The organism is Immundisolibacter sp. (assembly GCF_014359565.1).
GTDB lineage: Bacteria > Pseudomonadota > Gammaproteobacteria > Immundisolibacterales > Immundisolibacteraceae > Immundisolibacter.
The window spans coordinates 677847-735517 of the sequence record NZ_JACIZD010000001.1; the positions used below are offsets into that span (position 1 = coordinate 677847).

General features: G+C 67.6%; 45 protein-coding genes, 6 tRNA genes and 2 pseudogenes (1 of these 53 only partly in view). 34 read left to right on the forward strand and 19 right to left on the reverse strand.

Going from position 1 to position 57671, the window contains the following annotated elements:
• From tolB to H5U26_RS03310, 7 genes are all read left to right on the forward strand, one after another.
• On the forward strand, positions 1 to 475 hold the end of the coding sequence (gene tolB / locus H5U26_RS03280; RefSeq protein WP_290616606.1) for a Tol-Pal system beta propeller repeat protein TolB. It extends 809 nt beyond the left edge of the window; 475 of the gene's 1284 nt are visible here — the last part of the coding sequence; its start codon lies beyond the left edge, outside the window; the stop codon is at positions 473 to 475.
• Between the two features lie 33 nt (positions 476 to 508).
• Positions 509 to 1048 carry a peptidoglycan-associated lipoprotein Pal gene (gene pal, locus H5U26_RS03285; protein WP_290616608.1) on the forward strand — a complete coding sequence of 180 codons (540 nt, stop codon included), beginning with the start codon at positions 509 to 511 and terminating at the stop codon, positions 1046 to 1048.
• Positions 1049 to 1054: 6 nt separating this feature from the next.
• Positions 1055 to 2026, forward strand: coding sequence for a tol-pal system protein YbgF (gene ybgF, locus H5U26_RS03290; RefSeq protein ID WP_290616610.1), 972 nt, complete (start codon positions 1055 to 1057; stop codon positions 2024 to 2026).
• A 22-nt stretch (positions 2027 to 2048) separates the two neighbouring features.
• A complete protein-coding gene (gene queE / locus H5U26_RS03295) occupies positions 2049 to 2729 on the forward strand; it encodes a 7-carboxy-7-deazaguanine synthase QueE (protein ID WP_290616612.1) in 681 nt (226 codons plus the stop codon).
• Complete coding sequence (gene queC / locus H5U26_RS03300) at positions 2726 to 3415, forward strand: 7-cyano-7-deazaguanine synthase QueC (RefSeq protein ID WP_290616614.1); 690 nt, start codon at positions 2726 to 2728, stop codon at positions 3413 to 3415. Before queE ends, queC begins: the two co-directional genes overlap by 4 nt.
• Before the next feature lie 37 nt (positions 3416 to 3452).
• Positions 3453 to 3528 (forward strand) — tRNA-Lys (locus H5U26_RS03305).
• A 545-nt stretch (positions 3529 to 4073) separates the two neighbouring features.
• Positions 4074 to 5546 carry a hypothetical protein gene (locus tag H5U26_RS03310; RefSeq protein ID WP_290616616.1) on the forward strand — a complete coding sequence of 491 codons (1473 nt, stop codon included), beginning with the start codon at positions 4074 to 4076 and terminating at the stop codon, positions 5544 to 5546.
• A gap of 113 nt (positions 5547 to 5659) precedes the next feature.
• On the opposite strand, the gene H5U26_RS03315 is transcribed toward H5U26_RS03310, so the two are convergent.
• The gene (locus H5U26_RS03315) at positions 5660 to 6556 is read right to left on the reverse strand and encodes a replication endonuclease (protein ID WP_290616618.1); all 897 of its coding nucleotides are present in this window, start codon (positions 6554 to 6556) and stop codon (positions 5660 to 5662) included.
• Between the two features lie 180 nt (positions 6557 to 6736).
• Between H5U26_RS03315 and H5U26_RS03320 the strand changes: the two genes are divergently transcribed.
• Positions 6737 to 7942 (forward strand): Fic family protein, encoded by a 1206-nt coding sequence (locus tag H5U26_RS03320; protein WP_290616620.1) that lies wholly within the window; start codon positions 6737 to 6739, stop codon positions 7940 to 7942.
• A 128-nt stretch (positions 7943 to 8070) separates the two neighbouring features.
• On the opposite strand, the gene H5U26_RS03325 is transcribed toward H5U26_RS03320, so the two are convergent.
• On the reverse strand, positions 8071 to 11343 hold the full coding sequence (locus H5U26_RS03325; protein WP_290616622.1) for a type ISP restriction/modification enzyme: 3273 nt from the start codon (positions 11341 to 11343) through the stop codon (positions 8071 to 8073).
• A 355-nt stretch (positions 11344 to 11698) separates the two neighbouring features.
• Here H5U26_RS03325 and H5U26_RS03330 point away from each other — a divergent pair, with 355 nt between their 5' ends.
• Positions 11699 to 11944 (forward strand): hypothetical protein, encoded by a 246-nt coding sequence (locus tag H5U26_RS03330; protein WP_290616624.1) that lies wholly within the window; start codon positions 11699 to 11701, stop codon positions 11942 to 11944.
• 182 nt (positions 11945 to 12126) lie between these two features.
• Complete coding sequence (locus H5U26_RS03335) at positions 12127 to 13047, forward strand: AEC family transporter (protein WP_290616626.1); 921 nt, start codon at positions 12127 to 12129, stop codon at positions 13045 to 13047.
• Positions 13048 to 13954: 907 nt separating this feature from the next.
• On the opposite strand, the pseudogene H5U26_RS14885 reads toward H5U26_RS03335, so the two are convergent.
• Positions 13955 to 14512 (reverse strand): annotated as a pseudogene (locus H5U26_RS14885) (NYN domain-containing protein); the annotation flags it as partial.
• Between the two features lie 28 nt (positions 14513 to 14540).
• On the opposite strand from H5U26_RS14885, the gene H5U26_RS03345 reads away from it, so the two are divergent.
• Both H5U26_RS03345 and H5U26_RS03350 read left to right on the forward strand, forming a co-directional pair.
• Positions 14541 to 14813: a SelT/SelW/SelH family protein gene (locus tag H5U26_RS03345; protein ID WP_290616630.1), complete on the forward strand. Its 273-nt coding sequence runs from the start codon at positions 14541 to 14543 to the stop codon at positions 14811 to 14813.
• Positions 14800 to 16914 carry a protein-disulfide reductase DsbD domain-containing protein gene (locus H5U26_RS03350; RefSeq protein WP_290616632.1) on the forward strand — a complete coding sequence of 705 codons (2115 nt, stop codon included), beginning with the start codon at positions 14800 to 14802 and terminating at the stop codon, positions 16912 to 16914. The genes H5U26_RS03345 and H5U26_RS03350 overlap by 14 nt, the downstream gene beginning before the upstream one ends.
• A gap of 12 nt (positions 16915 to 16926) precedes the next feature.
• Here H5U26_RS03350 and H5U26_RS03355 read toward each other — a convergent pair whose 3' ends face one another.
• The 6 genes from H5U26_RS03355 to H5U26_RS03380 all read right to left on the reverse strand — a co-directional run bounded on the left by H5U26_RS03355 (position 16927) and on the right by H5U26_RS03380 (position 24682).
• Positions 16927 to 19095: a heavy metal translocating P-type ATPase gene (locus tag H5U26_RS03355; RefSeq protein WP_290616634.1), complete on the reverse strand. Its 2169-nt coding sequence runs from the start codon at positions 19093 to 19095 to the stop codon at positions 16927 to 16929.
• Between the two features lie 77 nt (positions 19096 to 19172).
• Entirely contained in the window at positions 19173 to 19505 is a 333-nt protein-coding gene (locus H5U26_RS03360; protein WP_290616636.1) for a YnfA family protein, read from the reverse strand.
• Between the two features lie 12 nt (positions 19506 to 19517).
• Positions 19518 to 20234, reverse strand: coding sequence for a hypothetical protein (locus H5U26_RS03365; protein WP_290616638.1), 717 nt, complete (start codon positions 20232 to 20234; stop codon positions 19518 to 19520).
• A complete protein-coding gene (locus H5U26_RS03370) occupies positions 20231 to 20551 on the reverse strand; it encodes a P-II family nitrogen regulator (RefSeq protein WP_290616640.1) in 321 nt (106 codons plus the stop codon). Before H5U26_RS03370 ends, H5U26_RS03365 begins: the two co-directional genes overlap by 4 nt.
• Positions 20548 to 23694 (reverse strand): CusA/CzcA family heavy metal efflux RND transporter, encoded by a 3147-nt coding sequence (locus H5U26_RS03375; RefSeq protein ID WP_290616642.1) that lies wholly within the window; start codon positions 23692 to 23694, stop codon positions 20548 to 20550. Before H5U26_RS03375 ends, H5U26_RS03370 begins: the two co-directional genes overlap by 4 nt.
• Positions 23695 to 23707: 13 nt before the next feature.
• Positions 23708 to 24682 carry an efflux RND transporter periplasmic adaptor subunit gene (locus H5U26_RS03380; protein WP_290616644.1) on the reverse strand — a complete coding sequence of 325 codons (975 nt, stop codon included), beginning with the start codon at positions 24680 to 24682 and terminating at the stop codon, positions 23708 to 23710.
• Between the two features lie 13 nt (positions 24683 to 24695).
• On the opposite strand from H5U26_RS03380, the gene H5U26_RS03385 reads away from it, so the two are divergent.
• Positions 24696 to 25031 (forward strand): YnfA family protein, encoded by a 336-nt coding sequence (locus H5U26_RS03385; protein ID WP_290616846.1) that lies wholly within the window; start codon positions 24696 to 24698, stop codon positions 25029 to 25031.
• A gap of 30 nt (positions 25032 to 25061) precedes the next feature.
• Here the strand turns inward: H5U26_RS03385 and H5U26_RS03390 are convergent.
• The 5 genes and pseudogenes from H5U26_RS03390 to H5U26_RS03410 form a co-directional block, all read right to left on the reverse strand.
• Positions 25062 to 26309: pseudogene (locus H5U26_RS03390) on the reverse strand (TolC family protein); the annotation flags it as partial.
• 98 nt (positions 26310 to 26407) lie between these two features.
• Positions 26408 to 26800 (reverse strand): hypothetical protein, encoded by a 393-nt coding sequence (locus H5U26_RS03395; protein ID WP_290616646.1) that lies wholly within the window; start codon positions 26798 to 26800, stop codon positions 26408 to 26410.
• Between the two features lie 134 nt (positions 26801 to 26934).
• Positions 26935 to 27879, reverse strand: coding sequence for a hypothetical protein (locus H5U26_RS03400; RefSeq protein WP_290616648.1), 945 nt, complete (start codon positions 27877 to 27879; stop codon positions 26935 to 26937).
• A 160-nt stretch (positions 27880 to 28039) separates the two neighbouring features.
• Positions 28040 to 28801: a glucose 1-dehydrogenase gene (locus H5U26_RS03405; protein ID WP_290616650.1), complete on the reverse strand. Its 762-nt coding sequence runs from the start codon at positions 28799 to 28801 to the stop codon at positions 28040 to 28042.
• 200 nt (positions 28802 to 29001) lie between these two features.
• The gene (locus H5U26_RS03410) at positions 29002 to 29595 is read right to left on the reverse strand and encodes a 2-hydroxychromene-2-carboxylate isomerase (protein WP_290616652.1); all 594 of its coding nucleotides are present in this window, start codon (positions 29593 to 29595) and stop codon (positions 29002 to 29004) included.
• A gap of 118 nt (positions 29596 to 29713) precedes the next feature.
• Between H5U26_RS03410 and H5U26_RS03415 the strand changes: the two genes are divergently transcribed.
• Complete coding sequence (locus tag H5U26_RS03415) at positions 29714 to 30712, forward strand: class 1 fructose-bisphosphatase (protein ID WP_290616654.1); 999 nt, start codon at positions 29714 to 29716, stop codon at positions 30710 to 30712.
• A gap of 44 nt (positions 30713 to 30756) precedes the next feature.
• On the opposite strand, the gene H5U26_RS03420 is transcribed toward H5U26_RS03415, so the two are convergent.
• Together H5U26_RS03420 and H5U26_RS03425 are read right to left on the reverse strand one after the other, a co-directional pair.
• Entirely contained in the window at positions 30757 to 32685 is a 1929-nt protein-coding gene (locus H5U26_RS03420; RefSeq protein ID WP_290616656.1) for a MacB family efflux pump subunit, read from the reverse strand.
• Between the two features lie 91 nt (positions 32686 to 32776).
• A complete protein-coding gene (locus H5U26_RS03425; protein WP_290616658.1) occupies positions 32777 to 33922 on the reverse strand; it encodes an efflux RND transporter periplasmic adaptor subunit in 1146 nt (381 codons plus the stop codon).
• A 79-nt stretch (positions 33923 to 34001) separates the two neighbouring features.
• Between H5U26_RS03425 and H5U26_RS03430 the strand changes: the two genes are divergently transcribed.
• Positions 34002 to 35045: a hypothetical protein gene (locus H5U26_RS03430; protein ID WP_290616660.1), complete on the forward strand. Its 1044-nt coding sequence runs from the start codon at positions 34002 to 34004 to the stop codon at positions 35043 to 35045.
• On the opposite strand, the gene H5U26_RS03435 is transcribed toward H5U26_RS03430, so the two are convergent.
• Entirely contained in the window at positions 34993 to 35646 is a 654-nt protein-coding gene (locus H5U26_RS03435; protein ID WP_290616662.1) for a hypothetical protein, read from the reverse strand. The genes H5U26_RS03430 and H5U26_RS03435 overlap by 53 nt on opposite strands.
• Positions 35647 to 35798: 152 nt before the next feature.
• On the opposite strand from H5U26_RS03435, the gene H5U26_RS03440 reads away from it, so the two are divergent.
• The gene (locus H5U26_RS03440) at positions 35799 to 37370 is read left to right on the forward strand and encodes an AMP-binding protein (protein WP_290616664.1); all 1572 of its coding nucleotides are present in this window, start codon (positions 35799 to 35801) and stop codon (positions 37368 to 37370) included.
• Positions 37367 to 38590: an MFS transporter gene (locus H5U26_RS03445; protein WP_290616666.1), complete on the forward strand. Its 1224-nt coding sequence runs from the start codon at positions 37367 to 37369 to the stop codon at positions 38588 to 38590. Before H5U26_RS03440 ends, H5U26_RS03445 begins: the two co-directional genes overlap by 4 nt.
• Positions 38591 to 38615: 25 nt before the next feature.
• Here H5U26_RS03445 and H5U26_RS03450 read toward each other — a convergent pair whose 3' ends face one another.
• The gene (locus tag H5U26_RS03450) at positions 38616 to 39137 is read right to left on the reverse strand and encodes a nitroreductase family protein (protein WP_290616669.1); all 522 of its coding nucleotides are present in this window, start codon (positions 39135 to 39137) and stop codon (positions 38616 to 38618) included.
• Positions 39138 to 39169: 32 nt separating this feature from the next.
• Positions 39170 to 39973, reverse strand: a complete 804-nt coding sequence (locus H5U26_RS03455; protein WP_290616671.1) for an outer membrane protein assembly factor BamD — start codon at positions 39971 to 39973, stop codon at positions 39170 to 39172.
• Positions 39974 to 40041: 68 nt separating this feature from the next.
• Between H5U26_RS03455 and rluD the strand changes: the two genes are divergently transcribed.
• The 17 genes from rluD to rpoC all read left to right on the forward strand — a co-directional run bounded on the left by rluD (position 40042) and on the right by rpoC (position 57658).
• Positions 40042 to 40998: a 23S rRNA pseudouridine(1911/1915/1917) synthase RluD gene (gene rluD / locus H5U26_RS03460; protein WP_290616673.1), complete on the forward strand. Its 957-nt coding sequence runs from the start codon at positions 40042 to 40044 to the stop codon at positions 40996 to 40998.
• Positions 40999 to 41011: 13 nt separating this feature from the next.
• Positions 41012 to 41728 carry a peptidoglycan editing factor PgeF gene (gene pgeF, locus H5U26_RS03465; protein ID WP_366055876.1) on the forward strand — a complete coding sequence of 239 codons (717 nt, stop codon included), beginning with the start codon at positions 41012 to 41014 and terminating at the stop codon, positions 41726 to 41728.
• A 14-nt stretch (positions 41729 to 41742) separates the two neighbouring features.
• Complete coding sequence (locus H5U26_RS03470) at positions 41743 to 43872, forward strand: AsmA family protein (RefSeq protein WP_290616677.1); 2130 nt, start codon at positions 41743 to 41745, stop codon at positions 43870 to 43872.
• Positions 43873 to 43993: 121 nt separating this feature from the next.
• Positions 43994 to 44067 (forward strand) — tRNA-Gly (locus H5U26_RS03475).
• A gap of 147 nt (positions 44068 to 44214) precedes the next feature.
• Positions 44215 to 44299 (forward strand) — tRNA-Tyr (locus tag H5U26_RS03480).
• A gap of 61 nt (positions 44300 to 44360) precedes the next feature.
• Positions 44361 to 44434, forward strand: a tRNA-Gly gene (locus H5U26_RS03485).
• Between the two features lie 23 nt (positions 44435 to 44457).
• Positions 44458 to 44533, forward strand: a tRNA-Thr gene (locus tag H5U26_RS03490).
• Positions 44534 to 44593: 60 nt separating this feature from the next.
• A complete protein-coding gene (gene tuf / locus H5U26_RS03495) occupies positions 44594 to 45784 on the forward strand; it encodes an elongation factor Tu (protein WP_290616679.1) in 1191 nt (396 codons plus the stop codon).
• 40 nt (positions 45785 to 45824) lie between these two features.
• Positions 45825 to 45900, forward strand: a tRNA-Trp gene (locus H5U26_RS03500).
• A gap of 42 nt (positions 45901 to 45942) precedes the next feature.
• Positions 45943 to 46323, forward strand: a complete 381-nt coding sequence (secE, locus tag H5U26_RS03505) for a preprotein translocase subunit SecE (RefSeq protein WP_290616681.1) — start codon at positions 45943 to 45945, stop codon at positions 46321 to 46323.
• Positions 46324 to 46326: 3 nt separating this feature from the next.
• Positions 46327 to 46860, forward strand: coding sequence for a transcription termination/antitermination protein NusG (gene nusG / locus H5U26_RS03510; protein ID WP_366055864.1), 534 nt, complete (start codon positions 46327 to 46329; stop codon positions 46858 to 46860).
• A 61-nt stretch (positions 46861 to 46921) separates the two neighbouring features.
• Complete coding sequence (rplK, locus tag H5U26_RS03515) at positions 46922 to 47353, forward strand: 50S ribosomal protein L11 (RefSeq protein ID WP_290616683.1); 432 nt, start codon at positions 46922 to 46924, stop codon at positions 47351 to 47353.
• Position 47354: 1 nt separating this feature from the next.
• A complete protein-coding gene (gene rplA, locus H5U26_RS03520; RefSeq protein ID WP_290616685.1) occupies positions 47355 to 48047 on the forward strand; it encodes a 50S ribosomal protein L1 in 693 nt (230 codons plus the stop codon).
• 36 nt (positions 48048 to 48083) lie between these two features.
• Complete coding sequence (rplJ, locus tag H5U26_RS03525) at positions 48084 to 48608, forward strand: 50S ribosomal protein L10 (RefSeq protein ID WP_290616687.1); 525 nt, start codon at positions 48084 to 48086, stop codon at positions 48606 to 48608.
• A 61-nt stretch (positions 48609 to 48669) separates the two neighbouring features.
• Positions 48670 to 49050, forward strand: a complete 381-nt coding sequence (gene rplL / locus H5U26_RS03530) for a 50S ribosomal protein L7/L12 (RefSeq protein WP_290616689.1) — start codon at positions 48670 to 48672, stop codon at positions 49048 to 49050.
• Between the two features lie 259 nt (positions 49051 to 49309).
• Positions 49310 to 53386 carry a DNA-directed RNA polymerase subunit beta gene (gene rpoB / locus H5U26_RS03535; RefSeq protein ID WP_290616691.1) on the forward strand — a complete coding sequence of 1359 codons (4077 nt, stop codon included), beginning with the start codon at positions 49310 to 49312 and terminating at the stop codon, positions 53384 to 53386.
• 48 nt (positions 53387 to 53434) lie between these two features.
• Entirely contained in the window at positions 53435 to 57658 is a 4224-nt protein-coding gene (gene rpoC / locus H5U26_RS03540; protein ID WP_290616693.1) for a DNA-directed RNA polymerase subunit beta', read from the forward strand.
• The last annotated feature ends 13 nt before the right edge of the window (positions 57659 to 57671 follow it).

The window sequence follows — 57671 nt, forward strand, 5'->3', positions numbered from 1 at the left end:
CGGCCCGCCGCGGCGCATCACCCAGCATTACGCCATCGACACGGAGCCGAGCTGGTCGCCCGACGGACGCTACATCTACTTCACGTCCGATCGCAGCGGTGGCCCGCAGGTCTATCGTGTGCCCGCCAGCGGTGGCGCCGAGGAGCGGGTGACCTTCGACGGCAACTACAACACCCGCCCGGCGGTGTCGCCCGACGGGCGCAAGATCGCGATGGTGCACGGGGCAGCGGGGCGCGGCTACCGGATTGCCGTGCTCGACATCGCCAGCCGCCGACTCGACGTACTGACCGATGGTCCACTTGACGAATCGCCGGGCTTTGCGCCCAACGGACAGGTCATCATCTATACTGCGAAATCCGGTGGCGCCGAGGCGCTCGCCACTGTTTCGATCGATGGCAATGTTCGCCAGCGCCTGGGCGTCGTCCAGGCCAAAGTGCGAGAACCCGGTTGGTCGCCGTTCGGTGCCACACCCTGATTTCCCCCCAACGCTCGTGAGGAGCTTCTGCCCATGAAGAAGTTTTTGTATGTGTGCGTGATTGCCCTGACCGCCGTGGCTGCGACCGGTTGCGGCAAGAAAGCCACCACCCGCGCCGGGGGCGATGCGGCATCGACGTCCGGCACCGCCGGCACCGGCACGGGGGCGGATGGTGCCTACGGGGCCGGTTCCGGCACCGGATTTGCGGCCGGCTCGCTGGATGATCCCAGCAGCCCGCTGTCGCAGCGCAAGATCTACTTCGGCCTGGATCGCTACGACGTCACCGATGAATATCGTTCGCTGGTCGAGGCGCACGCCGGCTATCTGCGCAGCAGCCCGAGTGCGGCGGTTACGCTGGAAGGCCATACCGACGAGCGCGGCTCGCGCGAGTACAACATCGCGCTGGGCGAGCGCCGCTCGAACGCGGTGCGCGACCTGCTGGTGGCGCTGGGTGCCTCGGCAAGCCAGATCACCACGGTCAGCTACGGCGAGGAAAAGCCGGCCTCCGATTGCCATGACGAGAGCTGCTGGTCGCAGAACCGGCGCGTGGAAATCGTCTACACCGCACGGTAATTGCTGATGCTGCACCGTTCCGGCCGCCGCGGCGGCGCATTGCTCGTCTTGCTGGCGCTGGCCGGCGCGGTGTCGGCAGCGACCAGTCCCAAGGACTTCGACCAGCGTCTGACGGCGCTGGAGCAGGCGGCCAGCGCCGCCGGTGCAGGGGCTGGCCAGAGCCAGGCGCAGGTGGTGATGCAATTGCAGCAGATGCAGGCCGAGCTGCGCCAACTGCGGGGCATGGTGGAGGAATCCGCCAATCAAGTGCAGCAGCTGCAAAAGCGCCAGCGCGAGTTCTATCTGGATCTCGACGGTCGGCTGAGCGCGCTGGAAGGGAGGGGGGCGCCGTCCGGTGGGGCTGCTGCGCCGCCAGCCGAGCCGGGGCCTGACGCCGCAGCGCCGAGCCTGCCACCCGGCGGGTCGGCAGGCGTCGATGCGCCCGCATCGCCGGGGCCCGCGTCGTCTGCCGCAGATGTCGGGCCGGTCGAGAGGCCAGTTGCGTCGGTCAGCGACGCTGCACCGGCGGCGCCGGTCATTGCTCCGTCTCCTGCGCCGGTGCCCGCCGGCCAGGTGGCATCGGTTGCGCCGGCCGCGGTTGCGGCGGATGCCGGCGGGGAACAGGCTGCCTATCGGGCGGCTTCCGAGCTGCTGCGCATCGGACGCTACGAGGACGCCATCGCCGGCTTCCAGGCGCAGCTTCAGCAATATCCGGGCGGCAGTCTTGCCGACAACGCGCAGTACTGGATCGGTGAGGCGTACTACGTCACGCGCCAGTTCGACCGTGCGCTGGCCGAATTCCAGCGCGTCGTGGCGCAGTATCCACAGTCGCCCAAGGCGGCGGACGCCCTGCTCAAGGTGGGTTATATCCAGTACGAGCGTCGGCAGTTCGCGGCCGCCCGCCAGACGCTGACGGACCTCAAGACCACCTGGCCCAACAGCCCGGCCGCCCGTCTGGCGGACAACCGCCTGAGCCGGATGAAGGAAGAGGGCGTCTGAGCCGCCCGCCGGCTGGTTTGCAATGACCGTACATGCCCAGGCTGCGCCGGCGCACGTGCCGGTGGTTCGCCTCAAGATCACCGAAATCTTCCATTCGATACAGGGTGAAGGCCTGACGGCCGGCGTGCCGACGGTGTTCGTGCGCCTGACCGGCTGCCCGCTGCGTTGCAGTTACTGCGATACCGCCTATGCATTCACGGGCGGCGAGTACCTGCAGCTGCCGGCGATCCTGAGCCGCGTGGCGGCCTTCGCGACCTCGCATGTGACCGTAACCGGCGGCGAGCCCTTGGCCCAGGCCGGCTGCCTGGAGCTTCTGAGCGCCTTGTGCGACGCGGGTCATCAGGTGTCGCTCGAAACCAGCGGCGCGCTCGACGTGGCGGCGGTCGACCGGCGCGTGGTGCGCGTGCTCGACCTGAAAACGCCATCATCCGGCGAATGCGCCCGCAACCTGTATGCAAATCTGGACCTGCTGCAGGCGAGCGATCAGGTGAAATTCGTGCTGACCGATCGGGCCGACTACGACTGGGCGGTCGAAACCGCCAAGCGGTATGACATTGCCAGCCGGGCCTGCGTGCTGTTTTCTCCCGCCTTCGGCTTGCTCGACGCCGCCACGCTGGCCGACTGGATGCTGGCCGACCGGCTGCCCTTTCGCCTGCAGTTGCAACTGCACAAACTGCTGTGGGGCGAGGTGCCGGGCCGATGAATGAGTCCGCGCGTGGCCCGGCCGTCGTGCTGCTGTCCGGCGGGCTCGATTCCGCCACGGTGCTGGCCATGGCGCGCGCTGATGGCTATCTGTGTCATGCGCTGAGCATCGACTACGGACAGCGTCACGGCGCGGAACTGGCGGCGGCGGCGCGGGTGGCCGCTGCCGGCGGAGCGGCCAGCCATCGCACGGTCTCGGTCAACCTCGACGCCATCGGTGGCTCCGCCCTGACCGATGTGTCGATCGATGTTCCGTCGTCGCCCAGCGCCGGCATACCGGTGACCTACGTGCCGGCCCGCAACACGGTGTTCCTCGCCATCGCACTGGGTTACGCGGAAGTGTTGGCCGCATCAGCCATCTTCGTGGGCGTCAACGCGGTCGACTATTCCGGCTATCCGGACTGTCGGCCGGCGTTCATCGACGCATTCCAGGTCCTGGCGGACGTCGCCACCAAGGCCGGCGTGGAAGGCCAGGGGCCACGCATCGCCGCGCCGCTGCTGCGACTATCCAAGGCCGATATCGTTCGCCGTGGTCAGGAACTGGGCGTCGATTATGGGCTCACGGTGTCTTGTTATAATGCCGACCCGCAAGGCCGGGCCTGCGGCCAGTGCGACGCCTGCCGCCTGCGGGCGGAAGGCTTTCGCGCCGCCGGCGTGGCCGATCCCACCATCTATTTCCCCGCCTGACCGTATCCATTCCGGCCCATTCGGGCCTGCCCCCACGGGGCCGTTAGCTCAGTCGGTAGAGCAGCGGACTTTTAATCCGCGTGTCCTGGGTTCGATTCCCAGACGGCCCACCAATAAAAACAATCACTTAGACCATTTTACCGCTCTGTTCATTGTTGGCGAGGCGCGCCTCAGGCGCGTTTTTTTCTTCCTGCGCTTCCTGCGGGCAGTATCGAACGGCTGATGTTAGGTACCATGTAGAAAGCGCCATCGACAGCTAGGCTGAGCGCTCGTTCTGGTCGTTACGCTAGGTGTAGCGGGCCTTCCCGGTCGTCTTTCGAGACGGATTTTATGTCATTATTTACATATTTATTCAGTCAAAAGATAGATATTGATAAGCATGTCGGGGGTTATTTATGAAACGGACTCTGTGGAATACATCAGTCGCAGCGCAAGACCCCAGCCTAAAGAAGATTGTGCTTTCTATTGAGCAGAAAGCTAGGCTGACAAAAATCGTTTCTGATTCCATGGTTGATTATACGCGCCGTGACGCATCTAAGACACCGCATGTTGTTGTCAAGAAAAGTACGGAGCGGAGCTAAATATAAAGTTTCTTCGGGCTGTTAACATGCGAAATTCTCTCCTAGTCTATAATTTGGAGAGTAGCCCGCTACGGCAGATGGATTTACCTCAAGCGAATTACATTCGAGGGTATTTGGCGGGCCTTCCTTCAGTTACTGTTGTGGAGGAGCCGAGTTATTTCGATAAAGACTACCTCTCAGAATTTGCTAGCTTTTACTCGACTTCGGCTAGGTCTTATCCAAATATTTGTAGGCGTTGGCACTTCTTCTCTGGAGCGTCAATTTCACGAGATACTCTGCGCCGATTTGCAGCCGGTCAAAAGAAAACGCTTCGCAGGCTCCAAGAGTGCTATGTTGGATTTTCTGTCATTCGACCTATCCCGTCGGCTCCATTCGGAAAAACTGTTCTCAAATGGTATCCTGATCAAGACTTGGATACGCCTCGCGTAACCAATCCATCGCGGCCATATCATGTTCATCTCTTGGGTCAGGAGTTAACCGTGACCGGTCTCGCGTGGCAACAGCAGGATGTTGCGGTGGCGGCCTGTGCGACTGTAGGTCTGTGGACGATGTTTCAATCTTCAGCGTTTGATGAGAATCACGCAATTCCAACCACTGCGGAGATTACAAAAAAGGCCAACTTGGGTTTTTCGGCTGGCAGGCGGATATTCCCAAGCAGGAGTCTTACTTGGGAGCAGATTAGTGAGGCCATCAAAGCATGTGATCTCTCCCCATTGGTGATTGACGGAGATATTGAAACGAACCATAGTGGGCGTGGCTTCTCAAAAAAATTGTTTGCCACTACCTGCGCGGCTTTTATTCGATCTGGCTATCCGGTCTTAATGTTGGGGCATATTCTCGGGGGTGGTGGGCATGCAACTGTCGCAGTTGGGTTTCGTTCGCGTTTGTCAGATAAAGTAGCGCTGCCAAATGTCGTACCGCAAGATTCTAGTATTAATGTTATATATGTCAACGAGGACAACGTTGGTCCTTATGTAAGAACGGAAATCGGGTTTGTTGACGAAGTTGACCAGCGCGAAGACCAGCGTGTTTGTCTTAGGGATCGGCCTCCAGCCTATGCGCAGAATGCGGCTGCCATTGGGTATGAGTTTGTTCCTAGGCAGCTTATTTGTGGGGTTCATAATGATTTGAGAATGGGGCACGACCAGCTGCTTGGCTATGCGGAGTGGCTTGCGGGGGTCTTTTCTCAGGTGCTTGAGGTTGCAAGCAGCGCGCGTGGTGTTCAGTATGATGGGCCACTTTTCTCAGCGCGATTTGTTCGGTTGGCCGACTATTTGGGTCAAGGGCTCAAAGAGCTATTGAGTGACGTGCCTGCTGTTCTATCGAAAGTACGGTTGGGCTTGGTGGAACACGTGCGGCCCATGCCCCTTTACATTGGGTTGATCAGAATAGGTTTAAGTGATTCGCATTCGTCAGTGCTTGCAGACATTCTTTTGGATACAACCGACACGGACCATAGTCCGACTACCGCTCTCGCGTTGGTTAGTTACTTGCCGCTAGTGTCCGCCTCTTTTCGGCAGTGGGCGATTCCTATTGTTGACGCATTTTAACTTTTTTATTGCTGTGCGTGGCAAGGGGTTTTGTCGCGGTCGACCGGGTCAATGTCGGTAGACATGGGTCGATTTGATGAGGGGAAGTGCCGATGTCAGCGGGGCGCGTACAGTTATTGACAGTACTCCAAGGCCACTCGCGCTAACGCGCTTGTGGGTGAAAACTCCAGGTTTACGTTCTGAACAACGCGCCACTCGTGAAGTCGGGTTGGTACAGTGATTACGCCAGCCTCAACGCCGACTATCTGGTAACCAATCGGTTCGCCGTATAGGCCCAGCCGGTCTGACCAAGCGCGGGCCAGCGTGACGTTGAGCTCTTTGCGCTGCACATAGGGGCCACCCAGGACTTCCACGAAGTCGGCCCAGCTTCCCGTGTCTGCTGCTTGTCTTGCCGCTTCGAGCACGCCTTCCGGCGCTTGCGCGATGCGGCGCAATTCGCGCCAGATGCTCACCGGCGGCCCGCCGATTTGCTGGAATTGTCGAATGCCCCAGGTGCTCGCCCAGGCTGTCACCCTCTCGGCGGCCGTTTGTCCGTCCTGCCCGGATTCGTCCTCGTCGATATAGGTGCCGTCCACGTTCTTCGAGACGTACTTGGCGACGTACCCGGTCGCACGGCCTTTGCTGCGGTCGATCGCTATCGCTTCGAAACGGTGGGTGGCCGCGCCCGGCTCGTCGGGGTGTTCCGACAGGGCGTAGTGACGAAGAATTTCTCTTACCGTTTCGGTTTGATTGGGGCGCATGAACATCAGCACATGCCAATGGGGCGTTTCGTCGTGGTGTGGTTCGGCAATACGAAGGCCGTAGGGGCGAACGCCAGCGCGGGCCAATGCTGTCCGGGCGCGCGCCCACAACTTGCACAGGTAAGCCTGTGCTTCACCCGGTGTTGTGGCGTCATAGCGTGGATTCGGGTCTCCGCTCACCGATAAGCTGCGGTGCATGCGTCCCGGACAGGTGATCGTGTAGAACTCGCCGACATCGCCGCTACGGTCGGCCCGGAAGTGGGCCGACATCCGGCGGTTCCTGGCCGCCGCAGCCGCTGACCGGGGGCGCTCGAAGGGTCGCCCCTGGTCGTCTTCGATGTCGACGCAGCGGGCGACGGACAAGGTCGCCGAATCGGACAAAATAGCGGACATTCCGGGCAATGCGTTTCAAGCGTATGATCGGCAACCGGCTGTCATATAAGAAAATTATTGACCATACAACAGGACATTCTGGTGGACATCCAGGACCCACAAAAGCTTGCCCTACGTGTCGAGACTGACCGCTTCGGCCCGTTCACGTTTCAGGTCGGCCTGAACCTGCAGGCGCTGGAACTGCCGCTGGTGCGGATCAAGGATGCTCATCGGCGTTTCATCGGCTCGCCGCTCGCGCAAGTGGCCAACCAGCTTGAGCAGGAAGTGCTGGTGGAGTCCGTGCACGGCACCAACACCATCGAAGGCGGCGACCTTACCCCAGAGGAAACGGGCGCGGTGCTGGCGCTGCCGCCGGAGCAGATCAAGGCGGAGCGGCAGCTACGGGTGCGCAACATCAAGGCGGCCTACGATCTGGCCCATGCCACGGCGGCCGATCCGCGCTGGCGCCTCGACGTCGATTTCCTGCGCGCCGCGCACCTCACCCTGTGCCGTGACCTGCCCCATGAGAACTACCAGCCGGGCGTCATCCGCAACAATCCCCGCAACAGCATCACGCGCGTGGGTGACGCCGCGCACGGCGGCCAGTACAAACCGCCCCAATACGGTCGGGACATCGAGCGCCTGCTGCAGGGATTGGTGCACTGGCACGACACGCTGCTGGACGCTGGCGTACCCCCGACCATCCGGGCGCCGCTGGTGCACCTTTACTTCGAACGGATTCACCCGTTCTGGGACGGCAATGGCCGGGTCGGCCGCGTCATCGAAGCAACGCTGCTGCTGCAGGGGGGGTTCCGCTACGCACCGTTCGCGTTGTCGCACTTCTACCTGGAGCATATCGACGCGTATTTCAGCCTATTCAACACCTGCCGCAAGGCGGACGAAGCCGACAAGGCGCATCCGAACCAGGCGTTCGTGGCCTTCCACCTGGACGGCATGCGCCAGACGCTGGATGCGCTTCACGACCGGGTGAACCGTATCGTCGATCAGTTGCTGTTCGATGCCCGCCTGGTGGCCGCGCTTGAGGCTGGGGAACTCAACCCGCGCCAGTACGCCATCGTGCGCAGGGTGCTGGACAACGGCCGGCCGCTCGCGCTGACCGAGCTGCGTCAAAGCTCGGCCTACCAGACTCTCTACCGCAAAAAAACGGACAAGACCAAACAGCGCGACCTGCGCCGGTTGCGCGAGCAGGGCTGGCTGCGGGTGGATGCCGGCGGCATGTTGAGGCCGGGCATTACCGCCGGACCAGATGATGGCGTGCCCTGAAGGCAGCCGGCGCGAGGGGCGTCGCTGTTATCGCGGCGGGCCGGCAGGCATGGGCGGATCAGGTCTCGCCGCCCCGGCCCGGTGGTCTTGATCCCGGGATGAATCGGCCCCGCAGGCCGCCGTGGCGTTCACAGGTCCAGATGCTCCTGCTGGCGTGCGGTCGCCGGGGCGGTGCGCAGTGCCGGCGGTGGCGGGCCGAGTGCCGCGCCGGTCAGCAGCGGCCCGGCCAGGATGCGTTCGAGCAGTTCGGACTGCGCGCCGTAGCCGGCCAGGGTTTCTTCCAGCAGGTGCAGCAGGGCCAGCAGCTCGGTGGTGTACTCGGCCGGCCAGGCGGCGGGCGCGATGTCGTCCAGCGGCGAGGACTTGCGGCCCTTGCGCTGGCGCATGCGGTAACCCAGCCAGGACTGCACCACCTTGAGGCCGGACACCTCGAAGTTCCACACCGCTGGCGCCACGGGCGCGAACTCCCCCGTGCCCACCTGCAACACCTGCCGGGCCGGGTCATAGGCGTAGCGCTGCGGCAGGCCGGCGCCGTCCTCCGCCGCCACGGCGCGCAGGCAGCGGGCATGGCCGGCGGGCCAGGTCTGGCCTTGCGCAAAGCGCTCGCCGTAGCTGTGCAGGTACAGCAGCCGGCGGCCGAGCGCGCAGGCGGCCGCGAACAGCGTGCCGTCCAGCGTGACCGGCACGTGCACGGCGCGGTTCTGGAGTTCGGCGCCAAAGCGGGCGGTGTAGGCCGGCTGGGCCAGCACGGCGTACAGGTAAGCGGCGATGTCTGGCACCGTTACGGCGCGGCCGTATTCGGCGGCGAGTGTTTCCAGCAGGCGCGGGTGCAGGTTGGGTCGTGTGGCGGCGGCGTCGCGCCACAGCGGCAGGATGTCTTTGGCGCCACGGCCGGAAAAATGATCCAGGTCCGGCGGGTCCGCTGAAACGGTGAGCGCTGGCCCGTCGCCGAGAGGCTTGGTGAGCAGGCTGGAGAAGTAGATCTGCGCTGGCGAGAGCGTGAGCCACAGCGGCGCACGCGGGCGGGACAGGAGCCTTCCGTCGAATGCAATGAACTGCCGGTCGAAAGATCGGTATCCATAGGGGCGAATCGGCGGCGCCGCGGCGTCGGAGGGTAAGGTCGCGATCGCGGGGGCCGGCCGCGCATCCTCCCCACCGATGGTTTTATAGCGCTCCCCAACTACACGGTCCGTGCTTTCGGCGAATAGATGCGCCCGGTCCGCGGCTTGCAGCAATGTTCGCCAGCGCTTTTCGAGCACATCTGCCGTCGGCGCAATAGGCCAGATGCGCTTGGCTTGTACGCCGGAGTGCTGCCACGGCATCAATTCCGTCAGTGCCGGCCAGTCGAAAAACGCCGCCGTGCTGCGCGGCCGCAGTGGCGCGGCCCAGTCGCCGGGGCAGACATCGAAGTGCAGGTCGGCGAAGTCCTGCACGCCTTCCAGTCGGTCGAGCTTTTCCGCCCGCGTGCCTTCCAGCCGGCAGTAGTGCACGGCCGCCGGGGTGGCCGGGTCCGGCGCGCCGTAGCGCACGGCGATGGCAATCGCCACCGGCGTCTGGATGTCGAACACGTTCTCGTCTTGGCGGGTGCCGCGGCCCTCGCCGCCCAGGTCCACGATCCACACCTCGTCGCAGGTCCGGCGCAGGTGTTCGCGCATGCCGGCGAAGGCGTCGCCGTCCAGGTACGAGGCGGCGGTGATGAAGCTCACCACGCCCGGACCGGGCGCGTCGCCCGGCGCCGCGGTTTCGAACACCTTCCACAGCGCCCAGCGCCAGAAGTACACGTACAGGTTGTAGAGGTTCTTGAGCTGCCCGCCCTTGCCGGCGGCGCGCACCGGCTCGGCGTAGTCGCGCAGGATGGCGTCGGTGCCGTCCTTGGCCTCGCCCCAGCGCACCCAGGCGCCGGTGGCGGCGCGGTTGTCGGCGTCGGCGGCGGCGTGGCGGTCGTAGGGCGGGTTGCCGATGCACACCAGGATCGGCGTGCGCTCCTTCACGTCGCGCGCGCGGCGGTGCTGCTCGCCGATGGGCCGATACATCAGCGGCAGCTCGGGAATGCGCTCGTGCGGCGATTCGAGCGTGTTGGTCAGAAAGATGTTGACGCCCTGCGCCAGCGGCGGCGCGCCGGCTTCGCGCAGCGCGCGGGTCAGGCGCAGCGCCGCCACCGCGTAGGGGCCGACCATCAGCTCGAAACCGTAGAGCTGCCGCGCCAGGTTCTGCGCCCGGCCGGGCAGTGCGCCGGCGCCTTCCCGCTCGCGCACGCGCTCGGCGGTGTGCTCGACGATGCCCAGCAGGTAGGTGCCGGTGCCGACCGCCGGGTCCAGCGTGGCGACGCCGGCATCGGCAAAGCCAAAGCGCTTGCCCAGGCGCTGGCGCAGCAGCGCGTCCACCAGCCGCACCTGTGCCTGCACCACCTCCACCGGGGTGTAGTAGGCGCCGGCGTTCTTGCGCAGCCTGGGGTCGTAGGCGGCCAGAAAGTCTTCGTAGAAGTGCAGCCAGGGGTCGCGCCGGCCGTGCGTCATGGTGCCCGGCGGCACGGCGCGCACCACGCGCTGGATGAGCGCCACCGAGGCGCCGATGTCGGCGCGCAGTTGCGGGTCGGTGAGCACGTCCAGCGCGCGGGCGAGCAGCGAGTTGGCGTGCGTGAGGCTTTCCACCGCCGCGTCCAGCAGCAGCGTGTCGCTGCCGTCCGAGCGCGCCAGCAGCAGGGCGAACACCACCGTCTGGGCGTAGGAATCGGCCAGCTCCGCGTCGCTGGCGTCGGGGAACAGGTACGCCCGCCAGTCGTGCGCCACCGCCTGCATGGCCGGCGACTGGCGGGCCAGCGCGTCGTGCACGTCGTCGCGCAGCAAGCGGCACAGCGGGGCAATGAGGGCGGCGAGCTGACCGGCCGAGGCCGGCACCAGCGGTTCCCAGGCGTAGAAGTCGCGCAGCAGGGCATCGAGCGCGGCTACGCCCGCGTCGTCCAGCGCCCGCGCACCGAGCTGCGTCAGGTCGCCGGCAAAGCGCGCGCGGCGCAGGCACTCGCCGCTGCGGTAAAGCGCCCAGTCGTTGCCGTCGGTGTAGACCAGGTTCGGCAGGTGCGCGAAGCGCTGCCACTGCTGGCGGTTGTGGCCGGTGTAGCGGCCCACGTCCACGCCCGTGCCCGGCGCCTTCAGTTCCACGTAGCCGCACAGCAGTGCGCCGACAGTGACGGCAAAGTCGGGCCGGCCGGGCTGGTCCGGCAGCGGGCTTTCGTCCTTGGCCACCACGACTAGTCCCTGCATCGTGCCCATGGCGGTGAGCAGGCGTTCGGTCGGGCCGCGCAGCTGGTCTTCCGGCTGGCCGGCGGCGTGGGCGGCGAACTTGGCGGCTACCTCGGCTGCGAAGGTCTGTGCGGGCTGCGGATGCTGGGCGGGGGCTGTCATGGGCGCAAAAGCGTACACCGTTTGGGGTGATGTCCGGACTGCGTATGAGGTGTGCCGTGTAGAGGTTGCCCGCTGTTTTGTGCCTGCGCAGATTCACGCGCTGCGGCGGTGCTAGACTTGGTTTTCGTTTTAGGCCTCGGGGTGTTCGTCGTGTCGAGTGCGTTGTGCGAGATTCCGTCTTTTGTGTAGGGCGGGTCTTGTCAGTCTCCGGCAAGGGAATGCGGATTCATTCAGGTACTTCGGTCCGGTGCAAGTCGGAATTCGTTACAAGTGGCGACCTGGCTCCGGTAATAAACCGGGGTGTTGAATAGAATCATTCATTCATGAATTCCCTATCTTCAGTCATTATCTATACATGGCATATCTGATCGTAAAGCAGACCAAGAAAACCCTTTCCAAGGGCAAGTTCCTCGATCGCGAGAGCGGAGAAATTTACGAACGCGAACGGTTGACCACGGATAGGGAAGCCTATCTGAACAGCGTGGATCCGGTGTGCTGGGTGCCGTGGATCGACATGGCGATGACCTTCTCCACCCGCGCCAAGGCAGAGCAGATACGACGCGTTTTGCCGATCGAGAACGTGTCGATCGAAGTCGTGTAGCGGCGCATCCAGTCCGGACGGGCCACTCGGCCGGATACTCCCTAAGTCCGCTCTTGCGGTGCCCGGACGGGATTACCTGCCCTGGGCATTGCCGCCTATCGGGCAAAAGACGCCAATCACCGCCCGCCGCTGTCCGCGGATGGCGGTTTTTTTGTAGCCGCGCAGCGCGAGGACTGTTCGAAATGTACGAACGTCTATTGCCGATGATCCTGATCCTGGCGTCCGGCCTGGCCTGGCGGCTGGTGCTGCCCGGTGGTATTCCGATGCAGCAGGTGCGTCAGGTGCTCAACACCCTGGTCATCAACCTGCTGGTGCCGGCGCTGATTTTCGGCGTGTTCCTGAATGCCCACCCGGAGCCGGCGCTGTACCGCGTGCCCTTGGTGGCGCTGGTCACGATCAGCGTGTGCCTGGGCGCCGGGCTGCTGGTGTTCGGCGCCATGCTGCGGGCCGGGCACCTGACGCGCGCCGAGGCCGGGGCGGCGGTGCTGGCGGTCGGCTTTGGCAATGGCCTGGGCGCTGCGCTGGCGGTGGTGGAGGGCCTGTTTGGCGGCACCGCCACGCGCGTGCCCCTGATGTACGAGATGTTCGCCACGGTGCCGGTGCACTGGTCGCTGGGCGTGGCGCTGGCGGCGTGGTTCGGCGGCGCAGCGGTCGGCTGGAAGAGCGCGCTGGTGGTGCTGCGCATGCCGCCTTTCTGGGCCACGCTGGTTGCGCTCGCCGTCAACGCCAGCGGCGTGGTGGTGCCCGATAGCCTGGTTCACGCCTTTGGCGTGCTGGGCCAGGCTTCGGTGCCGCTGCTGCTGTTCGTGGTCGGCAGCACGTTCACGTTCAAGGGCCTGTCGCGCTTGTCCGTGCTGGTGCCGGTGGTGCTGCTGCGGCCGGTGCTGGGCGTGGCGGCGTGCCTGCTGGCGGCGCGGGCGCTGAATCTCGACGGCACGCTGCTGACTGCCACGGCGATCGTGGCGGCGGCGCCGTCGGTGGCGGTGGGGATTGCGATCTGCGAGCGCTTCAAGCTCGATTCGGCGTTGTTCACCGCCGCGCTCACCGTGACGACGGTGTTGTACGTGGTCGTTGCGCCCTATCTGCAAGGCTGGATTGGATGATGAATACGCTTGCCGATGATCCTCACCTCGCCTGCACGCGGCTGCCGCGGACGATGGCGCGCGCTGGGCGCGCGATCGCAGCGTGACGCTGCCGTTGCGTTCGATCCGGTCGCGGCCCGGGGCCGCTCTCACGGCGGTTCTGCGGTGTGGGAGGCCCGCCCTCGGGCCGAATGCTTGATCGAAGATTTCGCGGTGGGGGCGCCGCCCACAGGGATAAGGGGCCTAGCCAACCCCCAATCCGCCGCCAGCGCTTGCAGGGAACATGAAACTCCCGTGCGGGAAACAGCGCCCGTAGCGGACGCTTTCCGCGCAGGCTTCCGGTTCAGTCGGGCATGGCCGGCTGTTCGCCGTCTTCGTCCTCGCCGTCGTCCGCGTACTCGACCACGGTTGGTACGTAGGCGCCTTCGATCGGGTGCAGGATGTAGCCGCCCGATTTGGTGTCCCGTTCCAGGGTCAGCCAGCCGCGCTCGGCGGCCTCTTCCAGCATGGCGTTGAAGCTGCGAAAGCCGTAGAAGCGCTCGTTGAAGCCCGGCCGGCGTCGGCGCAGGGTCTGCTTGACCATCGAGCCCCAGATTTTCTGCTCCTCGCCGCGGTCCTCGACCAGCGCGCCGACGGTTTCCATGATCAGGCCAAGGCCCTTGGTGGAGCGGCTGGCATCGGTCGTCAGCTCACCATCGTCCTCATGATCGGCTGGGGCAGGTGCCTGGTCCGGCGCGCCGTTCGGCAGGCTGTCGAATAGGTTGCCCAGGTTGTCGTTGTCGGCGGTGACGGCGACGGTCTCGCTGCGCTTGCGCCGCCCGCCGCGCGAGCGGGACTTGCGTTTCGGTTCTTCGGGTACGGTTTCGGCCGCCACTTGTTCGGTGGTCGTCAGCGGCGCCGGTGGCTCGACGGGGGCCGCCGCCTTGGGTTTGGCGCTGCGCCGGCGGGCGGCGGGTTTCTTGGGCGTGTCGCCACGCACCAGGTCGTCGTAGTAGATGAACTCGTCGCAGTTGGCGATCAGCAGGTCCGACGTGGAACTGGCCACGCCCACGCCGATCACTTCCTTGTTGTTCTCGCGCAGCTTGGACACCAGCGGCGAGAAGTCCGAATCGCCGGAGATGATCACGAAGGTGTTGACGTGGCCCTTGGTGTAGCAAAGGTCGAGCGCGTCGACGACCAGGCGGATGTCGGCCGAATTCTTGCCGGACTGGCGCAGGTGCGGGATTTCGATCATCTCGAAGGCGGCCTCGTGCATGGCCGGCTTGAATTTCTTGTAGCGTTCCCAGTCGCAGTAGGCCTTCTTGACCACGATCGGGCCCTTCAGCAGCAGCCGCTCCAGAACCCGGCGGATGTCGAACTGGTCATACTTGGCGTCGCGCACGCCCAGCGCCACGTTCTCGAAGTCACAAAACACGGCCAGAATCGGCGTACGGTGGCTGGTCGGTGTGCTCACGGGGTTTCCTGGCGGGCGAAGGGCGGCGGCCATTATAGGCACCCTGCGAGGACGGACTCCCATGACGCACCGCGTCGCGATCACCTATTGCACGCAATGTCGCTGGTTGCTGCGCGCGGCCTGGATGGCGCAGGAACTGCTGAGCAGCTTCGAGGATGAACTGGCCGAAGTGGCGCTGCGCCCCGGTCGAGGCGGCGTGTTCGAGGTACACGTGGATGATGTGTTGATCTGGTCGCGCGGCGCCGAGGGGCGCTTTCCGGACATCAAGGAACTGAAGCAACGGGTGCGCGACTGCGTCGCCCCCGGCCGTGATCTTGGCCATGTGGACCGCTGAGCGTTGGCGGCAGGCCGCGCGCCGGCTACTGCTGGCGCTGGCGGTGTTGCCGGGCCTCGCCGCGGCCCAGGCCGCGGGACCGCATGCCCGCGTGGAGCTGCTGGCCGACGTGCGCGGCGTGCTGCCGGGCCAGCCGTTTGCGCTCGGCGTGCGGTTCAAACTTGACCGCGGCTGGCACATCTACTGGCAAAACCCCGGCGACTCCGGGCAGGCGCCGCGCATCGACTGGCAGTTGCCGCCAGGATTCAGCGCCGGCGACATCGAGTGGCCTTATCCAGAGCAGGTGTCGCCACCGCCGGTGGTGACCTACGGCTACGCGGACGAGGTTCTGCTGCCGGTGGCGGTGACGCCGCCGGGCACGCTGGCCGGCCCGGGGCAGGTCAGCCTGCGTGCCACGGTGCATTACCTGATCTGCAAGGACCTGTGCCTGCCCGAGCAGGCGCAGCTAGCGCTCGACCTGCCGCTGCTGGAACGGGCCGATCCGGACCCGGCCGGACAACGGGCGATTGCCGATGCCCGCGCGCGGCTGCCGCGCCATTTGCCGGAAATACATCTGGGCGCCGGCCGTTTCGGCGATCGGGTGTACCTGGACTGGCCGGCCGGGGTGGCGCCGGGCGCGGCGCAGTTCTTCCCGGACCGCGAGGGGCAGTTCCGGCACGCCGCGGCGCAGGTTCTGGAGCGCGTGGACGATCGGCTGCGGCTGACGCTGACGGCCGCCGGACCGCTGGAGCGCCTCACCGGTGTGCTGGTGCACGAGCGCGGCTGGGACGCTGCCGGTCAGGTGCGGGCGCTGGCGGTGGATGTGCCGATCCAATCGCTGGCTGCCGTCCCGCCAGCCGGGCAGCCGGTGTCGGTGCACGCCGCGGACGGCGGCATGGGCCTTGCGCTCGCCGTCGGCCTGGCCGTGCTCGGCGGACTGATCCTGAACCTCATGCCGTGCGTGTTTCCGGTGCTGTCGGTGAAGGTGCTGAGCTTCATCCAGCTGGCGCACGGTGATCCGGGACGGGTGCGGCGCCACGGGCTGGCGTTTCTGGGCGGCGTGCTGGTCAGTTTCTGGCTGCTGGCGGGGCTGCTGCTGGCGCTGCGGGCGGCCGGCGGCGGCGTCGGCTGGGGTTTCCAGTTGCAGTCGCCCGGTTTCGTGGCGGCCATGGCCCTGCTGCTGACGGCGGTGGGGCTGAATCTGATGGGCGCCTTCGAGGTCGGCCTTGGCCTGTCGCGCCTGGCCGGCAGCGCGCCGCAGCCGGCCGGCTATCCGGGCTCGTTCCTGACCGGGGCGCTGGCGGTGCTGGTGGCCACGCCGTGCACGGCGCCGTTCATGGGCGCGGCGCTCGGCTTTGCCCTGGCGCGCCCGGCCTGGGAAGCGCTGACCATCTTCACCGCGCTGGGTCTTGGCATGGCGCTGCCGTATCTGCTGCTGGCGGAGTTGCCGGGACTTCTGGCGCGCCTGCCGCGGCCGGGCCAGTGGATGGTCACGCTGCGTCAGGGGCTGGCGTTTCCGCTGTTCGCCACCGCCGTGTGGCTGGTGTGGGTGCTCGGTCGCCAGTCCGGGGTGGACGCGGTCGGCTTGTTGTTGTTGGCGGCGCTGGGGGTCGGCTTCGCCGCCTGGGGCGTCGGCCATGTGCAGCGGGGCGCGCGGCGCTGGCTGCCCGGTGGCGTGGTGGTGATTGGCCTGGGCCTCGCCGCCGTTCTGGGTTTCGCCGCGGCCATGCGCCCGGCGGTCGTGGCGCCGTCGGCGTCCGGCGCGAGCGCCACAGCGGGCGCCGGCATCGACTGGCAGCCCTGGTCGTCGGCGGCGGTCGACGCACTGCGCGCCACCGGCCGGCCGGTGTTCGTCGATTTCACGGCCGCCTGGTGCATCAGCTGCCAGGTGAACAAGCAGGTGGCGCTGGATACGGCGGCGGTATCGGCCCGCTTTGCCGAACTCGGCGTGGTCGCGCTGCAGGCCGACTGGACACGCTACGACCCTGCGATCACGCAGGCGCTGGCCGGTTTCGGCCGCAGCGGCGTCCCCTTGTACGTGTACTACCCGCCTGGCGCGCCGCCGCGGCTGCTGCCGGCGGTACTCACGCCGGGGCTGGTGCTCGAATCGCTGGCGGACTGATCGCCGGAGCGCTCAGCCGCGTGCCCGCAGCAGGCGCAGGCCATTGGCCACCACCAGCAGCGAAGCGCCCATGTCGGCGAACACCGCCATCCACATAGTCGCGTTGCCGAAGATCGCCAGCCACAGAAACACGGCCTTGATGCCAAGGGCCAGACTGATGTTCTGCCACAGTACCGAGTGCGTCCGGCGCGACAGGCGGATCAGTTCCGGGATGCGGCGCAGGTCGTCGTTCATGATCACGACGTCGGCGGCTTCCAGGGCCGTGTCGGTGCCGGCGGCGCCCATGGCGATGCCGATGTCGGCCCTGGCCAGGGCCGGCGCGTCGTTGATGCCGTCACCGGTCATGGCAGTCGCGCCGTAGCGCTGGCGCAGGGCATCGATGGCGTCCATCTTGTCCTGCGGCAGCAGATCGCCGCGCGCATCCTGGATGCCGGCATGCTGCGCGATGGTGCGCGCCGTGGCCGCGTTGTCGCCGCTGAGCAGCACCGGCGTGACGCCGAGGGCCTTCAGCTCGGCCACGGCGGCGCGCGAGCTGTCCTTGATCGTGTCGGCGACCGCGAACAGCGCCAACACGGCTGACTGCGAGGCCAGCAAGGTCACCGTGCGGCCCTGGTTTTCGTGTACCGCCAGGCGCGCTTCCAGCGCCGGGCTGCACAGCCCGCGATCCTCGATCAGGCGGTGATTGCCGAGCAGGAAAGCCGCCCCGTCCACCGTGCCCTGCACGCCGCGACCGGGCAGGGCCTGAAAGTCACCGACCGCAACGCCGCCCAATCGCAGACCTTCGGCAATTGCGCGCGATACAGGGTGATCGGAGCGGCCGGCAAGGCTGGCAGCCAGGGCCAGGTGCGCCGCGCCATCGCCGCCGTCGATTGCCACGGATTCGACCAGCCTCGGCTTACCCTCGGTGATGGTGCCGGTCTTGTCGAACGCGATGGCCTTCAGTTTGCGTGCGTCTTCCAGGTACACGCCGCCCTTGATCAGGATGCCGCGGCGCGCGGCGCTGGCCAGCGCACTGACCACCGTCACCGGCGTCGAGATCACCAGCGCGCACGGGCAGGCGATCACCAGCAGCACCAGCGCCTTGTAGGCCGCCTGCGCCCAAGTCCAGTCCATCAGCCAGGGCGACAGCAGCGTCACCGCAACCGCCAACGCGAACACGCCGGGCGTGTAGACCGCTGCGAAGCGGTCCACGAAACGCTGTGTCGGGGCGCGCGAGCCCTGCGCCTGCTCGACCGCGTGAATGATGCGCGCCAGCGTGGAGTCGTCAGCGGCCGCGGTGGTGCGAATTTCCAGCTCCGCGGCCTGGTTGATGGTGCCGGCGAACACGCCGTCGCCGATGGTCTTGTCCACCGGAATGCTCTCGCCGGTCACGGGTGCCTGGTCGATCGCGCCGGCGCCGGCGGTGACTACGCCGTCCAGCGGTACGCGCTCGCCGGGGCGAATGCGCACGATGGCATCGACCGGTACGTCGGCCGCCGGCACGGTTTGCCACGTTCCGTCCGCCTGGCGCAGCTGCGCCTGCTGCGGCGCCAACGCCAGCAGGCTCTGGATGGCGTTTCGAGCACGGTCCAGCGAGCGTGCCTCGATCAGCTCGGCGATGGCGTACAGCGCCATCACCATCGCCGCCTCCGGCCACTGGCCGATCAGGAAGGCGCCGGTCACCGCCACGCTCATCAGCGCGGTGATGTTCAGGCGCCCGTGGCGCAGCGCGCTGAAGCCCTTGCGGTAGGTCTCGAAGCCGGCGAGCCAGATTGCCGCCGCCGCCAGCGCCATTTCGATGCCGGTGACGGCAAGGTCCGCGCCGCCGAAGTACGCTAGGCCCTCGGCGCCCGCTGCCAGCAGCAGGGCGATGACTGGTCGGCGCAGGCCGTCGAGCATGCCCTCAATGTCGTGCGGATCGGCAGTCCGATTGCCGTCTTGCGCGGATGGAGCCAGCGGCTGCGGGTCGAAACCCGCACGGCGGATGGCAGCCAGCGCCTCGGCGATCACCGGCTGGGGGGCCGAGATGGCGAGTGTGCGGGCACCGAGCTGAAAGCTCAGGGAAACGATGCCCGCCACCGGTTCCAGCGCGCGGCGAATTTCGGACTCCTCGGCTGCGCAGTCCATGGCCTGAATGCGAAAGCGTGCCGCGGTGCCGCTGCTGCGTTCCGCCTCAGGCCCGGAAGAGATCGAACGGTCCATGCAAGGGTTCCTCAATGCGCATCTGCCAGAACTCAGTCATCGGCTCGGGGCCGACCGTTGTTTGAGGCATTCCGACATCAGACATTCCGGGACCCGAGCACGATGACGGCCATGCCGAGCAAGGCAAGGCCCACGCCCAGCCAGTCGGTCATGGACGGCCGCACCGAATCCACGGCCCACAGCCACAGCAGCGCCATGCTGACGTACACGCCCCCATACGCCGCATACACGCGCCCGGCCGCCTGCGGGTGCAGCGTCAGCAGCCACACGAATGCCGCCAGGCTGGCCGCCGCGGGCAGCAGCAGCCATACGGAGTGGCCCTGCTTGAGCCACAGCCAGGGCAGGTAGCAGCCCAGGATCTCCGCCAGCGCGGTCAGCGCAAATAGCCCGAAGGTCTTTAGCAACTCCATCCCGGCCCCTGCTCAGGCTTCCAGAATCCAGACCACGAGGCCGAGCACGCACAGCAGTGCGCCCACGGCGCCATGTTCGTAGCGCTCCAGGCGTTCCAATCGCAGGTGTGCAAGGCCCAGCAGCGTCAGCCAGGTGAACAGCAGCATCCCGGCCAACGTGGCGCCCGCCAGCAGCAGCGACAGCAGCACAAAGCCCGCCCAGCCGTAAGGCACGCCGGCCACGAACACCGGCAGGAAGCCTTCACAGGGCGAAAAAGTCAGCGCCGCCAGCAGCCCCCATATCACGGCACGGTCGCTGCGTGTGGCGTTGCTGGCTGGGGGCGCCGGGCGCGGGTACGGATGGTCGTGGTCGTGGTGTTCATGCGCCGGGTCATGGCCGGGCGCGTCGTTCGCCACAAAGTGGCTGTGACCATGCCCCTGCCCGCGCCACTGCCGCCACAGGTACCACAGGCCAAAGGCGATCAGCACTGCGCCCGTAAGCCAGGGAAAGACGCCTTCGGTCCAGCGGTTCACCGCGAAGCCCAGCCACGCGACGACGGCGCCCAGCGCCACCGTGAACAGCACGTGTCCGCCCCCCGCCAGTGTGGTGACGAGCAGCGTCCTGGCGCGGCTCCAGCGCTGCGCCCGGCCAGTCAGCACGAAGGGCAACCAGTGCGTCGGCAGCGCGGCGTGCATGAAAGCCACGCCGAAGCCGGTGCCGGCGATGGACCACGCCAGGCCCTCAGTCAAGGCGGGCCGCCGATGGGCAGCGCCTGCTCGACGGGGCTCACGTACACCCAGCCGGACACGCTGGGGCCGATGGGCGCCACGCGGCGGATGATGCCGGTTACCGTGTCTACCTGCGCGTCCTCGACCACCAGCGACAGCCGCACTTCGGAGATCACCAGACCCGGCATGTCGATCGAGTAGTCCCGCTCCTCCAGCGGCAACGGCTTGAGCGTGCCGCGCACGTCCTGCAGCGTGAGGTTGCGAAAGCCGGCATCGGTCAGCGCCTGGATCACGTCCGGCGTACGCACGTGGTGAATGAAAGCCTTGATCAGTTTCATGCGGGAGACTCCTCGGTTGCGGCGGCGGTCTGGTTGGCGGGGCGCCAGGCCATGCGGTACAGGCCGGGCAGCACGAGCAGGGTCAGCAGGGTCGCCGAGACGATGCCGCCGATGACGACGGTCGCCAGCGGTCGCTGCACTTCCGCGCCGGTACCGGTGTTGAGCGCCATCGGCAAAAAGCCGAGCGCGGCCACCAGGGCGACCATCAGGATCGGCCGCAGGCGCAGCAGCGCGCCTTCGCGGATCGCGGCGTCGACCTCCAGACCCTGAGCGAGCCGGTCGCGGATCGCCGCGACCATGACCACACCGGTCAGTACGGCCACGCCGGACAAGGTGATGAAGCCGACGCCGGCGGTGATCGACAACGGAATGCCGCGCAGCCACAGGCCGATGACGCCGCCGGTCAGCGCCAGCGGCACGCCGGAAAACACCAGGGCCGCGTCGCGCGCCGAGCCGAAAGTCAGCATCAGCAGGCCGAAGATCATCGCCAGCGTCACCGGCACCAGCAGCGTCAGCCGCTGCGTTGCCGACTGCAGTTGCTCGAAGGTGCCGCCGTAGTCGAGCCAGTAGCCGGGCGGCAGCTTGACCTGTTGTTCAATCTTCCCGCGCGCCTCGGCGACGAAGCTCGCCAGATCGCGGCCGCGCACGTTCGACGACACGACCAGGCGCCGCTTGCCATTCTCGCGCGAGATCTGGTTGGGCCCCGGTGCGAGCTTGAGTGCCGCCAACTCGCCCAACGGCACGTAGCCGCGGTCGACGGATGGCAGCGGCACCGGCAGGCGCTCGAGTGCGGCGAGGTCACCGCGCAGATGCTCAGGCAGCCGCACGACCAGTGGGAAGCGTGCGTCACCCTCGTACACCAGCCCGGCTTCCTCGCCGCCGGTGGCCGCGGCCAGCACGTCCTGCACGTCGGCGACGTTGAGGCCGTAGCGATAGAGCGCGGCGCGGTCGGGTTCGACCGACAGCACCGGCAGGCCGGCGACCTGCTCGACCTTGACGCCCTCGGCGCCGGTAACCGTGTTCAGCACCTCGGCGATGGCGTTGCCGGTCTTCAGCAGCTGACCCAGATCGTCACCATAGACCTTGATGCCCAGATCCGAGCGCACGCCGGAGATCAGCTCGTTGAAGCGCAACTCGATCGGCTGGCTGATCTCGTAGGCGTTGCCGGGGAGCCGCTCCAACTTCTCCTGGATTTCCGCCAGCAGTTGCGCCTTCGGCTTGTCCGGATCGGGCCAGTCCTTGCGATCCTTGATCATCACGTAGCCGTCGGAGATGTTCGGCGGCATCGGGTCGGTCGCCACCTCGGCGGTACCGACACGCGAAAAGTAGGTCTTCACTTCCGGCACGTCAGCCAGCGCCCGCTCCATCTGGAACTGCATCTCCAGCGACTGCGTCAGGCTGGTGCCGGGAATGCGCAGCGCCTGCACGGCGATGTCGCCCTCGTCGAGGCTGGGGATGAACTCGGCGCCCATGCGCGTGGCCAGCCAGCCGCACAGCACGACCAGCAGCACCGCACCGCCGAGAAAGACGAAGCGCAGCCGCAGGGCAAGGTCCAGCACCGGCGCATAGATGCGCTTGGCGTGGCGCACGATGAAGTTGTCCTTCTCCTCGATCCGGCCGCGCAGGAACAGTGCGACCGCTGCCGGCACGAAGGTGAGCGACAGCACGACTGCGGCGAGAAGCGCCATGATCACCGTCGCCGCCATCGGCCGGAACATTTTTCCTTCGACACCGGTCAGGGCGAGGATCGGCAGGTTCACCAGCACCACGACGAGCACGCTGACCAGGCTTGGCGTGAACACCTCGCGCGTGGCCGCGAACACGGTCTGCAGGCGCTCGTCGAGCTTGAGCAGGCGGCCGGCGTGATGCTGGCGCTCGGCCAGACGCAGGATGCAGTTCTCGACGATGATCACCGCGCCGTCGACAATCAGGCCGAAGTCCAGCGCCCCCAGCGACATGAGATTCGCGCTGACGCCCGTTTCCACCATGCCGGTCATCAGCATCAGCATCGACAGTGGAATCACCGCGGCGGTGATCAGTGCTGCACGCAGGTTGCCGAGCATCAGCAGCAGTACGGCGACGACCAGCAGCGCGCCTTCGAGCAGGTTCTTCTGCACCGTGGCGATGGTTTTGTCGACCAGCGTCGTGCGGTCGTAGACGGTTTCTGCGGTCACGCCGGGCGGCAGCGTCTTGTTGATCTCGGCCAGCCGGTCCGCCACGGCTGCCGACACCGTGCGGCTGTTGCCGCCGAGCAACATGACCGCGGTGCCCTGTACCACCTCTTCACCGTCACGCGTGGCCGCGCCGGTACGCAGCTCCTTGCCGAAGGCGACGTCGGCCACTTCGCGTACCGTCACGGGAATGCCGCCGCGATGCGCGACGATGACACGCTCGATCGCGGGAATGTCGGCGACCTGGCCCGGCGAACGGATCAGGTATTGCTCGCCGTTGCGCTCGATGTAGCCGGCGCCGACGTTGGCGTTGTTGCGCTCCAGGGCGTTCACGACATCGTCGAACGACAGGCCGTAGGCGAGCAGGCGCGCCGGGTCCGGCGTGATGTGGAACTGCTTCTCGAAGCCGCCGATGGTGTTGACTTCGGTGACGCCGGGCACCAGGCGCAGCTGCGGGCGGATCACCCAGTCCTGCAGCGTGCGCAGCGCGGTCGCGTCCCAGGGCGACCCGTCCGGCTGGCGCGCGTCGGGCGCCGCCGCCATCGTGTACATGAAGATTTCGCCCAGCCCGGTGGCGATCGGTCCCATCGTGGGTTCGATCCCGGCCGGCAGCTGGCTCTTCACGTCCTGAAGGCGCTCGTTGATCAGGTTGCGTGCCCAGTAGATGTCGGTGCCTTCGTGGAAAATCACGGTCACCTGCGACAGACCGTAGCGCGACAATGAGCGCGTGTAGTCGAGGTTCGGAAGACCTGCGATCGCGACCTCGACCAGGTAGGTGATGCGCTGTTCCACCTCCAGCGGCGAGTAGCCCGGCGCCTGGGTGTTGATCTGCACCTGGACGTTGGTGATGTCCGGTACGGCGTCGATCGGCAGGCGCTGGTAGTTCCAGGCGCCGAAGGCGCCGACGGCGAGCACCAGCAGCAGCACGATGCCGCGGCGAGCGACGGCGAGACGTAGCAATGCGTCAACCATGGGGGTGCTCCCTTCAGTGCCCGTGCTCGGCTTCGCCCTTGCCGAGCTCAGCTTTGAGGATGAAGCTGTTTTTCGCGATGTAGCGCGCGCCGGGTTCCAGGCCGGACAGCACCTCGATGTGCTCGCCGTCGCTGCGCCCCAGCGTGACCGGGCGCGGCGCAAAGCCGTCGTCGGTGCGCACGAACACGATGCTGCGATCTTCCAGCGTCTGCACGGCTTCGCTGCGCACCGCCAGCGGTACGGCGGATTCGTCGAGCAGCACGGCGGCCGTCACGTACAGGCCGGGCGCCCAGCGCCGCTCGGCGTTGTCGAGCAGCACGCGTGCGACCCGCGTCTGGCTCTCGGCGCGGCCGAAGGGCACGACGTAGATGATCTCGCCCTGCGCGCTCTGCTTCGAGCCGGGATTGGTCACGCGCACCTGCTGGCCGACGCGGATCCTGGCGACATCGCGTGGGAACAGCGACAGCTCGACCCAGACGGTCGACAGATCGGCGACCGTGAACAGCGGCTTGTCGCCGGTCTGCTCGCCGGGATTGGTGTTGCGCGCCGTGACCACGCCGGTGAGCGGCGCGGTGACGGCATAGGTCTGCAGGCTCTCGTTGGCCTCGACCGTCGCCAGCGTCTCGCCCTGCTGCACCGGATCGCCGATGCGCCTGGCGACGCTGCGCACCGCGCCCGGGAAGCGCGCCGCGACCTCGCGCGTGCGCTCGGCATTGGGCACGATCGTGCCGTACAGCGGCAGCGTTTCGTGAATCTGCGCAGGGCCGGCCTCGACCAGCTCCAGGCCGGCGGCGGCGATCTGTTCGGCGCTGAGCTCGACGTGTTCGCCTTCGCCCTCGTGCTCTTCTTCACCTTCGGCATGTGCCGCTTCGGGTTTGGCCATCGCCGCCTCGGCCGTCGCCGGCGATTCGCCGCCGCCGCAGGCGCTCAGCAACAGGACCAGCGCCAGCCACGCGGCGCGCTGTGGGATATGGTTAAGGTTCTTCATGAGGTCACTCGCTATGACTGCTGCGCAGACGCTGGGTCTGTTCGTATTGACGGCGATCGCCGAAATCCTCGGCTGCTACCTGCCGTGGTTGTGGCTGCGACACGGCCGCAGTGCCTGGCTGCTGCTGCCCGCGGCCGTCAGTCTTGCGCTGTTCGTCTGGCTGCTGACCCTGCATCCGCAGGCCAGCGGGCGGGTCTACGCGGCCTATGGCGGCGTCTACGTCTACGTCGCCGTCGCGCTGGGCTGGCTGTGGGGCATCGACGGACAGAGACCGGTACTGACGGACATCGCCGGCGTCGCGCTGACGCTCGCCGGCATGGCGGTCATCTACTTCGGCAGCCGCAGCTGAGCCGGCGGACAGCGGTGCGTTGGTCAGGCGCTCGATTTCGGTACGCAGTGCGTGCGCGGTCGCGGCGGACTCGATCAGCGCCGCCTGCACGGACAGGTACTCGCGCTGCGCATCGACCAGCTCCAGATAGCTGTAGCGCCCGCGCGCATAGGCGTCTTCCGTTTCCTGCAACGCCTCGGCGGCACGCGGCCGGATGTCGTTGCCGAGTGCGCGCGCCTCGTTGACTGCGCGTGCGAGCTGGCGGTGCAGCTCGTAGAGCGTGGCTTCGGCGCGTACCTCGGCCGCGCGCCGCTGCGCGTCCACGCGCGAGCGGTTGGCCTGTGCCTCGGCGACGTAACCCTGCGCACGCCGACCGCTGAACAGCGGCAGTGACAGCGACACGACGAAGGCTTGGTCGCCGGAGTCCTCGAAACGGCGCAGACCGCCCGACAGTGTCACGTCCGGGCGGCGCAGCGTCGTCGCGAGGCGCAACTCGGCATCGCGCAAGCGGGCCTCGGAGGCAAAGCGCAGGAAGTCCGGGTTGGCTGCGAGCTGCCCGGCCAGGGCCGCGAAGTCGCCGGTCGGCGGCAGCGCGAACAGCTCGGCCTTGACCTCGCCGAAGCTGCGGCCATCGATGACCGGCTGCGACGCGCCCCACATCGCCGCGAGCTGCTTGCGCGCCGTGTCGAGATCGGCTGCGGCGGCCTGCTCCTCGAGCCGGTAGCGGTCGCGGGCGATCTGCGCGCGATCCAGCTCGGCATGCGGCGACTTGGCGGCGTCGACGCGGCGCTGCGAGGCGGCGACGGTACGCTCGCCGAGCGCGGTCGCCGAACGCGCCAGACCCAGCCGTTCCTGCGCGCGCGCCACGGTGATGAAGCGGCGCGTGACCTCGGCGAGCACGTCGAGCTGCGCGGCCTGGCGCTCGATCTCGACGGTGCCGCTGCCGGCGCGTGCCAGATCGACACGTGCTCCGCGCTTGCCGCCCAGCTCGATCACCTGGGACAGCGCCAGGGTCGTTTCGCCGGCATCGTAGGCGCGGGTCTCGCCGGAACCGGCGAAGTTTTCCGCTTCGATCGCCAGTTCCGGCGCCGGACGCAGTGCGGCCTGCCGCTCGCGTGCCTGCGCGGCGCGCAAGTCGAAGGTGTACGCGCTCAGGTCGGGATTGCTCGCCAGCGCGGCGGCGATCGCTTCGCGCAGCGTCAATCCATCCGGCGCAGTAGCGGCGCCGGCGGCGGGCGCCAGCAGCGCCATCGCCGTCCAGCACACGCGCAGTAGTGCGCGTGCGGTGACAATTCTCATCGTGTCCTCCCATCGCCATCGCCGCCGCAAATCGAGCGGCGCGGCAGGCAGGCCGCTGCGCCCAATGCGGGCGTCAGGCGGCGGGAAACCTCAAAGCGTCAGAGGGAGGAGGAGAGGGGAGGTCCGCGCAGCGGCGGGCGACAGAAGCGGGGTGGGGAAGCGGCACGCTGCGGCGAGGCGGCGGCGGCGGTGATCCGCAGCCGGGCGAACAGGACAGTTACCAGCCACAGCGCCGCCAGCAGGAGCGGCAGGTCAAAACCCGATTTGCCGGACTTGGTCAGCGCATCTCCGACCAGCGAGACATCGCGGTCATCGTGCGCCCGGTCGTCGCGATGATCCGCGTGATGTCCGGAATCGGTCACATGCAGGCTGGCCGGAGGCTCGCTGCCGTCAAGGCACAGGTGCAGATGCGCACCGCCCAGCCGCGCGAACAGCAAGGCTCCGCAGACCAGCAGCAGCAACCCCATCGGCGACGATTTGCGACGAGCCATGGTTTTCAGTGTAGCAGAGCGCCGTGCACAACGCACCCGGGATGGCGTGATGCAGCGCCACAGCGCCGCAGGAGGTCAGCGCGCGGCAGTCAGGTCCGGCCCCAGTCGGCCGTCCCGGACCGGCCGAGCGTCGATCACTGCGTGGCCTGCTCGGCCGGCGCGGCGGCCGGCTTGCGAAAGCGCAGCGTCATGCGGTCGGACTCGCCGATCGCCAGGTATTTCTCGCGATCCTTGTCGCCCAGGCGCAGCGACGGCGGCAGGCTCCACACGCCGGCTTCGTGGTCCTTGGTGTCGGCCGGGTTGGCGTTGATCTCGCTACTGGCCTCCAGCTCGAAGCCGGCCGCGCGGGCCAGCGCGATCACCTGATCCTGGCCGACATAGCCGGACTTGTCGCCGTCCGGCACGTCGCCGGCCGCGCGGTGTTCGACCACGCCCAGCACGCCGCCGGGTTTGAGCACCTCGTAAAAGCCCTTGAACATGGCCTCGGCCTGACCGGCCGCCAGCCAGTTGTGCACGTTGCGGAAGGTCAGCACGGTGTCGATGGAGTCCGGCGCGCCGAAGTTCGGCCTGGCGGCGTCGATTTCGCGCAGTTCGGGCTGGCCGTAGACGTCCGGCCGGGCCGCCAGCTTGTCGCGCAGGTCGGCGTTCTGCTTGGTGAAGTACTCGCGCAGGCGTTCGTCGGGCGCCGCGGCCGGGTCCGAGATGGCGCCGACGTAGTGGCCCTGCTGGCGCAGGAACGGCACCAGTAGTTCCGTGTACCAGCCGCGGCCGGGCGCTATCTCGAGCACCCGCTGATCGGCGCTGACGCCGAAAAACTCCAGCGTTTCCTTCGGATGCCGCCAGATGTCGCGTGCCATGTTGGCCGGATCGCGCCAGTCGCCGGCGACCACGCTCTCCAGCGTCGTCGCGGGTGACGGCGCCTGCGGCGCCGGCGCTGCGACGGACGGAGTCGGTGCGCCGGCCTGCACATCGGCGGCTGGCGCTGGCGGTGCGGACGCCGATTCGGATTCGGCCTGCTCGCGGCCGCAGCCGGCAAGGCTCAGGGCAAACGCGACGGCAGCCAGAATGTGCGGCTTCATGGCGGACTCCTCCTGTGCGGGTGTGCCCCGAGCCTAACATCCGCGGCCCCAGGGGTGCGCGCGAACCTGGCATCGCTGGCCTTTGTGTCAGGCGAAGCGCTGAATGACTTTCACCCTGGGTTTTCCGGCGCCCGCCATTGGGAAAAACCCTACGGCTTTCCTAGCGTGCGGTCCAGCCGCCGTCGACCACCATTTCCGAGCCGGTCATGAACGACGATTCGTCCGAGGCCAGGAACAGCACCGCCGACGACACCTCGTCCGGATCGGCGGCGCGGCGCTGTAGCTGTACGCCGAGCATGCGATCGCGGACCTCGCCGTCGCGCGCCAGCAGGCCGTCCAGCATCGGCGTGTCGATCAGGCCGGGATGGACCGAATTGACGCGGATGTTGAATGCCGTCAGGTCTGCCGCGGCGGCCTTGGTCAGCAGGCGCACCGCGCCCTTGCTGGCGCAGTAGGGCGATGCCATCGCTCCGCCGACGATGCCGAACACGGACGAGATATTGATGATGCTGCCGCCGCGGCCCTGGTCGCGCATTTTCCGGCCCACCGTGCGCACGCCCAGGAACACGCCGCGGGCGTTGATGGCCATCACGCGGTCCCACTCGTCCACACCGATGTCGAGTACCGAGACGGTGCTGCTCGCCACACCGGCGTTGTTGACCAGCACGTCAATGCGGCCAAAGCGCGCGCAGGCGGCGTCAACCACGCGTTCCCAGGCCGCCTCGTCGGTGACGTCGTGCGGCCAGGCGGCCGCCTCGGCACCCCTGGCCTGAACCGCCGCCAGCGTTTCGGCCAGGCCCGTCTGGTCGCGGTCGGTAATGGCCACGCTGGCGCCCTCACCGGCCAGGCGCAGCGCGTGCGCGCGGCCCATGCCCGATGCCGCGCCGGTGATGAAAACGACCTTGCCGCTGACACGTCCCATGCTGTTTCTCCTGCCTTGTGTGTGTTGGAAAAATACGCTTATGTTTTAAAGCCGGCTTGCCCTCGCGGGGACCTGCCGGCGGGGTATGTGGAGATTCGCGGCGAGGGCGCCGCTCCCACAGGGGCGCCGCTCCCACGCGGGCGCCGGTCCCGAATCGGCAGCGCTCCGGCGCAGCAGCCGTGCCATTGGTTGGAGCGCCTTCAGGCCCGCGCCGCGCCCAGCTCGGCCAGATGCTCGGCCAGAAAATCCAGCCGGTCGTTGCCCCAGAACACCTCCTCGCCGACCACGAAGCTGGGCACGCCAAACACGCCGACCGCCTGTGCCTGCTGCATGTGCTCGGCCAGACGCCCCCGCAAGGCCGGGTCGTCCACGGCCGCGGCCAGCGCGCCCGGATCGAGTCCTGCCCGCCGGCCGGCGTCCGTGAGCACGTCGATGTCGCCGATGTCGCGGCCCTCGCCCCACTCGGCGTGCATCACTTCCACCACATACTCGCGCAGGCGCCCCTGCTGCTCGGCCAGCAGCGAGCCGGCGCCGGCGCGCGTGGGGTCGGTGGTCACCGGCGGCGGGTTGAACGGGATGCCCAGGCGCCGGCACCAGCGGCGCACGTCCTGGCGGGCGATCGGCAGCTTGCCCTTGGCGCGTTCGGGCGACGAGCGACCGTCCCAGCCGCCCAGGGGCCGCCATTCGAAGTGGCAGTCGAAGCGGTCCAGGATGCCGAACATGGACTTCGATGCCAGGTAGCAGTACGGGCTGCGGAAGTTGAAGAACACCGTCACCGGAACGTGCCTGCTCATGCGCTGCCTCCTCTTGATTGGCCGCAGATTATCAGTCCGCGCGGCCTGCCGGTGCTGCGGGTGATCGGCTATCCTGCCCAGCCATTTCCGCCGTTTTTCCGGTAGCCAGGACCGTCCCATGAGCGAGCGCATTTCCCTGCTTCAGCACCTTACCCTGGCCGCCCGTGCCGGGCATCTGGATCCCGCCCTGGTCACCGTGGTGCAGCAGATCGGCGCCGCCAGCCGGCAGATTTCGGCGGCGCTGGCGCGCAGTGCCCTGGCCGGCGTGCTGGGGGCGACCGAAACCTCCAACGCCTCCGGCGAGGCGCAGAAAAAGCTCGACGTGCTGGCCAACGACGCCTTCATTCAGGCGCTGTCCTGGACCGGCGCGGTGGCAGGTATCGCGTCCGAGGAACTCGACGGCCCGTACCAGGTGCCCGGCGCGACCGGCGACTATCTGGTGCTGCTGGACCCGCTGGATGGCTCGTCGAACATCGACGTCAACATCTCGGTCGGGTCGATCTTCTCGATCCTGCATGCGCCCGGCGGCGCCGCCGGGCTGACGGATGTGGACTTTCTGCAACCGGGCAAGGCGCAGGTCTGCGCCGGTTTTACCGTGTACGGCCCGGCCACGGTGATGGTGCTGTGCTTCGGCCACGGCGTGCAGGGCTTCACGCTGGACCCGGTCAGCGGCGAGTTTTTGCTGACCCAGCCCGACATCCGCATCCCGGAGCGCACATCCGAGTACGCCATCAACGCGTCGAACCAGCGCTGGTGGCAGCCGCCGGTGCAGCGCTATATCGCCGAGTGCATGGCCGGCAAGGACGGGCCGCGCGGGCGGGACTTCAACATGCGCTGGGTGGGCTCGATGGTGGGCGACGTGTACCGCCTGCTGACCCGCGGCGGCATCTTCATGTATCCGCGCGACACCAAGGACGCCAGCAAGCCCGGCAAGCTGCGCCTGATGTACGAGGCGAACCCGATCGGTTACGTGGTGGAACACGCCGGCGGCGCGGCCAGCACCGGCTACGAGCGCATTCTGGATATCCCGCCCGAGAAAGTTCACCAGCGCGTGGCGGTGATCCTGGGCTCGAAGGAAGAAGTCGACACCGTGGTCGCATACCACCGGGCCGGCTGAGCGGCGTCCAGCAGTCCGACTGCCCGGCTTCTGGCGCCGCCCGCTCACTCCGCCGCCAGCGCCACCACCGGATCCAGCCGCGCCGCCTTGCGGGCCGGCAGATAGCCGAACACCAGCCCGGTACCGACCGCGGACAGAAAGGCCATGACCGCCGGCGTGGCGGCGAAGATCACCTGCATGCCGGCCAGGCGCAGCGCCAGGCCGACGCCAAAGCCGAGCGCCAACCCAAACAGCCCGCCGACCGTGCACACCACGGCCGCCTCGGTGTTGAACTGCAGCAGGATGTCGCGCATGCGCGCGCCGGTGGCCATGCGGATGCCGATCTCGCGCGTGCGCTCGGTGACGCTGACCAGCATGATGTTCATCACGCCGATGCCGCCGACCAGCAGCGAGATGGCGGCCACCGTGCCCAGCATCAGCGTGAGCGTGTCGTAGGCGGTGCTGGCGGCGTCCAGGATCGACGCCAGGTTGCGCACGCTGAAGTCCTCGGTGCGGTGACGGGCCAGCAGCAGCTGCCGGATGGCCTCCTGCGTGCTGTCCATGGTGGCCAGGTCCGCCACCTTGATCGTCAGTGCGTTCAGGTACGGCCGCCCGAACAGACGCACGAAACCGGTGGTGATCGGCACCAGCACCACGTCGTCCTGGTCGCCGCCCCAGTTGGAGGCGCCTTTCTCGCTCATCACGCCGATGACCTCGAACGGTACGTTGCGCACCAGCAGGTAGCGGCCGACCGGATCGGCGCCGTCCGGAAACAGCGTCCGCGCGACGGTTTGCCCCAGCACCGCCACCGGCGCATAGCCGCGCAGGTCACGCTCGCTGAAAAAGCTGCCGGCGGCGACCGGCCAGTCGCGCACCTCCGGCAGGCCGGTGTCGCTGCCCTGCACGGTGGTCTGGTAGTCGATGTTACCGGCGCGCACGGTCAGGCGGTTGCTGCGTTCTGGCAGCACCTGGCGCACGTTGGGCAGGGCGGCGATGGCGGTGGCGTCCTCCGGCACCAGGGTCACGATGTCGCCGCCGCCGCGAATGCCGGGCGCGCCCGGTCGGACCATGATCAGGTTGGTGCCCATGGCGGTGATCTGGGCCAGCACCTGCTGCTTGCCGCCTTCGCCCACCGCCAGCATGGCCACCACCGACGCCACACCAATGACGATGCCCAGCAGCGTCAGTGCGGTGCGCATGGCATTGGCGCGCAGCGAGCGCAGCGCCATGCGCGTGGCCTCGCCAAGTTCCGGCATCAGCACGGTGGCGGGCTCGGCCGGCGCCACGCCGGCGGGCGTGGGCGCTCGTGCCCGGTCGGCCGGCTGATCGTCCACGATGCGCCCGTCGGCGATGCGCACCACGCGCTGGGCGTGCGCGGCGACCTGGGCATCGTGCGTGATCAGCACCACCGTGCGCCCGGCCTGGTGCAGGCGCGCCAGCAGCGCCATCAGTTCCGCGCTGCTCTTGCTGTCCAGCGCCCCGGTCGGTTCGTCGGCCAGGATCACCGGCGGGTCGTTGATCAGCGCACGGGCAATGGCGACCCGCTGCTGCTGGCCGCCGGACAGCTCGTTCGGGTGGTGCCCGGCGCGATCGGCAAGACCCAGTTCGGCCAGCAGGCGCCGCGCGCGTTCGGCCCGCTCGGTCTTGGGCAGGCCGGCGTAGATGGCCGGCATCTCCACGTTGGCCTGCGCGCTGGCGCCGCCGAGCAGGTTGTAGCGCTGGAACACGAAGCCGAAGGTCTGGCGGCGCAGCGCGGCCAGCTGGTCGGAATCCAGCGCCGCCACGTCCTGGCCGCGGATCCGGTAGCGGCCGCTGTCGGGCCGGTCCAGGCAGCCGATGATGTGCATCAGCGTGCTCTTGCCGGAGCCGGACTGGCCCATGATGGCCACGAACTCGCCCGCCTCGATGCTCAGCGACACGTCGTCGAGCGCCCGCACCTGCCCAGCGCCGCTGCCGTAGTGGCGTGCGATGTCGGTCAGTTCCAGCAGCGGCATCAGGCCACCCCGGAACGTGTTTCGCAGTGGCCCTTGCGGGCAACCAGGCCGTCCCGAATAAAAACCGGGGAGGGTTGCGTCGAGCTTCCCATCAGAAAATGCCCCGCCGCGGCGCTACCTTGGTTTCGGCCGGGCGTGAAATGGCGATCTGCTCGCCCTCGGCCAGGCCGCTGCGCACCTGCGCGAACTGGCGCGACAGCAGGCCTACCTGCACCACGCGGGTGGCCAGTTTTTCGCCCTCCCGCACGCGCAGCTCGTAGGCCTGCGTGCCGGGCTGGTCCTGGTCCGGCCGGCGCTGGCCGAGCGCCGACGTGGGTACGGCGAGCGCGTTCTTGGCCTCGCCAAGAATGAAGAACACCTGCGTGCTCATGCCGTTCATCAGCTGCCGATCGCGGTTGTCGACGTCCACCAGCACGTTGTAGAGCACCACATCGTTGATGACTTCCGGCGACGGCAGCACCTGGCGCACGGTGGCCTGCCAGCGCCGCTCCAGCGCACCCAACGTGGTGAATTCGGCGGCGGTGCCGGGGCGAATGCGCATCACGTCCGCTTCCGCCACCTGGGCGCGCACGGTCATGGTGTCCAGGTCCGCGATCTGCACGATGACCGGCGCCATCTGGTTGGCGTTCAGGGTCTGGCCCTCGCGCGAGGTCTGCGTGACCACCGTGCCGGCCATCGGCGCGAAAATCTTGGTGTAGCCCAGATTGGTCTGATCGCCGTTGAGCGTGGAGATGGCTTCCTCGATCTGCGCGCTGAAGGACTTGACCGCCGCCTCGGCCACGCGCACGTCGGCCTCGCTTTGTTCGAGCTGCTCCCGGCTGGTGGCCTGCTCGGCGATCAGGCCCCGATTGCGTTCCAGCACGAGGCGGCTGTTTTGCAGCACTGCCTGTTGCTGGGCCAGCTGCGCGGTCAGCGAGGCGATGCGCGCCTGGTCGCTGGCCACGCGTGAGGCATAGATGCGCGGGTCGATTTCGGCGATCAGCTGGCCTTTTTCGACCACGTCGCCGATTTCGACGTGCAGGCGGCTGAGCTGTCCGGACACCTGCGCGCCCACATCGACGTAGGACTTGGGCTCCAGCTTGCCCTGGGCGGTGACCGTTTCGGTCAGGTCCCGGCGCGTCACCGGCTCGAAGGCAAGACCGGCCGGCAGTGCGGCCGGCGTGTCGCGCTGCCACAGGGCCAATCCGGCGCCCGCCAGTGCCAGCAGGACGATGGCGGCTATCCAACGCTTGTTCATGTTTGCCAAACCCGTGTCTTCCATGTGATTGCGGCCGCACCGGTACCATAGCCGGCCCCCGCACCGTGTTCCCACTGCCATGAACCCCCCACGCAAAGCCGTTGCCCTGATCTCCGGCGGGCTCGATTCCATGCTGGCCGCCAAGGTCATGCTGGAGCAGGGCATCCACGTCGAAGGCATCAATTTCTTCACCGGCTTCTGCGTGGAAGGCCACACGCACGCCATCCGCCGCCAGGACCGCGCCAAGCCCAAGCGCAACAACGCCCTGTGGGTGGCCGAGCAGCTCGGTATCCGCCTGCACATCGTCGATGTCATCGAGCCGTACAAGGAGGTCGTCATCAACCCCAAGCACGGCTACGGGCAGAACCTTAACCCGTGCCTGGACTGCAAGGGTTTCATGGTCGGCCAGGCGCGTACCTGGATGCAGGAAAACGGCTTCGATTTCATCATCACCGGCGAGGTGATCGGCCAGCGGCCGATGTCGCAGCGCAAGCAGACCATGCCGATCATCGCCCGCGAGTCCGGGGCCTTTGACCGCCTGCTGCGGCCTTTGTGCGCAAAGCTGCTGCCGGCTACCCTGCCGGAACGCGAAGGCTGGGTGGATCGCGAGCGTCTGTACGACTTCAATGGCCGCAGCCGCAAGCCGCAGATGGCGCTGGCCGAGAGCTTCGGCTTCACCGAATGGGCGCAGCCGGCCGGCGGCTGCTGTTTCCTGACCGATCCGAACTACAGCCACAAGCTGGCCGACCTGTGGCAGGCGCGCGGCAGCAAGGAATACGAACTGGACGACATCATGCTGCTCAAGGTGGGCCGGCACCTGCGCCCGCGGCCGAATTTCAAGCTGATCGTGGCGCGCGAGGACGGCGAGAACAACTTCCTGACCGGCTACCGGCGCCAGTTTGCACACCTGGAGCCGATCAGCCACGGCGGTCCGCTGACCCTGGTGGACGGTGTGCTGGACGAGGCCGACCTGGAGCTGGCGGCGCGCATCGTGGGCCGCTACAGCCAGGGCCGCGAGGCGCCAGCGGTCACCGTGCGCTACACGCCGCTGGGTGCCCAGCCGCGGGAAATTACGGTTGCGCCGCTGCCGGTGGAGCAGTTGCCGGCGCACTGGCACCTGTAGGCGCACCGCTGAGCTGCCGCAGTCGCTGGCGTGCCGCCTGCTCGCGCGCCGGGTCGGCGTGCCGTTCGATGCCGACGGCATACATCGACGGCGGGTTGCGCACCACCTCCAGGCGGCCGAGGTAACTGACCTCGCCGGCGCGGACCTCGACCTCCAGTTCCGGCGCCCGGCGCGGCTGGACCCGGTACAGCTGTGGCCCTTCGCGCCAGTCGTGCGGGTTCACGATGTGATAGCCATCGCTGGGCATCGGATACAGGAAGCGCCGCGTCAGCGTGATGCTGCTGATGCGGCCTTCGAGGGACACCAGGCGGTAGCGTCCCGGTGCCAGGTCCGGAATGACCATGAATTCGGTGCACTGGTAGCCACTGCGGTGCATGCCAAGCCCTTTGCCGATGCCGCTGAGCACCGCGACCCCGTAGTCGATCGTCATCTCGGCCGGCGTGTAGGCACGCAGCGCGGCATCGACGATTACCACCCCGGCGTGCGCCGTGGGGGCGAGCTGCTCCGGCACGAAGGGGCCGCAGCGGCGTTCGAAGTCGTCTGCGGCCGCTGCGGCGCCGCCGACCAACAGCGCCAGCAGGCAGCCGATCAGATGTTTCATTGCGGTAACCTCCGGTGCGCGATGACGCGCCTGTTCGCATTCTAGGGAAAGGCTGAGGTATTCAGCGTGTGCCCAGGCTCGCGCGTTCGCCGCTGACTCGATGACGGCCAGGGACGGCCTGTTCCGGCATCCTGAGCGAGGAGGAGACGTGCATGATTCTGCCGCGTGATTTGCTGCGCCGCTGCGGCGCGGCGTTGGCCGATCACCTTGCGTTCATCGACGGCGACCGGCGCCGCACCTGGGGCGACATGGACCGCCGCGCCGATCGCCTGGCCGCGGCCCTGCAGGGGCTCGGCATCGGCAAGGGCGACGTGTGCGCGGTGCTGGCGCACGACCGCGTAGAAGTGGTCGAGCACTGGTACGCCTGCCTGAAGCTGGGCGCGCTTCGCGTGGGCATCAACTGGCGCTATGCGGCGCGCGAGATGCTGCACCTGCTGCACGACTCGTCGGCGCGCGCGCTGCTGGTGGAAGCATCCTGCGTGCCGCTGCTGGCCGGCGAACTGGACGCCCTGCGCCGGGCGGGGCTGATCCTGATCGGCTTTGGCGCCGGCCACGGTCTGCCGCTGGACTACGACACCCTGCTGGCCAAGGCGGACAGGCGTCCGACCCTGCCGGCACTGGCCGAAGACGACCTGATCGCCATCAGCTACACCACCGGCACCACCGGTCTGCCCAAGGGCGCGCTGTGGACGCAGCGCGGCGTGCGCGATGCGCTGGTGTATTCGAGCCTGATGCTGGGCCTGCGCCAGTCGGACCTGTACTACGCGCCGTTTCCGATGGCCGGCGTGCCGCTGCTGTGTGCCACCTTGGGCTTGGTCAACGGCATGGCGGTGCTGCTGCCGGATGGCGATTTCGACGCCGCCCGCAGTCTGGAATTGATGGCCGAGCACCGCGCCACCACCGGCATCTTCGTGCCGACCATGCTGCAGCGGCTGCTGGAGCGCCACGCCGCTGGCCACCACGACCTGTCCGCGCTGCGCATGGTCAGCTACGGCTCCTCGCCGGCCACGCCGCAGTTGATCCGCGGCGCCATGAGCCAGCTCGGCTGCGAGATGATCCAGCTGTATGGCCTCACCGAGGCCACCGCCGGCTGGCTGAGTTTCCTGCAGCACGAGGATCATCTGCAGGCGCTGGGCGGCCGTCCGGAGTTGCTCGGCTCCTGCGGACGGCCGGCGCTGCACGTCGACCTGTCCATCCGCGGCCCGGACGGCCAGGCGCTGCCGGCCGGCGAAATCGGCGAAATCTGGGTCCAGGGCAGCGTCACAACGCCCGGTTACCTGAACCGCCCTGACGAGAACGCCGAGCTGCTGAGTGGCTCCTGGCTGCGCACGCATGACCTCGGTCGCATCGACGAGGAGGGTTACCTGTACCTGACCGACCGCAAGAAGTTTCTGATCATCACCGGCGGCTACAACGTGTACCCGGTGACGGTGGAGGCGGTGCTGGCCGAGCACCCGGCGGTGCGCGAGGTGGCCGTGGTCGGCGCGCCGCACCGGGATTGGGGCGAGGCGGTGGTGGCCATCGTCAGCCTCAGGCCCGGCCAGCGCGCCACGGTCGATGAACTGCTGGCGTTCTGCCGCCCGCGCCTGGGTCGCTTCGAGCAGCCCAAGCACGTCGTGTTCATGGATGAACTGCCCAAGGGCGCCACCGGCAAGATCGCCAAGGCCAATCTGCGCGACGGCCTGCGGGCCGATCCGGCAAGTCTGCCCTGGCCGGCCGCGTGAGCGCCGGCCGGCCGGCGGCCTGGCGCAACGCCTGGACCATGCTGGCGCTGCTGATCGTGGGCCAGATGGCGATGTCGTCCGGATCGTATCTGTGGGGTCCGCTGGCGCCGTTTCTGGTGGCCGAGCTGTCGGTCAGCAAGGCCCAGTTCGGCGCCGTGCAGTCCGCCTTCTACGTGGTTGGCGCGCTGATGGCGGTGCCGGCCGGCGTGCTGGCCGATCGCCTGGACGGGCGCTGGCTGCTGCTGGCCTGCCTGCTGGCGATGGCGATTCCGCTGGCCCTGCTCAGCCGCGCCAGCAGCTTGCTGACAGTAACCGTGCTGGCCGGGCTGTGCGGGCTTGGCAATGGCGCCATCAATCAGGTCGGCGCCCGCGGCGTACTGCACTGGTTTCCGCCGCAGCGGCGGGCCACGGCCATGGGCCTGCGCCAGACCGGCAACATGCTGGGCGCCGCGCTGGCCGCGGCGGCGCTGCCAGGTCTGGCTTCATGGCTGGGCTGGCGCATGGCGGTACTGCTGGTGGCCGCCGGCGCAGGTCTCGCGGCGGTGCTCAGCGGCCTGTTGTATCGCGAGCGGCCGGTGGACCTCGACGCCGCGCCAGGCGCCGCCAGGCCGGGCCTCAAGGCCGTGGCCGGGCAGCTTTTCTCGAATCGACCCTTCGTGCGCCTGCTGCTGCTGGCGCCGTTCATCGCCTACGCGCAGATTGCGATGACGACGTTCTTTGTGCTGTTCCTGACCGATCGCCAGGGCATTGCGGCCGCGGCAGCCGGCAGCTTGCTCAGCGGCGCCCTGCTCGCCGCAGCGCTGGGCCGGGTCGCCTGGGGCATGATCGCGGACCGCTTTTTCACTCACGCCCGCGGTCGTTGCCTGGCACTGGTGATGGCGCTCACCGCAGCCGCGGCGACGGCGCTTGCGCTGTTGCCGGCCAACGGTCCGCTGATCGTGCCGGCGCTGGTCGGCCTGCTGTATGGCTTTTGCGCCATGGGCTGGCAGGGTCTGCTGATGATCGTGATCGCCGAGTCGGTCGGCATAGCCGTGGCCGGCACGGCGGTTGGCCTGCTGATCAATGTGGCCTGGGGCGGCTTCGTGCTGGGGCCGGTGGCGTTCGGCGCGCTGGTCGACGGACCCGGCTACGGTACGGCCTGGGCGTCGGTTGCACTGGTTTCCGCGCTGTGCGCGCTGGCCTTGTGGCAGCCGCCCCCGGCCAGCCGAACGCCTGCCTGAGTCGACTCCGGCCGGTCGGCGGGCGTTACAGCCGCGTCACCACCTCGTCCAGGCGGCGCCGGGGGGTGGGGGCAGGCAGCTCGGCCGGGTAGCCGACGCTGATGATGGCCACCGGGTCCAGGTGCTGCGCCAGTTCCAGTTGGGCGCACACCCGGTCGCGGTCGAAGCGGCCGACCCAGGCCGAGGCCAGGCCCGCGGCGACGGCGGCCAGTTGCGCATAGGCGGCGGCGATGGTGGCGTCCTGGGTCGCGAACAGCTCGCAGCCGCGGGCGCCGAAGCGTTCGCGCGGCCGTTCGCGGTCGGCGCAGAACACAAGTGCCAGGGGCGCCTCGGCGAGGAAGGTCTGGTCCGGGGCGGCCTCCTGCAGGCGGCCGCGGGCGTCGGCTGCGGTCAGGACGAACACGTGGTAGGACTGCAAGTCGCCGGCCGACGGGGCGGTCGATACCGCCTCCAGGATGGCGTGCAGTTTTTCCGCTTCGACCGGCATGTCCGGCTGGTAGCGACGCACCGAGTGGCGGTGGCGTACGGTCTGGAAGAAGTCCCACATGGCGGCACGCTCCTCGCCGCGCCGGGCGGCGTTTACTGCACGGTGGCCAGTTTGCCGGCCCGCTCGGTGGCCGGATGGCTCGGGTAGTTCAGGTTCAGCACGCGCAGGGCGTCGGTGGCCTGCGTCTCAAGCCCAAGGATACGGTACGCGGTGACCATCAGTTCCAGCGCTTCGGGCGTAAATTCGCTGCGCGGGTAGGTTTCGACAACGTGGCGGGCGCGGGCGGCCACCGCCAGGTAGGCACCGCGCTTCATGTAGTAACGGGCCACCAGGATGTCCTGTTCGGCCATCTGGTTGCGCAGATAGACCATGCGCTGGCGGGCGTCCGGGGCGTAGCGGCTGTCCGGGAAGCTGCGCAGCAGCTGGCCGAAGCTGTCGAAGGCCTGGCGGGCGTTGTTCATGTCGCGTGCGGCGAGGTTCTGCGGCAGCCATTTTTCCAGGATCGACACTTCGCGCTTGAAGTGCACCAGGCCTTTCAGGTAGTAGGCGTACTCGACATTCGGGTGCAGCGGGTACAGGCGCACGAAGCGGTCGGCGGCCTCGATGGCCAGTTCCGCGTCGCCGTTCTTGTAGTAGGCGTAGGCGACGTCGATCAGGGACTGCTGCGAGTAGACGCCATAGGGGTAGCGCGCTTCGAGCTTCTCGTACAGGTCGATGGCTTCCTGGTAGCCGCCGTCGAGCGTGGCCTTGCGGGCTTCCTGGTAGAGCTTTTCCACCGACCAGCCTTCGGTGCGATCTTCGGTTTTCTTGGTGCCCGGCTCGCCGCCGCAGGCAGCCAGCAGTGCAATCAGGGCCAGGCAGCACAGACGCAGGCCGACACGGGGCGACAGGGGCACGGGCGATTCTCGGCAGGGCAGGGTCGCGGCGCGCCTTAGAATGGCGCACGACGCGGCAAGGGACACACATGGAAGCGCGCGAACTATATCAAACACCCCCCGAGCTGGCCGGTCAGCGGTTGGACCAGGTGCTGGCCCTGCTGCTGCCGGAATACTCGCGCAGCCGGCTGCAGGAGTGGATCCGCGACGGCCGGGTGGCGGTGGACGGTGCGCAGCTGGCGGCCAGCGGCCGTCTGCGTGGGGGCGAGCAGATCTGCGTGCAGGTGCCGCGGCAGAACGCCGATGCCGTGCCGGCGGCCGAGGCGATTGCGCTCGACATCGTTCACGAGGATGCCGACCTGCTGGTGGTGAACAAGCCGGCCGGTTTGGTGGTGCATCCGGGTGCCGGCAACCCGGTCGGTACGCTGATGAACGCGCTGCTGCACTACGATCCGGGCTTGGCCGACGTGCCGCGGGCCGGCATCGTGCATCGCCTGGACAAGGACACCACTGGCCTGCTGCTGGTGGCCCGCACGCTGCCGGCGCACAAGCGCCTGGTGGAGCAGCTCGCGGCGCGTGAGGTACACCGCGAGTATCTGGCACTGGTGCAGGGGCAGATCATCGCCGGCGGCACGGTGGACGCGCCGATCGGTCGGCACCGCCAGGATCGCACGCGCATGGCGGTCAGCCAGGGCGGTCGCGAGGCGGTGACGCACTACCGGGTGGCGCAGCGCTTTCGCCAGCACACGCTGCTGCGGGTGATGCTGGAGACCGGCCGAACGCACCAGATTCGCGTGCACCTGGCGAGCATCGGTCATGCGGTGGTGGGGGATCCGACCTACAGTCGCCTGCGTCTGCCGGCCGGCGCCAGCGCCGAATGCGTGGCGGCGCTGGGTGGATTCCGCCGGCAGGCGCTGCACGCGGCGCGCCTGGAGCTGGCTCACCCGATCAGCGACGAGCCGCTGGAATTCTCGGCCCCGCTGCCGGCCGACATGGCGGATTTGTTGGACGTGCTGGCGCGGGACACGGAGCAGGCCGGTGCCTGAAGTCGGGGTGTTCATGCCCGACTGGCCCTTGCCGCCCGGCGTGCGCGCGGCGAGCACGACGCGCCTGGGCGGTGTCAGCCTCGGCGCTTATGGGGGCTTGAACCTCGGCGATCACGTCGGGGACGATCCGCGCGCCGTGGCGGCCAATCGCGCCGCCCTCACGCAGGCGCTCCGGCTGCCGGCGCCGCCGCTGTGGCTGTCGCAGGTGCACGGTAGCGCGGTCGCGGGCGCCGACGATCCGCTGGGCATCGCGGCCGATGCCCGCTACGCGGATCGCCCGGGCGTGGTGTGCGCGGTGCTCACCGCCGACTGTCTGCCCCTGCTGCTGTGCAGCGACGATGGCCGCGAGGTCGCCGCCGTGCACTGCGGCTGGCGTGGTCTGGCGGCCGGCATCGTCGGCCGCGCCTTGGCGCGTTTTGCGGCGGCGCCCAGTTCCGTCGGAGCGTGGCTGGGCCCGGCCATCGGTCCTGCCGCCTTCGAGGTCGGCGCCGAGGTGTGGGACATTTTCGTGTGCCGTGATTCGGGCGCGGCGAGCTGCTTTTGCGCGGGCACCGGCGGGCGCTGGCTGGCGGATTTATATGGTCTGGCGCGGCGTGATCTGGCCGCTGCCGGCGTGCAGCGCGTGTACGGAGGTGACCTGTGCACGGTGGCGGACCGCGAGCGGTTCTATTCCTACCGCCGCGACGGCGTCACCGGCCGCATGGCCAGCCTGGTCTGGCGCGAGGCCTGAGTTAGGCTGTACCCATGAAGTGGATGCGTCGCCTGTTGTTCATCGTCGCGCTGCTGGTGGCCGCGCTGGTCGCCGCCGCGCTGCTGCTGCCGCGCCTGGTGGACAGCGAAACCCTGCGCAGCATGCTGGTCATTGCGGCCCGCACGCACACCGGCCGCGAGCTTACGGTCGAGGGTGAGGTGCACTTCGCGCTGTTGCCGCGCCCGGCGGTGGTCCTGCCGCGCCTGCGGCTTGCCAATGCCGAAGGCTTTGGCGCCGAGCCGTTTGCCAGCCTGGAAGAGGCGCGCGCCAACCTGCGTCTGTGGCCGTTGCTGCGGGGGCGCTTGCAGGTGGCCAGCGTCCACGTCGACCGCCCGCAACTGCGCCTGATGGTGGACGCCCGCGGCCACAGCAACTGGGCAGACCTGTTGCCGCAGCCGCAGCCCGCGCCGCCAGCCCGCGGTGCGTCGAGTTCCGGCGGTGTCATGACGGGTCTTGCCGGGCGGGTCGGCATCGGCCAGCTGACGCTGCGCGAGGCCGATATCCTGTGGACCGATCAGGCGAGCGGGCGCTGGGCGCGGCTGCACGATCTGGACATTGCGCTGGGCGCGCTCGACCCGGGCGGCCCGTTGCCGCTGAGCGCCAGCGGCGTGATCGATACCGGCGACCCCCAGCGCAGCGCACAGCTCGAACTGGCCGCCACGGCGCAGCGCGCCGCGAATGGCACTTGGCGCGCTGAGGATCTGCGGCTGGATGCCGTCCTCGGCGGTGCGCCGCTGCGTGAGGCGCTGACGCTGCGCCTGACCGCGGATGCCGGCTTCGATCCGGCGCAGACCCGTCTGCGGCTGCGCCGCCTGATGCTCGAAGGCGATCCGGTGCAGCTGCGCGGCGAACTGACGCTGGCGCGCGGCGACGACGCGGTACCGGTACTGGGCGCGCAGCTGCGCCTGGAGCGGCTCGACGCACGGGCGCTGGCGACGCTGTTCGGGCAGACTCTGACGACGGCCGATCCGCAAGCCCTGACGCGCATCGAGGGCGACCTCGACATCGGTGCCAACACGAGCGAAATCAACCTGGCGCGCATCGATCTGGCGGTTGATGACAGCCACTGGCGCGGCACTGCGCGTGTGAGCGATTTTTCCGATCCGGCCCTGCGTTTCGCGCTGGAGGTCGATCGGCTCGATCTGGATCGCTACCTGCCCGGCGAGCCGGCGCCGGCGCAGCACGCGCCGGCCACCGGCACCGAACCCACGCCCGCGGCGCCGGCCGGCTCGCCGGCCGATGCGCTGCGCCGTCTGGCGCGGCTGGACCTGGACGGCACGCTCAATGTGGCGACGCTGACCGTGCGCGGGCTGAGCTTCGAGCGCGTCGCGCTGCGGGCGCGTTCAGGCGACGGTCAGATGACGCTGCAACCGGTCAGCGCCAGTCTGTACGGCGGCAGTGCCGAGGCCAGTGCGCAGGTCGACGTGCGGCGCAGCGAGCCCGCGCTTCGCCTGAAACTGGCTGCCACCGACGTGGCAGCCGGTCCGCTGCTGGCGGCCCTGACCGGGAAGGACGCCTTACAGGGACGCATTGCGCTGGGTGGCGAACTGACGGGCGCGGCCGCCACCGGCGATGCCCTGCTGCGCAGTCTGAACGGCACGGCGCGCCTGAGCAGCAGCGACGGCGTGCTCAAGGGCATCAACGCTGACCGCAGTATCTGCCAGGCGCGCGCGGTGATAGCCCGGACGCGCGACAAGGACGCCGAAGAATGTGATCCGAGTCCCGACACGCGGTTCTCGGCGCTGCGCATGAGCGGCCCGATCGCGGCCGGCGTATGGCGCAGCGAAGATCTCATGCTCGAGCAGGTGCGTTTTCGGCCCGGCCGCTTCTATCGCATCACCGGCGCCGGCACGCTGGATCTGGCCAGCAGCGAGATCGACTATCGGCTCAAGGCGGCGTCGGTACGTCGCAGCGCTGATGGCGCGGCCCAGGAGGATGCCCGCGAGGCGCCGGTGCCGCTGCGGGTGCGCGGCCGACCCGGCGCCTTCAAGGTGGAGCCGGAATTGAAGGACGCCCTGCGTGATGAGGCCGTGCGCCGCCTGCAGGAGAAGCTCGGGCCGAAGCCGGACGGGGCGCGCGAGTCGTCGGGCAAGACCATGCTGCGCGGCCTGTTCGGGCGTTGACCCCGGGCGCAGGCGCATCGCGCCCCTCGTGCGGGCGGGCGGTTTGCGCCCGGCAGTCCGATCAAGGTGGTCGCCCGCTGCTTGCCGTTACGGAAAGCCGGTGGCTAGAATGCCGGTCCCCGCGGGTGTAGTTCAATGGTAGAACGGGAGCTTCCCAAGCTCTCAGCGAGGGTTCGATTCCCTTCACCCGCTCCAGATTCCCCGGTGGCGAGCAGTTTTGTGACCCGCGCGAGCGCCGACGGCCTTGAGCGGCTCCCTGCCGGGAGCCGGGGCGGTGCCGTGCGCGCCGGCCACCCGTTGACGTCGCTGCGGATGGCCCAGATAATGCGCGGCTATTTCCCCGGAGGGGTTCCCGAGCGGTCAAAGGGATCAGACTGTAAATCTGACGGCTCAGCCTTCGGAGGTTCGAATCCTCCCCCCTCCACCATTTGGATCATCCCGTCAATCGCCGTCACGGCGGCGGTTTTCGGTGCCGGTAAGGTGCCGGCGCGGGTGTAGTTCAATGGTAGAACTTCAGCCTTCCAAGCTGATAGCGTGGGTTCGATTCCCATCACCCGCTCCATTATTTGTACCGGGGACGAACGCGCTCACGTAGCTCAGTCGGTAGAGCACTTCCTTGGTAAGGAAGAGGTCGCTGGTTCGATTCCAGTCGTGAGCACCAGTTGTGTTTCATTTCGGCGCCGCAGGGTCGGCATCCGTCAGTTTCAGCAGAGGTTAGGGCATGTCCAAGGCCAAATTTGAGCGAACCAAGCCGCACGTGAACGTGGGCACGATCGGTCACGTGGATCACGGTAAGACGACGCTGACGGCGGCGCTGACCAAGATCGGCGCGGAGCGTTTTGGCGGGGAATTCAAGGCCTACGACCAGATCGACAACGCGCCGGAAGAGCGGGCGCGCGGCATCACCATTGCGACCGCGCACGTCGAGTACGAGTCCCCGACCCGCCACTACGCGCACGTCGACTGCCCCGGTCACGCCGACTATGTGAAGAACATGATCACCGGTGCGGCGCAGATGGACGGCGCCATCCTGGTGGTGTCGGCGGCCGACGGCCCGATGCCGCAGACCCGCGAGCACATCCTGCTGGCGCGTCAGGTGGGCGTGCCGTACATCGTCGTGTTCCTGAACAAGGCCGACATGGTCGACGACCCCGAACTGCTCGAGCTGGTCGAGATGGAAGTGCGCGAACTGCTGACCCAGTACGGCTTCCCGGGCGACGACACCCCGATCGTGACCGGCAGCGCGCTGAAGGCGCTCGAGGGCGACCAGAGCGAAATCGGCGTGCCGGCCATCCTGAAACTGGTCGACGCCATCGACAGCTACATCCCGCTGCCGGAGCGCGCCATCGACGGCGCGTTCCTGATGCCGGTCGAGGACGTGTTCTCCATCTCCGGGCGCGGCACCGTAGTGACCGGTCGTGTCGAGCGGGGCATCGTCAAGGTCGGTGACGAAATCGAGATCGTGGGCATGCGCCCGACCATCAAGACCACCTGCACCGGCGTGGAAATGTTCCGCAAGCTGCTGGACCAGGGCCAGGCGGGCGACAACGTGGGCGTGCTGCTGCGCGGCACCAAGCGGGACGAGGTCGAGCGTGGTCAAGTGCTGTGCAAGCCTGGCTCGATCACCCCGCACACCAAGTTCGAGGCCGAGGTGTACATCCTGTCCAAGGACGAGGGCGGGCGCCACACGCCGTTCTTCAAGGGCTACCGCCCGCAGTTCTACTTCCGGACCACCGACGTGACCGGCAGCTGCGAGCTGCCGGCGGGCACCGAGATGGTGATGCCGGGCGACAACGTGAACCTGCAGGTATCGCTGATCACGCCGATCGCGATGGACGACGGCCTGCGGTTTGCGATCCGCGAGGGCGGCCGCACGGTCGGCGCCGGCGTGGTTGTCAAGGTGATCGAGTAAGGTCCGGCTGGATGCCGGTGCGGCGGGTGTTGCAAGGTACAGGCCAGTAGCTCAATCGGTAGAGCGGCGGTCTCCAAAACCGCAGGTTGGGGGTTCGATTCCCTCCTGGCCTGCCATTTCTGGGCCGGTTTCAAAGACACTCTCGAAGGCTCACGAATATGGCAGTCAATGCGCCGATGGCGAAGCAGGGGTTTGCGGATCGTCTGAAGCTGACCCTGGCCGTGGCGGTGCTGGTGGCCGGCGTGGTCGGGTTCTATGTCCTGGCCGATCAGCCGCAGGTCGTGCGCGTGCTGGTGGTGCTGGCCAGTGTCGGACTGGCGCTGCTGGTTGGCTTGCGCAGTGGTCCGGGTGGGCGCCTGTGGGGGTTTTTGAAGGACTCGCGCACCGAGGTGCGGCGCGTGGTCTGGCCGACGCGGCGCGAGACGCTGCAGACCACGGGGATCGTGTTCGTGGCGGCGGTGGTGGTCGGCCTCATGCTGTGGTTTTTTGACTGGGTGATCAGCCTCGCGATCAGGGGCTTCATGGGCATGGGGGGCTGATCGGTGGCGATGCGTTGGTATGTGGTGCACGCCTACTCGGGCTACGAGAAAACCGTGCAGCGCGCGCTCAAGGAGCGCGTCGCGCGGGCCGGCCTGGAGGACCGATTCGGCGAGATCCTGGTCCCGACCGAGGAAGTGGTCGAGATGAAGGACGGCCAGAAGCGGTCCAGTGAGCGCAAGTTCTTTCCCGGCTACGTGCTGGTGCAGATGGAAATGGACGAGGAAACCTGGCACCTGGTGCGCAGCGTGCCGCGGGTGCTCGGGTTCATCGGCGGCAGCGGCGACAAGCCGGCTCCGATCACCGAGCGCGAGGCGGACGAAATCCTCAGCCGCGTGCGCGAGGGTCAGGACAAGCCAAGGCCGAAGGTGTTGTTTGAAGTCGGTGAGATGGTGCGCGTGGCCGATGGTCCCTTCAACGACTTCAACGGCGTTGTCGAGCACGTCAATTACGAGAAGAACCGTCTGAACGTGTCGGTGATGATTTTCGGCCGGTCCACGCCGGTCGAGCTGGATTTCTCCCAGGTGGAGAAAGCCTAGCCGCCCTCGTGGCGACAACGGGGAGCCGTAAGGCGCTGTACCCGTCAACTGGAACTTTGAAATGGCAAAAAAAGTCAGTGCGTATATCAAGCTGCAGGTGAAGGCCGGTCAGGCCAACCCCAGCCCGCCGGTCGGCCCGGCGCTGGGTCAGCGTGGCGTGAACATCATGGAGTTCGTCAAGGCCTTCAACGCCGAGACCGCCAGCATGGAGCCGGGCTTGCCGGTACCGGTGGTGATCACGGTTTACGAGGACCGCAGCTTCACCTTCGTCAAGAAGACCACGCCTGCGTCGGTGCTGCTGCGCAAGGCCGCCGGTATCGCGAAGGGCAGCCCGAACCCGAACACCAACAAGGTCGGCGTGGTTACCCGCGCGCAGCTGGAAGAAATCGTCCGCGCCAAGGAGCCGGACCTGACAGCGGCCGATCTGGAAGCGGCGCTGCGCACCATTGCCGGCAGCGCGCGCAGCATGGGTCTGACGGTGGAGGGGGTCTGACATGGCTAACAGCAAACGACGCCGCGCGATCGACCAGAAGCTGGCCGGCCGCCGCCAGCTGCCGCTGGCCGATGCCCTCAGCCTGCTGCAGGAAGTGGCGAGCGCCAAGTTCGACGAGTCGATGGACGTGGCCCTGAACCTGGGGGTCGACCCGCGCAAATCCGATCAGGTCGTGCGCGGCGCCACCGTGCTGCCGCACGGCACCGGCAAGAAGGCCCGCGTGGCCGTGTTCGCGCAGGGTCAGGCGGCCGAAGCGGCCACCGCTGCCGGTGCCGATGCCGTCGGCATGGAGGATCTTGCCGAGCGCATTCGCGGCGGCGATCTGGATTTCAGTGTGGTGATCGCCGCCCCGGACGCCATGCGCGTGGTCGGTACTCTGGGTCAGGTGCTCGGTCCGCGGGGTCTGATGCCCAATCCCAAGGTCGGTACGGTGACCCCCGATGTGGCGACCGCCGTCAGCAACGCGAAGAAGGGCCAGGTGCGTTTTCGCACCGACAAGGCCGGCATCGTGCACTTCGTGATCGGCCGTGTGTCGTTCCCGGTCGAGGCCCTGCGCGAGAACCTGCAGGCGGTGCTGGCGGACGTGCAAAGGCTCAAGCCGGCCACCTCTAAGGGCACTTACCTGCGCAAGGTGACGGTCTCGTCCACCATGGGTCCGGGGTTGTCCGTCGATCTGGCCAGTCTCGGCCAGTGAGCCGGCGGTCTACTTAGTCAATAAAGGAATCTGGCCGTGGCGAGCATTCTGGAAACAAAACAGGCAATCGTGAGTGAAGTGGCTGCCGTGGCAGCCACCGCGCCGGTGCTGGTGGGTCTGGACCTGAGCGGACTGACGGTCCGCCAGGTGACCGGCCTGCGGCGCGAGGCGCGCAAGGCCGACGTGTATCTGAAGGTGGTCAAGAACACCCTGCTGCGGCGGGCCGTGGAGGGCACCGGCTTCGAGTGCGTGCGCGAGGCCGCCCGGGGCCCGCTGATGGTTGCCTTCTCGCGCGGCGAACCGGGCGCTGCGGCGCGCATGGTGCGCGATTTTCGCAAGGCCAACCCGAAGGCCGAAGTCCGACTGGTGGCGGTCGCCGGACGCCTGCTGCGGCCGGAAGATCTGGATGCGGTGGCCAAGCTGCCGACCCGCGACGAAGCCATCGCGCAGTTGATGGGCGTCATGAGGGCGCCGATCGCCAAGCTGGTGCGCGTGCTGGCGGCGCCCAACAGCAAGCTGGTGCGCACGCTGGCGGCGGTGCGGGACCAGAAGCAGGGTTGAGGCGGCAGGTTCGGGCCGCGGTATTTCAAATTTTTATTTTTCGTTCCCAGGAGTCAGGACCATGGCGGTTAGCAAGGAAGAAATTCTCGACGCAATTTCCAACATGACGGTGATGGAAGTCGTCGACCTCATCAGCATGATGGAAGAGAAATTCGGTGTCAGCGCGGCCGCGTTTGCGGCGGCGCCAGTGGCCGTTGCCGGTGGCGAAGCCGCCGCGCAGGTTGAGGAGCGCACGGAGTTCGACGTGGTCATGTCGAGCTTTGGCGAGAACAAGGTCAACGTCATCAAGACCGTGCGCGCCCTGACCGGCCTGGGCCTGAAGGAAGCCAAGGACCTGGTGGAGGCCGTGCCGGCCACCATCAAGACCGGCATTCCGAAGGCCGAGGCTGAGGATGTGGTAAAGCAGCTGGTCGAGGCGGGCGCGGCAGCCGAGGTCAAGTAATCGTCGCCGAGCCGCGTCTGAGCCGATCGGCAGGACGCATCCACGGTCCGGTCCGGCCGCCATCTTCGGCGGCTAGGTCGTGCTGTACCCAAGGGAAGGCCCCAGGCGCTGCGTGCTGGTGTAAACAACCGGCCACGTTGCGTCGGGGTCTTCTTTTGTCTCGTTTTTTGGCCGCTCCGCGTGCCGTCGTCGGGCAGTGCATTGCCGACAGGCCTGGCCGCGAGTGACATCTGAAGGTTTCGTCTGGGGGCTGCGATCCATGGCTTACTCGTTTGCCGAGAAAAAGCGTATCCGCAAGAATTTCGGCCGGCGGCCGGAAGTGTTGGAGGTGCCGAACCTGCTGCAGATGCAGCTCGATTCGTACCGGCGCTTCCTGCAGACGGACGTGCCGGCGGAGCGGCGTGAGGACCTGGGCCTGCAGGCGGCCTTCCGGTCGGTGTTCCCGATCCAGAGCAGCACCGGCGCCGCGGCGCTGGAATTCGTCGAGTACCGGCTCGGGCGCTCGCCGTTCGATGTCAAGGACTGCCAGGTCCGCGGCATGACCTATGCCGCGCCGCTGCGGGCGCGCGTGCGGCTGGTCATTTATGACAAGGCCGGCAAGAACCGTGTGGTCAAGGACGTGCGCGAGCAGGAGGTCTACATGGGGGAGATTCCCCTGATGACCGACACCGGCACCTTCGTCATCAATGGCACCGAGCGGGTCATCGTCTCGCAGCTGCACCGGTCGCCGGGCGTGTTCTATACCCACGACAAGGGCAAGACTCACTCTTCCGGCAAGGTGCTGTTCTCGGCGCGCATCATTCCGTACCGCGGCTCGTGGCTGGACTTCGAGTTCGACCCGAAGGACCTGGTGTACGTGCGCATCGATCGGCGGCGCAAGATTCCGGCCACCGTGCTGCTGCGCGCGCTTGGCTATGGTGTCGAGGAAATCCTGGGTCTGTTCTTCGAGACCGATACGCTGCGTCTGTCCAGCGAGCAGATCACGCTGGACCTGGTGCCCGAGCGCATGCGCAACCAACAGGTCACGTTCGACATTCTGGATGCCAAGGGCAATGTGATCGTGCCGGCCGGCAAGCGCATCTCCGCGCGTCAGGCCAAGCAGCTGGACGCCAGCGGCGTGCGCGAGCTGGTGGTACCGCCCGACTATGTCCACGGCAAGGTTCTGGCCAAGGCCGTGGTCGATGCGACCAGCGGCGAGATTCTGGCCGAGGCCAACGCCATTCTCGACGCGCCCTTGCTGGAGAAGCTGCGCGCCGCTGGCGTGCGCGAGCTGTCGGTGCTGTACGTGAACGACGTCGACCGCGGCGCCTACATCTCCGATACGTTGCGGGTGGATCACACCACCGGCCGTCAGGACGCCCTGGTCGAGATCTACCACATCATGCGTCCGGGCGAGCCGCCGATGCGCGATGCGGCCGAAACGCTGTTCCAGAACCTGTTCTTCAGCAGCGAGCTGTACGACCTGTCCGCCGTCGGCCGCATGAAATTCAACCGCGGCGTCGGCCGCGCCGAGACCACCGGTCCGGGCGTGCTGTCGAAGGAAGATATCGTTGCGGTGCTGCGCAGGCTGATCGATATCAAGAACGGCCAGGGCACCGTCGACGATGGCGATCATCTTGGCAACCGGCGCGTGCGCTGCGTGGGCGAGATGATCGAGAACCAGTTCCGCATCGGCCTGGTGCGCGTGGACCGCGCGGTGCGCGAGCGGCTGTCGTTCGCCGAGTCCGAGGGCCTCATGCCGCAGGACCTGATCAACGCCAAGCCGGTGTCGGCGGTGATCAAGGAGTTCTACGGCTCCTCGCAGCTGTCGCAGTTCATGGATCAGGTGAACCCGCTGTCGGAGGTCACGCACAAGCGTCGCATCTCGGCCCTGGGCCCGGGCGGCCTGACCCGCGAGCGGGCGGGCTTCGAGGTGCGCGACGTGCACGCGACACATTACGGTCGCGTGTGCCCCATCGAAACGCCGGAAGGCCCGAACATCGGCCTGATCAACTCGCTGGCCGTGTTCGCCCGTGCCAACGACTACGGATTCCTCGAAACGCCCTACCGGGTGGTGCGCGACGCCAAGGTCACCGACGAGGTGGTCTACATGTCGGCACTCGACGAGCCGGAGTACGTCATCGCACAGGCCAGCACCCGGCTGGGGCCCGACGGCAGCCTCAGCGACGAGTTGATCTCGTGCCGCCATGGCAATGAATTCACCATGACCACGCCCGACCAGGTGCAGTACATGGACGTCTCGCCGCGTCAGATCGTATCGGTAGCGGCTTCGCTGATTCCGTTCCTGGAACACGATGACGCCAATCGCGCCCTGATGGGCTCGAACATGCAGCGCCAGGCGGTGCCCACGCTGCGCGCCGACAAGCCGCTGGTCGGTACCGGCATGGAGCGCACGGTGGCCAGCGATTCGGGCACGGCCGTGGTGGCGCTGCGTGGCGGCGTGGTCGAGGCGGTCGACGCCGGCCGCGTCGTGGTGCGCGCCAACGACGACGAGGCCGGCGCCGGTACCTCCGGGGTCGACATCTACAACCTGACCAAGTACACCCGTTCCAACCAGAACACCTGCATCAACCAGCGGCCGCGGGTCAAGGCCGGCGACCGCATCGAGCGCGGTGACGTGCTGGCGGACGGTTCGTCCACCGACATCGGCGAGCTGGCGCTGGGCCAGAACGTGCTGGTCGCGTTCATGCCCTGGAGCGGCTACAACTTCGAGGACTCCATCATCATCTCCGAGCGGGTGGTGCAGGAGGACCGGTTCACCACCATTCACATCCAGGAGCTGACCTGCGTGTCGCGCGACACCAAGCTCGGCCCGGAGGAGATCACTGCCGACATCCCGAACGTGGGCGAGGCGGCGCTGGCCAACCTGGACGAGTCGGGCATCGTGGCCATCGGCGCCCAGGTGCGCCCGGGCGACATCCTGGTCGGCAAGGTCACGCCCAAGGGCGAGACGCAGATGACGCCGGAGGAAAAACTCCTGCGCGCCATCTTCGGCGAGAAGGCCTCCGACGTTAAGGACACCTCGCTGCGCGTGTCGGCCGGCGTGGTCGGGACCGTGATCGACGTGCACGTGTTCACCCGCGAGGGTGTTCCGAAGGACGAGCGCACCAAGGCCATCGAGGCCGAGGCCCTGGCGCGCGTCAAGAAGGATTTCGACGACCAGTACCGCATCACCGCGGATGATGCCTATGCCCGTATCGAGCGCCTGCTGGTGGGCAAGGAAGCGCAGGTCGGCCCGAACAAGCTCAAGGCCGGCACCACCATCACGGCCGACTATCTGGCCTCTGTGCCGCGCGAGAAGTGGAGCGAGATCGGCCTGAAGGATGCCGAGGCAGCGGCGCAGGTCGAGCGCATCCTCGAGCAGCTGGCCCGCAAGCGCAAGGAGTTCGACCAGCTGCAGGACGAAAAGCGCAAGACCCTGACCACCTGCGAGGAGCTGCCGCCGGGCGTGCTCAAGATGGTCAAGGTGTTCGTGGCGCAGAAGCGGCGCGTGCAGCCGGGCGACAAGATGGCCGGGCGGCACGGCAACAAGGGCGTCATATCGGTCATCGTGCCGGCCGAGGACATGCCGTACATGGCCGACGGCACCACGGTGGACGTGATCCTGAACCCGCTGGGCGTGCCCTCGCGCATGAACGTCGGCCAGGTGCTGGAAACCCACCTGGGCTGGGCGGCCAAGGCGCTGGGCCTGAAGATCGGCAAGGCGCTGGATGCCGGCGGCAAGCCCACCGAGCTGCGCCAGCTTCTGAACACCATCTACAACGAGTCGGAAGGCACCGGCGCCGACCTTGATGCCTTCGACGACGGCGAGATCCAGGAGCTGGCGCACAACCTGCGCGGCGGCGTGCCGATGGCGACGCCGGTGTTCGACGGCGCCCGCGAGTCCGACATCAAGGCCATGCTGCGCCTGGCCGGCCTGCCCGAGAGCGGGCAGACCACCCTGTATGACGGGCGCACCGGCGATGCCTTCGATCGCCAGGTGACGGTCGGCTACATGTACATGCTGAAGCTGAACCATCTGGTCGACGACAAGATGCACGCCCGCTCGACCGGGCCGTACAGCCTGGTCACCCAGCAGCCGCTGGGCGGCAAGGCGCAGTTCGGCGGCCAGCGCTTCGGTGAGATGGAGGTGTGGGCGCTGGAAGCCTACGGCGCCGCCTACACCCTGCAGGAAATGCTGACCGTCAAATCCGACGATGTGAACGGGCGTACCAAGATGTACAAGAACATCGTCGACGGCGATTACCGCATCGAGGCCGGCATGCCGGAGTCGTTCAACGTGCTGGTGCGGGAAATCCGTTCACTGGGCATCGACATTGAACTCGAGCGCGAATAAGGCAGTACCGAACTGCGGTTTTCGGTCACCTGAAGCGGGGATACGATCGTGAAAGAATTTCTGAACCTGATGAAGCAGACCACGGGCATCGATGATTTCGAGGCCTTCGGTATCGGGCTGGCGTCGCCCGAGAAGATCCGTTCCTGGTCCTGGGGCGAGGTCAAGAAGCCGGAAACCATCAACTACCGCACCTTCAAGCCGGAGCGTGACGGCCTGTTCTGCGCCAAGATTTTTGGCCCGATCAAGGACTACGAGTGCCTGTGCGGCAAGTACAAGCGCCTGAAGCACCGTGGCGTGATCTGCGAGAAGTGCGGCGTCGAGGTCACCCTGACCAAGACCCGTCGCGAGCGCATGGGCCACATCGAGCTGGCCAGCCCGGTGGCGCACATCTGGTTCCTGAAGTCCCTGCCCTCGCGCATGGGCATGGCACTCGACATGGGCCTGAGCGAAGTCGAGCGCGTGCTGTATTTCGAGGCCTACGTGGTGGTCGATCCGGGCATGACGCCGCTCGAGCGCGGCAAGCTGCTGACCGATCAAGAGTACTTCGAAGCCCGCGAGCAGTACGGCGACGAGTTTGACGCCCGCATGGGTGCCGAAGCGGTCCTGCAGTTGCTCAAGGCGCTCGATCTGCCGGCCGAGACGGCGCGCCTGCGCGAGGAAATCATCAGCACCGGCTCCGAGACCAAGCACAAGAAGCTGGTCAAGCGCCTGAAGCTGCTGGAGTCGTTCCAGGAATCCGGCAACCGCCCGGAATGGATGGTCCTGACCGTGCTACCGGTATTGCCGCCGGAACTGCGCCCGCTGGTGCCGCTCGACGGCGGCCGCTTCGCGACCTCGGACCTCAACGACCTGTACCGGCGCGTCATCAACCGCAACAATCGCTTGAAGCGCCTGCTGGACCTGAACGCGCCGGAAATCATCGTGCGCAACGAAAAGCGCATGCTGCAGGAATCGGTCGATGCGCTGCTGGACAACGGCCGCCGCGGCCGCGCCATCACCGGCACCAACAAGCGGCCGCTGAAGTCGCTCGCCGACATGATCAAGGGCAAGCAGGGCCGCTTCCGGCAGAACCTGCTGGGCAAGCGTGTCGATTACTCGGGCCGTTCGGTGATCGTGGTCGGTCCGCAATTGAAGCTGCACCAGTGCGGCCTGCCCAAGAAAATGGCGCTCGAGCTGTTCAAGCCCTTCGTGTTCGGCAAGCTCGAGCGCCGCGGCCTGGCCACCACGATCAAGGCCGCCAAGAAGCTGGTCGAGAAGGGTGGGCCGGAAGTCTGGGACGTGCTCGAGGAAGTCATCCGCGAGCATCCGGTGCTGCTGAACCGCGCCCCGACCCTGCATCGCCTGGGCATCCAGGCCTTCGAGCCGGTGCTGGTCGAGGGCAAGGCCATCCAGCTGCACCCGCTGGTGTGCACGGCCTTCAACGCCGACTTCGATGGCGACCAGATGGCGGTGCACGTGCCGCTGTCACTGGAAGCGCAGCTGGAAGCCCGCGCCCTGATGATGTCCACCAACAATATCCTGTCGCCGGCCAACGGCGATCCGGTGATCGTGCCGACGCAGGACGTGGTGCTTGGCCTGTACTACATGTCGCGCGAGCGCATCAATGTGCGTGGCGAAGGCCGCGTGTACGCGGATGCCGCCGAGGCGAAGCGCGCCTACGACGCCGGCACTGCCGAGCTGCACGCGCGGGTCAAGGTGCGCATCACCGACAGCGAGTTCAATGCGGACGGTGAACTCCAGACCCGCACCCGCCTGATCGATACGACCATCGGTCGCGCCATCCTGTCGCAGATCCTGCCGGCCGGCATGCCGTTCGAGCTGATCAACCGGGCGCTCGACAAGAAAGTCATCTCGCGCCTGATCAACGACTGCTACCGCAAGGTGGGCCTCAAGGCCACGGTGGTGTTCGCCGACCAGCTCATGTACACCGGCTATCAGTACGCCAGCCGTTCGGGCGCGTCGATCTGCGTGGACGACATGGTCACGCCGGACGAGAAGACCGCCATCATCGCCCGCGCCGAGGGTGAGGTGAAGGAAATCGCCGAGCAGTACATCTCCGGCCTGGTCACCGACGGCGAGCGCTACAACAAGGTGGTCGATATCTGGTCGCACGCCAACGAGCAGGTGGCCGCCGCCATGATGCAGAAGCTCGGTCACGAGACCGTGATCGACCGCAGCGGCGCCACCGTGACGCAGCCGTCGTTCAATTCCATCTACATCATGGCCGACTCCGGTGCCCGCGGCAGCGCGGCGCAGATTCGCCAGCTGGCCGGCATGCGCGGCCTGATGGCCAAGCCCGACGGCTCGATCATCGAAACGCCGATCACGGCCAACTTCCGTGAAGGCCTGAACGTCATCCAGTACTTCATCTCCACCCACGGCGCGCGCAAGGGCCTGGCCGACACGGCGCTCAAGACCGCCAATTCCGGTTACCTGACCCGTCGCTTGGTGGACGTGGCGCAGGACCTGGTCATCACCGAGCACGACTGCGGCACCGAGGATGGCGTGCACCTGGGTGCGGTGCTGGCCGGTGGCGACGTGATCGAAGCCCTGCGCGACCGCATTCTGGGCCGTACCGCGGCGCAGGACATCCTGCTGCCAGGTTCCGACGACGTGCTGGTCGAGGCCGGCACCCTGCTGACCGAAGACGTGGTGGCGCAGATCGAACAGGCCGGTGTCGACGCCGTCAAGGTGCGCTCGGTCATCACCTGCGAGACCCGCTTCGGGGTTTGCTCCAAGTGCTACGGTCGCGACCTGGCGCGCGGCCACCTGGTCAACGTCGGCGAGGCGGTGGGCGTCATCGCCGCGCAGTCGATCGGCGAACCGGGCACCCAGCTGACCATGCGCACGTTCCACATCGGTGGTGCGGTATCGCGCAAGATCGAAGCCAACAGCATCGAGGTGCGCACCCGCGGCACCATTCGCCTGGACAACGTCAAGGTGGTGGTGCAGGCCGGCGGCAACCGCGTGTCGGTGTCCCGCTCCGGCGAGCTGGTGGTGGTCGACGAGCACGGCCGCGAGCGCGAGCGCCACAAGCTGCCGTACGGCGCCGTGGTCACCGCCAGCGACGACCAACTGGTCGACGCCGGTCAGGTGGTGGCGACCTGGGACCCGCACACGCATCCGATCATCGCCGAGGTGGCCGGCATCGCGCAGCTGAGCGACGTCGAGGAAGGTGTCACCACCATCAGCGAGGTCGACGAGGCGACCGGTCTTTCCAACATCGTCGTCACCGACGCCAAGCAGCGCGGCATGGCCGGGCGCGACCTGCGCCCGATGGTCAAGCTGATCGACGCCAGCGGCAAGGATCAGCTGCTGCCCGGGACGGACATTCCGGCCCGCTACTTCTTGCCGGCGGGTGCCATCATCACCGTCGTCAAGGGCGCCGAAGTGGGCGTGGGCGAGGTGCTGGCCCGCATTCCGCAGGAGACCTCCAAGACCCGCGACATCACCGGTGGCCTGCCGCGCGTGGCCGACCTGTTCGAGGCGCGCCGCCCCAAAGACCCGGCCATCATGGCCGAGCAGACCGGCATCGTGTCCTTTGGCAAGGAAACCAAGGGCAAGCAGCGGCTGATCATCACCGACGATCAGGGGCAGCAGCACGAGTACCTGATTCCGAAGTACCACCACATCACGGTGTTCGAGGGCGAGCACGTCAGCCGGGGCGAGAAGATCGCCGACGGTGCGCCGGTGCCGCACGACATCCTGCGCCTGCTGGGGGTCGAGGAACTGACCCGCTTCGTGGTCAACGAGGTGCAGGAGGTCTACCGCCTGCAGGGCGTGAAGATCAACGACAAGCACATCGAGGTCATCGTGCGTCAGATGCTGCGCCGGGTGGAGATCACCGACGCGGGCGACTCGAAGTTCCTCAAGGGTGAGCAGGCTGAACGCGGTGCGGTGGCCGAGGCCAACGCCGACCTGGTGTCCAAGGGCAAGCAGCCGGCGCGTTACGAGCCGGTGCTGCTGGGCATCACCAAGGCGTCCCTGGCGACCGAGTCGTTCATCTCGGCCGCTTCGTTCCAGGAAACCACGCGCGTGCTCACCGAGGCTGCCGTCAGCGGCAAGCGGGACGAGCTGCGCGGCCTGAAGGAGAACGTCATCGTCGGGCGCCTGATTCCGGCCGGTACCGGCTTCGCCTATCACGAGGAGCGCCGCCGTCGCGGTCACAGCGAGCTTGAGCAGTTCGCCGAGCTGTGGAACCAGACCGAAGGTACTGGGACGGCGGCCGGCGACGCTGATCAAGCTTCCGAGCAGCAGGCCACGGCGCCTTAACGTTGCCTTCTGC

Coding starts and splice junctions, on each gene's coding strand:
- rpoB (WP_290616691.1), top strand. CDS start 49,310: ATGGCTTACTCGTTTGCCGAGAAAAAGCGTATCCGCAAGAATTTCGGC.
- H5U26_RS03375 (WP_290616642.1), bottom strand. CDS start 23,694: ATGGTTGACGCATTGCTACGTCTCGCCGTCGCTCGCCGCGGCATCGTG.
- pgeF (WP_366055876.1), top strand. CDS start 41,012: ATGCCCGACTGGCCCTTGCCGCCCGGCGTGCGCGCGGCGAGCACGACG.
- pal (WP_290616608.1), top strand. CDS start 509: ATGAAGAAGTTTTTGTATGTGTGCGTGATTGCCCTGACCGCCGTGGCT.
- queC (WP_290616614.1), top strand. CDS start 2,726: ATGAATGAGTCCGCGCGTGGCCCGGCCGTCGTGCTGCTGTCCGGCGGG.
- H5U26_RS03370 (WP_290616640.1), bottom strand. CDS start 20,551: ATGAAACTGATCAAGGCTTTCATTCACCACGTGCGTACGCCGGACGTG.
- H5U26_RS03395 (WP_290616646.1), bottom strand. CDS start 26,800: ATGGCTCGTCGCAAATCGTCGCCGATGGGGTTGCTGCTGCTGGTCTGC.
- H5U26_RS03440 (WP_290616664.1), top strand. CDS start 35,799: ATGATTCTGCCGCGTGATTTGCTGCGCCGCTGCGGCGCGGCGTTGGCC.
- rluD (WP_290616673.1), top strand. CDS start 40,042: ATGGAAGCGCGCGAACTATATCAAACACCCCCCGAGCTGGCCGGTCAG.
- H5U26_RS03330 (WP_290616624.1), top strand. CDS start 11,699: ATGGCATATCTGATCGTAAAGCAGACCAAGAAAACCCTTTCCAAGGGC.
- H5U26_RS03430 (WP_290616660.1), top strand. CDS start 34,002: ATGAACCCCCCACGCAAAGCCGTTGCCCTGATCTCCGGCGGGCTCGAT.
- H5U26_RS03310 (WP_290616616.1), top strand. CDS start 4,074: ATGGATTTACCTCAAGCGAATTACATTCGAGGGTATTTGGCGGGCCTT.
- H5U26_RS03415 (WP_290616654.1), top strand. CDS start 29,714: ATGAGCGAGCGCATTTCCCTGCTTCAGCACCTTACCCTGGCCGCCCGT.
- H5U26_RS03435 (WP_290616662.1), bottom strand. CDS start 35,646: ATGAAACATCTGATCGGCTGCCTGCTGGCGCTGTTGGTCGGCGGCGCC.
- secE (WP_290616681.1), top strand. CDS start 45,943: ATGGCAGTCAATGCGCCGATGGCGAAGCAGGGGTTTGCGGATCGTCTG.
- H5U26_RS03385 (WP_290616846.1), top strand. CDS start 24,696: ATGACTGCTGCGCAGACGCTGGGTCTGTTCGTATTGACGGCGATCGCC.
- H5U26_RS03380 (WP_290616644.1), bottom strand. CDS start 24,682: ATGAAGAACCTTAACCATATCCCACAGCGCGCCGCGTGGCTGGCGCTG.
- rplL (WP_290616689.1), top strand. CDS start 48,670: ATGGCGGTTAGCAAGGAAGAAATTCTCGACGCAATTTCCAACATGACG.
- rplK (WP_290616683.1), top strand. CDS start 46,922: ATGGCAAAAAAAGTCAGTGCGTATATCAAGCTGCAGGTGAAGGCCGGT.
- H5U26_RS03405 (WP_290616650.1), bottom strand. CDS start 28,801: ATGGGACGTGTCAGCGGCAAGGTCGTTTTCATCACCGGCGCGGCATCG.
- H5U26_RS03350 (WP_290616632.1), top strand. CDS start 14,800: ATGTGGACCGCTGAGCGTTGGCGGCAGGCCGCGCGCCGGCTACTGCTG.
- H5U26_RS03315 (WP_290616618.1), bottom strand. CDS start 6,556: ATGTCGGCCCACTTCCGGGCCGACCGTAGCGGCGATGTCGGCGAGTTC.
- H5U26_RS03470 (WP_290616677.1), top strand. CDS start 41,743: ATGAAGTGGATGCGTCGCCTGTTGTTCATCGTCGCGCTGCTGGTGGCC.
- ybgF (WP_290616610.1), top strand. CDS start 1,055: ATGCTGCACCGTTCCGGCCGCCGCGGCGGCGCATTGCTCGTCTTGCTG.
- rplA (WP_290616685.1), top strand. CDS start 47,355: ATGGCTAACAGCAAACGACGCCGCGCGATCGACCAGAAGCTGGCCGGC.
- H5U26_RS03345 (WP_290616630.1), top strand. CDS start 14,541: ATGACGCACCGCGTCGCGATCACCTATTGCACGCAATGTCGCTGGTTG.
- H5U26_RS03410 (WP_290616652.1), bottom strand. CDS start 29,595: ATGAGCAGGCACGTTCCGGTGACGGTGTTCTTCAACTTCCGCAGCCCG.
- H5U26_RS03420 (WP_290616656.1), bottom strand. CDS start 32,685: ATGCCGCTGCTGGAACTGACCGACATCGCACGCCACTACGGCAGCGGC.
- queE (WP_290616612.1), top strand. CDS start 2,049: ATGACCGTACATGCCCAGGCTGCGCCGGCGCACGTGCCGGTGGTTCGC.
- H5U26_RS03335 (WP_290616626.1), top strand. CDS start 12,127: ATGTACGAACGTCTATTGCCGATGATCCTGATCCTGGCGTCCGGCCTG.
- H5U26_RS03325 (WP_290616622.1), bottom strand. CDS start 11,343: ATGACAGCCCCCGCCCAGCATCCGCAGCCCGCACAGACCTTCGCAGCC.
- H5U26_RS03450 (WP_290616669.1), bottom strand. CDS start 39,137: ATGTGGGACTTCTTCCAGACCGTACGCCACCGCCACTCGGTGCGTCGC.
- H5U26_RS03355 (WP_290616634.1), bottom strand. CDS start 19,095: ATGGACCGTTCGATCTCTTCCGGGCCTGAGGCGGAACGCAGCAGCGGC.
- H5U26_RS03360 (WP_290616636.1), bottom strand. CDS start 19,505: ATGGAGTTGCTAAAGACCTTCGGGCTATTTGCGCTGACCGCGCTGGCG.
- H5U26_RS03425 (WP_290616658.1), bottom strand. CDS start 33,922: ATGAACAAGCGTTGGATAGCCGCCATCGTCCTGCTGGCACTGGCGGGC.
- tuf (WP_290616679.1), top strand. CDS start 44,594: ATGTCCAAGGCCAAATTTGAGCGAACCAAGCCGCACGTGAACGTGGGC.
- H5U26_RS03400 (WP_290616648.1), bottom strand. CDS start 27,879: ATGAAGCCGCACATTCTGGCTGCCGTCGCGTTTGCCCTGAGCCTTGCC.